Annotated in this window: 34 protein-coding genes and 6 pseudogenes; 12 read left to right on the plus strand and 28 right to left on the minus strand. The window is 39.8% G+C overall.

Going from position 1 to position 41567, the window contains the following annotated elements:
- A partial coding sequence (locus FTU62_RS11260; protein WP_180102694.1) for an IS5 family transposase occupies positions 1-535 on the plus strand: 535 nt, incomplete at its 5' end.
- A gap of 67 nt (positions 536-602) precedes the next feature.
- Here the strand turns inward: FTU62_RS11260 and FTU62_RS11265 are convergent.
- From FTU62_RS11265 to FTU62_RS11285, 5 genes are all read right to left on the minus strand, one after another.
- Positions 603-1106, minus strand: coding sequence for a tetratricopeptide repeat protein (locus FTU62_RS11265; RefSeq protein ID WP_180102695.1), 504 nt, complete (start codon positions 1104-1106; stop codon positions 603-605).
- 686 nt (positions 1107-1792) lie between these two features.
- The gene (locus FTU62_RS11270) at positions 1793-2383 is read right to left on the minus strand and encodes a tetratricopeptide repeat protein (protein ID WP_257223184.1); all 591 of its coding nucleotides are present in this window, start codon (positions 2381-2383) and stop codon (positions 1793-1795) included.
- A 115-nt stretch (positions 2384-2498) separates the two neighbouring features.
- Entirely contained in the window at positions 2499-3377 is an 879-nt protein-coding gene (locus FTU62_RS11275; RefSeq protein ID WP_163146125.1) for a tetratricopeptide repeat protein, read from the minus strand.
- Between the two features lie 120 nt (positions 3378-3497).
- Complete coding sequence (locus tag FTU62_RS11280) at positions 3498-3887, minus strand: hypothetical protein (RefSeq protein ID WP_180102696.1); 390 nt, start codon at positions 3885-3887, stop codon at positions 3498-3500.
- Positions 3859-5033 (minus strand): IS3 family transposase gene (locus FTU62_RS11285; RefSeq protein WP_180102697.1). Its coding sequence is split into 2 segments (ribosomal slippage): positions 3859-4799 and positions 4799-5033, totalling 1176 coding nucleotides; the frame shifts between segments, so codons are not numbered across the junction. The genes FTU62_RS11280 and FTU62_RS11285 overlap by 29 nt, the downstream gene beginning before the upstream one ends.
- 69 nt (positions 5034-5102) lie before the next feature.
- Between FTU62_RS11285 and FTU62_RS11290 the strand changes: the two are divergent.
- Positions 5103-5351, plus strand: a pseudogene (locus FTU62_RS11290) (integrase core domain-containing protein); the annotation flags it as partial.
- Positions 5352-5389: 38 nt separating this feature from the next.
- Here FTU62_RS11290 and FTU62_RS11295 read toward each other — a convergent pair.
- Positions 5390-5718 (minus strand): annotated as a pseudogene (locus FTU62_RS11295) (transposase); the annotation flags it as partial.
- 138 nt (positions 5719-5856) lie between these two features.
- Here FTU62_RS11295 and FTU62_RS11300 point away from each other — a divergent pair.
- Positions 5857-6828: an IS481 family transposase gene (locus FTU62_RS11300; RefSeq protein ID WP_127799757.1), complete on the plus strand. Its 972-nt coding sequence runs from the start codon at positions 5857-5859 to the stop codon at positions 6826-6828.
- Between the two features lie 15 nt (positions 6829-6843).
- On the opposite strand, the gene FTU62_RS11305 is transcribed toward FTU62_RS11300, so the two are convergent.
- The 4 genes and pseudogenes from FTU62_RS11305 to FTU62_RS11320 all read right to left on the minus strand — a co-directional run.
- The gene (locus tag FTU62_RS11305; protein WP_180102698.1) at positions 6844-7290 is read right to left on the minus strand and encodes a hypothetical protein; all 447 of its coding nucleotides are present in this window, start codon (positions 7288-7290) and stop codon (positions 6844-6846) included.
- Between the two features lie 20 nt (positions 7291-7310).
- Positions 7311-12128 carry an RHS repeat-associated core domain-containing protein gene (locus tag FTU62_RS11310; RefSeq protein ID WP_180102699.1) on the minus strand — a complete coding sequence of 1606 codons (4818 nt, stop codon included), beginning with the start codon at positions 12126-12128 and terminating at the stop codon, positions 7311-7313.
- 64 nt (positions 12129-12192) lie between these two features.
- A complete protein-coding gene (locus FTU62_RS11315; protein ID WP_180102700.1) occupies positions 12193-15609 on the minus strand; it encodes a type VI secretion system Vgr family protein in 3417 nt (1138 codons plus the stop codon).
- Between the two features lie 385 nt (positions 15610-15994).
- Positions 15995-16265, minus strand: a pseudogene (locus FTU62_RS11320) (transposase); the annotation flags it as partial.
- Between the two features lie 505 nt (positions 16266-16770).
- Here FTU62_RS11320 and FTU62_RS11330 point away from each other — a divergent pair.
- Both FTU62_RS11330 and FTU62_RS11335 read left to right on the plus strand, forming a co-directional pair.
- Complete coding sequence (locus FTU62_RS11330) at positions 16771-18075, plus strand: type II toxin-antitoxin system HipA family toxin (protein ID WP_180102701.1); 1305 nt, start codon at positions 16771-16773, stop codon at positions 18073-18075.
- Positions 18068-18346, plus strand: a complete 279-nt coding sequence (locus tag FTU62_RS11335) for a helix-turn-helix domain-containing protein (RefSeq protein WP_004871362.1) — start codon at positions 18068-18070, stop codon at positions 18344-18346. Before FTU62_RS11330 ends, FTU62_RS11335 begins: the two co-directional genes overlap by 8 nt.
- 15 nt (positions 18347-18361) lie before the next feature.
- Here FTU62_RS11335 and FTU62_RS11340 read toward each other — a convergent pair whose 3' ends face one another.
- The 4 genes and pseudogenes from FTU62_RS11340 to FTU62_RS17555 form a co-directional block, all read right to left on the minus strand.
- Positions 18362-19573 carry an integrase arm-type DNA-binding domain-containing protein gene (locus FTU62_RS11340; RefSeq protein WP_180102702.1) on the minus strand — a complete coding sequence of 404 codons (1212 nt, stop codon included), beginning with the start codon at positions 19571-19573 and terminating at the stop codon, positions 18362-18364.
- 352 nt (positions 19574-19925) lie between these two features.
- A pseudogene (locus tag FTU62_RS11345) lies at positions 19926-20045 on the minus strand (IS3 family transposase); the annotation flags it as partial.
- A 175-nt stretch (positions 20046-20220) separates the two neighbouring features.
- Complete coding sequence (locus tag FTU62_RS11350; RefSeq protein WP_111885220.1) at positions 20221-20535, minus strand: DNA-binding transcriptional regulator; 315 nt, start codon at positions 20533-20535, stop codon at positions 20221-20223.
- Positions 20516-20826: pseudogene (locus FTU62_RS17555) on the minus strand (transcriptional regulator). The gene FTU62_RS11350 and the pseudogene FTU62_RS17555 overlap by 20 nt, the downstream one beginning before the upstream one ends.
- A gap of 263 nt (positions 20827-21089) precedes the next feature.
- On the opposite strand from FTU62_RS17555, the gene ribA reads away from it, so the two are divergent.
- Positions 21090-21692 carry a GTP cyclohydrolase II gene (gene ribA, locus FTU62_RS11355; RefSeq protein WP_180102703.1) on the plus strand — a complete coding sequence of 201 codons (603 nt, stop codon included), beginning with the start codon at positions 21090-21092 and terminating at the stop codon, positions 21690-21692.
- Between the two features lie 125 nt (positions 21693-21817).
- Here ribA and trpA read toward each other — a convergent pair whose 3' ends face one another.
- Positions 21818-22606 carry a tryptophan synthase subunit alpha gene (gene trpA / locus FTU62_RS11360; RefSeq protein WP_180102704.1) on the minus strand — a complete coding sequence of 263 codons (789 nt, stop codon included), beginning with the start codon at positions 22604-22606 and terminating at the stop codon, positions 21818-21820.
- On the minus strand, positions 22603-23814 hold the full coding sequence (gene trpB, locus FTU62_RS11365) for a tryptophan synthase subunit beta (RefSeq protein ID WP_180102705.1): 1212 nt from the start codon (positions 23812-23814) through the stop codon (positions 22603-22605). The genes trpA and trpB overlap by 4 nt, the downstream gene beginning before the upstream one ends.
- 102 nt (positions 23815-23916) lie before the next feature.
- Between trpB and FTU62_RS11370 the strand changes: the two genes are divergently transcribed.
- The 4 genes from FTU62_RS11370 to FTU62_RS11385 all read left to right on the plus strand — a co-directional run bounded on the left by FTU62_RS11370 (position 23917) and on the right by FTU62_RS11385 (position 26669).
- Positions 23917-24798 (plus strand): LysR family transcriptional regulator, encoded by an 882-nt coding sequence (locus FTU62_RS11370; protein WP_004976964.1) that lies wholly within the window; start codon positions 23917-23919, stop codon positions 24796-24798.
- Between the two features lie 118 nt (positions 24799-24916).
- The gene (locus FTU62_RS11375) at positions 24917-25489 is read left to right on the plus strand and encodes a nuclear transport factor 2 family protein (protein WP_026438210.1); all 573 of its coding nucleotides are present in this window, start codon (positions 24917-24919) and stop codon (positions 25487-25489) included.
- The gene (locus FTU62_RS11380) at positions 25465-25965 is read left to right on the plus strand and encodes a chalcone isomerase family protein (RefSeq protein WP_180102706.1); all 501 of its coding nucleotides are present in this window, start codon (positions 25465-25467) and stop codon (positions 25963-25965) included. Before FTU62_RS11375 ends, FTU62_RS11380 begins: the two co-directional genes overlap by 25 nt.
- 11 nt (positions 25966-25976) lie before the next feature.
- Positions 25977-26669, plus strand: coding sequence for a response regulator transcription factor (locus FTU62_RS11385; protein ID WP_078194299.1), 693 nt, complete (start codon positions 25977-25979; stop codon positions 26667-26669).
- Here the strand turns inward: FTU62_RS11385 and FTU62_RS11390 are convergent.
- The 9 genes and pseudogenes from FTU62_RS11390 to nudC all read right to left on the minus strand — a co-directional run bounded on the left by FTU62_RS11390 (position 26666) and on the right by nudC (position 35723).
- The gene (locus FTU62_RS11390; RefSeq protein ID WP_078194346.1) at positions 26666-27988 is read right to left on the minus strand and encodes a HAMP domain-containing sensor histidine kinase; all 1323 of its coding nucleotides are present in this window, start codon (positions 27986-27988) and stop codon (positions 26666-26668) included. The two genes, FTU62_RS11385 and FTU62_RS11390, sit on opposite strands and share 4 nt — an antisense overlap.
- Positions 27989-28027: 39 nt before the next feature.
- Entirely contained in the window at positions 28028-29077 is a 1050-nt protein-coding gene (locus FTU62_RS11395) for a cyclopropane-fatty-acyl-phospholipid synthase family protein (protein WP_180102707.1), read from the minus strand.
- 8 nt (positions 29078-29085) lie between these two features.
- Positions 29086-29865, minus strand: a complete 780-nt coding sequence (locus tag FTU62_RS11400) for a DUF1295 domain-containing protein (RefSeq protein WP_180102708.1) — start codon at positions 29863-29865, stop codon at positions 29086-29088.
- A gap of 25 nt (positions 29866-29890) precedes the next feature.
- A complete protein-coding gene (locus tag FTU62_RS11405) occupies positions 29891-31087 on the minus strand; it encodes a cyclopropane-fatty-acyl-phospholipid synthase family protein (RefSeq protein WP_180102709.1) in 1197 nt (398 codons plus the stop codon).
- Positions 31084-31878 (minus strand): DUF1365 domain-containing protein, encoded by a 795-nt coding sequence (locus tag FTU62_RS11410; protein WP_180024909.1) that lies wholly within the window; start codon positions 31876-31878, stop codon positions 31084-31086. The genes FTU62_RS11405 and FTU62_RS11410 overlap by 4 nt, the downstream gene beginning before the upstream one ends.
- Positions 31879-31887: 9 nt before the next feature.
- Positions 31888-33171, minus strand: coding sequence for an NAD(P)/FAD-dependent oxidoreductase (locus tag FTU62_RS11415; RefSeq protein WP_180102710.1), 1284 nt, complete (start codon positions 33169-33171; stop codon positions 31888-31890).
- The gene (locus FTU62_RS11420) at positions 33168-34154 is read right to left on the minus strand and encodes an acyl-CoA desaturase (protein WP_180102711.1); all 987 of its coding nucleotides are present in this window, start codon (positions 34152-34154) and stop codon (positions 33168-33170) included. The genes FTU62_RS11415 and FTU62_RS11420 overlap by 4 nt, the downstream gene beginning before the upstream one ends.
- 131 nt (positions 34155-34285) lie before the next feature.
- Complete coding sequence (locus FTU62_RS11425) at positions 34286-34834, minus strand: lipocalin family protein (RefSeq protein ID WP_180102712.1); 549 nt, start codon at positions 34832-34834, stop codon at positions 34286-34288.
- A 120-nt stretch (positions 34835-34954) separates the two neighbouring features.
- Positions 34955-35723: pseudogene (gene nudC / locus FTU62_RS11430) on the minus strand (NAD(+) diphosphatase).
- 389 nt (positions 35724-36112) lie between these two features.
- Here nudC and FTU62_RS11435 point away from each other — a divergent pair.
- Together FTU62_RS11435 and FTU62_RS11440 are read left to right on the plus strand one after the other, a co-directional pair.
- Entirely contained in the window at positions 36113-37636 is a 1524-nt protein-coding gene (locus FTU62_RS11435; RefSeq protein WP_180102713.1) for a cryptochrome/photolyase family protein, read from the plus strand.
- 3 nt (positions 37637-37639) lie between these two features.
- Positions 37640-37783 carry a DUF2256 domain-containing protein gene (locus FTU62_RS11440; protein WP_180102714.1) on the plus strand — a complete coding sequence of 48 codons (144 nt, stop codon included), beginning with the start codon at positions 37640-37642 and terminating at the stop codon, positions 37781-37783.
- A 5-nt stretch (positions 37784-37788) separates the two neighbouring features.
- On the opposite strand, the gene FTU62_RS11445 is transcribed toward FTU62_RS11440, so the two are convergent.
- The 3 genes from FTU62_RS11445 to FTU62_RS11455 all read right to left on the minus strand — a co-directional run.
- Positions 37789-38043, minus strand: coding sequence for a TIGR03643 family protein (locus FTU62_RS11445; protein ID WP_180102715.1), 255 nt, complete (start codon positions 38041-38043; stop codon positions 37789-37791).
- A gap of 839 nt (positions 38044-38882) precedes the next feature.
- The gene (locus tag FTU62_RS11450; RefSeq protein WP_257223187.1) at positions 38883-39758 is read right to left on the minus strand and encodes an OmpA family protein; all 876 of its coding nucleotides are present in this window, start codon (positions 39756-39758) and stop codon (positions 38883-38885) included.
- A 27-nt stretch (positions 39759-39785) separates the two neighbouring features.
- On the minus strand, positions 39786-41567 hold a 1782-nt coding region (locus FTU62_RS11455), incomplete at its 5' end, for a YadA-like family protein (protein ID WP_180102716.1).

The following is a 41567-nucleotide window of genomic DNA, read 5'->3' on the forward strand; positions in this document are numbered from 1 at the left end:
TGGACCTGAATATCGTCGCCAATGGCGTAAACTTCATATTGGTATAGATGATGAAACCCTTCAAATACGCGCCATTCAACTCACTACAAATAATGTGAGTGATTCACAAGTGCTTGGTGATTTACTCAATCAGATTCCACAAGATGAGCAGATTGACTCTGTTTATACCGATGGCGCTTATGACACCAAACAATGTCGTCAGGTCATTGCAGATCGGCAAGCGCATGCGGTGATTCCACCTAGAAAAAATGCGAAACCATGGAAAGATACAAAGATCAGCTCGCTAGCGCGAAATGAATTACTTCGTACTGTTAATCTTGCGAAGCAGTGCTTCTCAGGCAGGACATTATGGAAAAAATGGTCCGGCTATCATTGCCGAAGTTTGGTCGAAACTAAGATGCATTGCATCAAATTATTGGGCGATAAACTCAGTGCAAGAAAATTTGATAGCCAAGTCAATGAAATTCATGCACGTGTAGCAGTCCTCAACAGATTTACGGAATTAGGTCGACCACTTACCCAAGTTACGCCTTAAATTTGGCTCAATTAGGGGGGGCTTTGTATTTCAAATCTTTGTGCAACAAAGCCGTAAATAGACCAAACTACTTATCACTCTCCATAAGAAGTTTTATATCATCTGGTATTTCATTATTTTTTATTTTCTGTAAATAACTTTTAGCAATTTCTTCATTATTACTTGCAGCAAGTGTTAGCCACTTTTCTGCTTTTACCAAATCTTGAGTTACTCCATTAGTTCCAAAAAAATAGGCTGTACCTAAATTAAGTTGAGCAAGTGAAGACCCCTTAGATGCAGCTAACTCTGACCAATAAATAAATTTCTCTCCACTTTTTGGTACGCCCTCACCAAATGCATATAATCCAGCCAATTCATTTTGGGCAATTACATCCCCACTTTCAGCAGACGTTTCTAAAAGTTTTAAATAATTTTCCTTATCGCCAGCTTCAGAATATTTCTGTATTTTTTGATATGAATCTTGCTCCGTTGATGTAATCTTTTCTGAATCAGGAAGTGTATTCGTTGATGTACCATTACTACAACCACTTACCATCAATAGGCTGAAAAAGATAGAATAAGAATATTTCATTTACTAACTCCAAAAATTAAAAACTTGACGGAAACCATTGAGAACTCGGAGGTACATTTAAATACACAGGATTTTCTTCTTGATATCTTTTCCCCAGTTCTTGTAATCGCTTCATTTCAGTACATTTGCCACTTGAGTTGCATTAGGCATAACTAATGCAGCGGTCTTTTGCTTCATCCAATAATGTAGATGCGCCGACAGGGCTTGTATTAGTATAGACTACCCCCCCATCGAAAATGCTTATGGTGAGGCAGGTAAACTATAATTAGCTAATGCTGGTACTGCTACTCAGCATGCTGAGTTATATTTTCTTGCACACTGCTTTTTTGGTCATTATCACTACACCCAGTTAACCCCAATAAAATTGCTAGTAAAAGTATTTCTTTCATTTATTTCTCCTTATTTTCAGTTATTTTACTTTTTAATAAATGACTATAATTGGTAAGAAATAAAAAAACCTGCTAATACTTTTCTCTTTAGTTACAAAAACAAGAAAATAATTTTATTTAAAAAACCTATCAAACAGTATCTTTTCATATAACCCCGGAAAATAAAGCTTCATTATGATAAAAATGATTACATAATGAAGCCTTTCCATTTATTTTTATCTAAGAATATTTAAATTATTAATTGCGTTCAAATGTCCTTGCTTAGCTGCTTTTTCATACCAAAACTCAGCTTGCTTTTTATCTTTTTTTTACATACACGCCTTGCTCAAAGAAAACCCCTAAATTATATTGTGCTTCAGGATTACCTAGTTCAGCAGCTTTTCCAGAGAAACTAAATGCCTTTTCATAGTTTTCCTGATCCAAGTACATTTTTGATAACCCCTCATATGCCCGTGAAGGATTATCTTGGACTCCTAATAAATACCAACGCTCTGCTTTTTCAAAATCTGGCGATCGACCAAAATCTTTAACTCTATATAGTTCTGCCAAGTTCAATTTAGCATCTTTGTTACCATACCTATTTGCTTCTAAAAAACATTCTTCAGCCTTTTGAAAATCCTTATCTTTTCCTAACCCAGCAAAATAAATCATACCTAATGAATTTATAGCTTCATGGTTATTAGCTTTTGCAGCCTTTTCAAACCAATAGTAAGCTTTATCATAATTAGGTTTGATATTATCTAACCCATTTAGATAGACCCATCCCATTAGATTCTCTTTTTCATCTAAGGATAAATCTTTTAAATTAAGAATTTCACACTGCTTACTACTACTTCCTGCTAATTTACACTCTTCCTCGAGCGTAGGGAACTTGTCTTGTTTATTCAAATTTGTACAAGCAATTAAGCTACATATAACAATGCTTATAGCGGAAATAAACAGAACTTTATTTTTGAGAATTATTATGCTATCTCTTATAAATTACAGAAAATTATTTGAATACTTACTGTTTTATCTTTTCTTTAGCACTTGAGATGCCTTGCTCATATGCTTTATTAAAGTAAAATTGAGATAAACTTTCATTTAACTTATTATAATCTGGAGATGAATATATGACCCCTAAGTTATAAGATGCTTGTCCTTTACTCATTTTACTAGCTAATTCAAAATACTTAATAGCTCGATCCACATCTTTAGTGATACCATTACTATTTATCAAATTAATACCCAAATTTAAAGCAGCCTCAGCATTATTTAATGATGCAGATTTTTCCCAGTAATTATTACAAATTTTATAGTCTTGTTTAACAACCACACCTTCGCAATATATCAACCCTAACTCAAATAATGAAAGAGCATCATTTTTTTCGGCTGCACTTTTTAAATAATTTAACCCTTCTTCAATATTTCCTTCTTCAATATAAATAGAGCCTATAGAGCCCATTGCATCAACATCATTCAACTTAGCAGCTTTAAGATAATATTTTTTTGCATTTTCTATACTTTTTTGAACTCCAGTTCCAGTGTAGTACTTAAAACCAGTATTATACATAGCGGAGACATTTCCATTATCTGCCGATTTTTTTGTCCACTCAAATGATTTTTTAGTATCATAAGTTCCACTCAGCGCTTTAAAATAAATATCTGCCAATATTAGTTGAGCATCACTATTACCCTCTTTTGCCAAGTTTTCATAAATAGGTTCGAGTCTTTTATAATATTCTTTCTTTTCATCAGAGTTTGATGGTGCAGCTTCTGCTTGTGATCTTAACTGCTCAGCTTGTTCAAATGTCATATTTAAATCAGATGATGTATTTGAAGCATTACAAGCAGTAATACATATACTTACAGCTAGACTCACTAATAATTTCTTTTTCAGCATTTTGTACATAGCCTCTTAAAAACTCATTTTGTTAAAAATGTCATTAATGTTGACATTATTTGGCGGAATATGTGCATGAGAGCGAGGATCATACTCAGGAATGGTTTTGGGATCGATATATTATCGAGGCTTTTTAGGTACACTTTTTTCACATCTACCATTTCGACCATTACAAATGGGCCCACGTGGGTCATTTGTAAAACAAGCTTCAACCTTATAGCTAGATAAACTAGGTATAACATGTCCACTTGAAACTCCAGCACTAGCAGCGACTCCTCTATCATATGTCGATATTAAGCCATCACTAGATGCTTCACCTAAACCAGTTTTACCAAAACCTATACCTCTAAATAATACAACACTAGCACTTACATCTCCCCACCCACCATTCAATGCGTCTTTATAAACACCATCATATGGGTCATGAAAAGTTACTGATCTACTTCCTGCCGCTCCTAAAGTGCCCCCCCGCCCATTGATCCTAGACAGTATCGTGGATAACAAATCCATCTAAATTCTTAAAATATTTCTTCTCAAAGGCTTCAGGGCTTAACCAGCCGTTTGCAGTATGCCTTCTAACCCGATTGTAATAAATCTCAATATAGTCAAACAAGACAGCATTCGCTTCTTGTCGAGTGGCAAACACACTGCCATGGACCACATGACCTTTCAATGTATGAAAGAAGCTTTCGGTCACTGCATTATCCCAACAGTTTCCCCTGCGTGACATACTTTGAACGCAGTTATTCGTCAATAATAGCGCCCTAAAATCACGACTACAGTACTGTGAGCCTGAGAAGCACTGCTTCGCAAGTGAATGTACCATGACACCCATTGGATACCCCTGACGAGCCATTGCATAATGAAACGCATCACACACCAATTGACGATCTATTCGATGGCTGGTTTGCCAACCGACAATACGACGGCTGAATAGATCCAGCATCACACATAAATACAGCCAACCTTGCTTAGTACGGATATAGGTAATATCCGTTGTCCAGATCTTATTGGGTTCATTGACCGTAAATTGACGATCTAACAAGTTAGGCGCTGTAGGCAAACGATGGTTTGAATCAGTCATATGCTTGTATTTACGTGCAATCCTGCTACGTAAACCAAGCTTTTTAAGCATTCTTCCAACGGTTCGTTCGCTCATGCTGTAACCTAAATCATGCATGTCATGTACCAATGAAGGTGCACCCAATCGTGCATGATGCTGCCAATATGCGGCTTTTAAATCATTATATTTCTGCGCTGTATTAGCTTGGCGTTTTCGCCAGGCATAATAGCCTGAAGTGCTAACACCCAGGCATTTACAGGCAGAAGATACAGTGACTTCATTCACTTCCAGATCTTGAATTACCGTGTACTTTTCTTGGCATGATCTGTCAGAAAGTACACATGCGCTTTTTTTAAGATGTCATTGGCTTCCCTGAGCTGTTTGACTTCTTTCTCTAATTCTAGGATCCGCTGTTGTTCTGGTGAAAGCTGACGTTTGCTTGAACCTGCCGGATTGGTTTCACGAATCCGTTTATCTAATGTTGAATAACCCACACCTAATTTCTGGGAGATTGCAGCTACTGACTCGTGTGAGTTTGAAAGTGCATAATCAATTGCTTGCTGTTTAAATTCAGGACTAAAACGTTTGGCCATTTCTTGTATCTCCAAAGTTAACGTTACGTTATCTTTAGAGGGAAGTACTGTCCATTATTTTGGCTAGGATCAGTCGGTACGACCAGTGATTCATACGATAACGCTTTGGCTGAAACAGTGAATGGGTTATACAAAACAGAGGTGATTGAATATTTAAAAGCAGACTGGCAAGGTTTAGCGGATGTACAACTTGCGACATTAAATTGGGTAGATTGGTTCAACAAAAAGCGTGTACACAGCGCATTGGGTTATGTATCGCCTTTTAAGTTTGAAGCAATGTACTATGATAAGATTAACCCGTTAGGTCACGTGGCCTAACTTAAATAAAAATGTCTCCGACAAACCCGGTACGGTTCAATATCGCTATCCCTTTGTCTTCTGCGTAGTGTCGAATAATCTGGCGCTATCCAATCTAAACCACACAGTTTAATGATACTTTGAACAAAGCCAGTAACCACCCGTAAAGAAAGGCAAAATAGAGATTTGATTATCAAACAGCATGGAACCGCCGTATCAGAATAAATTTGATGTCGTCCATGCTTGCCTTGTGGTTGAGCATACCATTGAGTTTATAGGATTAAACTAAATTGAAATGCTGCCTCTGTTAATTAAACTTGCACAGTATACTACTCATATATGAGGACCAATTGGTTGTACGATAAATTTTGGGTATAGATTTCTTCATTCGGAAATTCTATTGCTGAAGAAGCCTTTAAGAACAGCTTTGTGCAACACCCCCCTAAATTAAAAAATAATTATATAAGATACAAACTATTAGTTATTTGTGTGATTCATAGACATCATTTCAATATAATTGGTGTCTATGAACAGAGAAATTCAACAAAGACTCGTATGGGTTAAATTATTTGAAGAGACCAATGATGCTGGCCTAGTCTGTCGGAGATGTGGCATTTCTAGACCAACATTACGCAAGTGGTGGAAACGATATTCTGAGCAAGGTATTGATGGATTAAATAGTCAGAGTAAACGCCCATTAAAATCTCCAAATACTAAAATCAATGCTGAGCTAGAAGCCTTAATATTGGAAATGCGCTCGGCTAGAAATCTGGGTGCTCGACGTTTGCAAACAGAATTGATGAGGCTGCACGGAGTCTCGTTGTCCTTAGCGACTATCCATAAAGTACTATCCACCCATCAAGTCAAACCGATTAAAAAATTCCGTCGTAAAGTAGATTTCATTCGTTATGAACGCCCATTACCAGGCGATAGGATTCAAATGGATACTTGTAAATTGGGTCCTGGGCTATATCAGTACACATCTATCGATGACTGCACACGATATCGCGTTTTAAGGATATATAAACGCCGAACAGCAGCGAATACGCTCGACTTTTTAGACTGCGTAATTGAAGAAATGCCTTTTCCCATACAGCGAATACAGACCGATCGAGGGCGGGAATTTTTTGCTGAAAAAGTACAGAAAAAATTGATGCAGCATGGAATCAAATTTAGGCCAAATAAACCAGGTTCACCTCATTTGAATGGCAAGGTAGAGCGCTCTCAAAAGACTGATAAATCTGAGTTCTACGCTACTGTCGATATTAATTCTGAAGATATTCAAGACAAGCTAGCCGAATGGCAGCATTACTATAACTGGATGAGACCACATTCAGCTTTGAAAGGTAAAACACCGATGGAAAGGTACTTTGAATTATGTGAAGAAACCCCTTTCTCTGATGAGGTCCAGAAGCAATACAACCCATCCAATGAACGGATTCAACATGCCAATTACAAGATGGATTTAGAGATCGCTAAATTGAAACGATCTCTATGAATCACACAAGTTATTTTATAACTTACAATCTTGTGCTATTCCAGTACCATAGTAAAAACCAATATTCCATTGTTTATCACCTCTAATAACTACAGTATTATCATTATTAAATTCTTCACTTCCATTTCGAGGTCTAGCTATCGTCAACGACTTTTCATTATCTCTAGTGCAGTAAATATCCTTCCCATTAACTTCATGAATAAATTTCCAATCATTTTCTATTAGTTTCTTTTTTATACCGGAATAATCTGTTTCACTAAAATTTTTCTCAGCAATATAAAAGATTGATGTTGTAGAGTATGCCGCAACTACATCTCCATCATGAGTTAGTTTATATTCAGAAAAAATTCTATTTTTCATATCCAAGATATAACTTAGTTTTATGCTTTTTTTTACAGAATCATTTACATCTGTGTTTGAACAACCAACCATAAAAATAAAAAACAGTACGAATAATCTCATTAATTTTATCCTTAATTAATTCACCAAGATAGATTACCCATCTTACTTAATTCATGGTTTATATTATAATGAACTGGGCCATTATAACCCTCAGGTAATGTAACTTCACGAGTAGGTACTTTAAATAGATAATCTTTAACATTCCCAGCAGGTTGTAGCCCACCTGCAGATATATCAAGGCCACCACCTATTGTTCCTCCAACTCCTACGGCTGTATACTGTTCTTTAGCTAACCGTGGGCCTTTTTCCGTCATATCTAACTGTATCGGTTTATCGACACCAAATGCTATTATTCCTAAATTTGCATTTGCCGTAACACTCATACCTTTCATTAATTCATCCGTTGCCCTCCCTCTTACCGTATTTTTAGGTAACTTTTGTATTGTATAGAAGATACATGACACACCACCACCAAATTTCATTTTAGGATTTGCACTTGTCATTTCTTTTGTGATATCCCTAATATATCCAAGACCGGCTCCACCACCTCGATACAGATTTCCATTGTGTAAGTTAACAGCCAATGTACCTGATGCACCTAAAGCTCCTCCTGAACAAACTAGGTAATCTGGATTTGGAAAGTTGCATTCAACGTATTTACACCTAGTTTTAGTTGGAGCTTTTGCAGCCCATGGTGCTAAACCTAATACATCAACCACTTGATTTGGATTATTTACATATTTATATTCATTAATATCTCCAATTAATCCAATTGGATCCTTACTTATATAACGTGCACTAAACGGCTCATAATATCTGTAACGGTTATAGTGTAATCCTGTTTCTTCATCATAATATTGTCCTTGGAAGCGGATATGACTATGCTCCAAAGGATTATCTGGATGTTGTACTTTAATTTCTTGCGTTTTGCCCCAAGTATTTAAAGCGATTTCCCAAACACATTCTCCATGCTCATTACTTAATGTCTGTGGAGTACCAACTTGGTCACAGTGGTAAAAAGTTATGCGTTCGAGTTCGGTTCTGTTTTTACGTGAATCTGTGCGCCAAACAGGGTCTTGTTGAATTGAATAGGGTTCGGTCCTGAACCGTTCATAATTTGGTGTATCGATCAGTTTGATAAATCCAGAATAGCCTGCTTGTAGCAAAGGTACAAAGCTATTCGGCTCATAAACGTAATGTTTAGTATAACTGTTTTGGGTATCTTGATCTTGTCGTGATTCCCAAACCATTAAGTCACCATCCCAACCAAACAAGGTGAAGCTATTGTTAGTTTTATTAGCCTTATATAAACGTCGTCCAAATACATCATAGCCATACTCAGTAATGTGACCGTTGTAATTACTTTGAACCAAGCGATTAAGATTATCCCATTGAAGTTTCAGCTGTTCTCCCACCTGTTGAGTTTCAACTACATTTCCTTGAACATCATATTTGTATTGCTTACCTTGATAGCTTTTCACAAGATTATTTTTAACTTCCGCACTTTGCGTTGCAATCGGATCAATTAAATTTCCTGCAGGATCAAAACTAAAGTTTTCCGTATATTGTTGGCTTTGACTTCTGATTAAACGACCAATGGCATCGTATTGGTAATTCAATTGTCCTAGACGACTGTCTTGCACTTGGGTTAGTAGATAATTTTTGTCGTAGTAATAATGACGCTGTACTTGATGCATCAATCTATCTACTGTTTCTTGTTCGGGCTGAATGTTTTGTGCAATGAGTAAGTCCACTTCATTGTATTGATTTTTTTGAATCAAACCATTAGCAAAGTAACGTTCGATTTCACGGTGCAAGTCATCGCGTTTAAAGCCGACCATATCTTGCTTATTTAATGCAACACCGTAAACATGACCAGAGCCATAAGTTAAGTATGATACTTCTTGCCCATCTGGACGAATGGTTTTTATCAGATTTCCCAATTCATCATACTCATAACGTAGTACTGCAGTCATTGGGGTGAGATTAGGTAATTTATAGTGTTGATGTTCTCTCTTAACTCTTCCTAAACGATCATAAACGTAATCAATTTTACTATGTTCATTTTCTACACTCAAATAATTGTAGAGTAAATTGTATTCAAAATGCTCATATGCTTTTTTATTTGTAACTTTATTTACAAAATCTTTAGAAGATATTTTACCTTCATTATTATAATTAATATTTACCAAAATATCTTTTAAATCCATAGAGGATATAAAACCTCTATCGTTATAAATATATTTTTTCTCAAAACCATCAAAACTTTTTTCTACTGATAATCTATTATATAGATCATATTCAAAATTATAACTCTCTCCTTTTTGATTAACTATTCTTTTTATATTACCAATCTTATCCCAATAATAAGATACATAACTTTTATTTGTATCGGTACGTTTTTGCAATAAACCAATGGCATTGTATTGATAAGTAGTGACTTTCCCTGCTGTATCAATATGTTTCAGTAAACGCCCTTCCTGATCATGTTCAAAGTGTTCTTCCTGATCGTCAGGATAAATAATCGTTTTGATTTGACCTTTATCAATCCCCTGAGTGCTGTATAGATACTGTACCCCATGCTGATCAGCACTAATTTGTTGTTTTAAGATTCCTTCTTGATCATATTTCCAAGCACTTTCCTTACCTGAACAGTCAGTATACGCAATTATTTTCCCAAGGTTATTGTATTGAATTTTTTTACTACCGCCTTTGGCATCGATCAATTCAATCAATTGCCCTTCAGCATCGTATTTATATTCTGTTATTTGGCCAAGTGGATTAATTTCTTTTGCCATTAATCCATCAGTATTGTATTCACGCCTCCAAATATTACCTTCTGGATCTTTTATTTCAGTTAAATTTCCCATTTCATCATAAGCAAATTTAATCACTCCACCATTTGGTTGAATAAACTTTATTAAATCATTTTTATCATTATAAACTTTTTCAGACTCAATCCCAAAATAATCTATTTGCCTAGTAATTTTTTTATTTTTATCACGCGAATACCATTTCTCTCGACCATCAGCTAAACGGATACGATAAGTAAAACCATCTAAGTCAAAATAGTAGTACGTTGGTACATTATAAGCATCATAAACTGCTACTTGACGTAAACGTGGATGCCATTTCAGTGTGGTTTTAAAGCTACCATCATCTGCCCACTCTTCAACGGCTTTAGCTATTGGCAAAGTTGAATCATAACGGATATTTTGTCCACGTCCTGTACGGTCTGTATAACGAGTGAGTTGATGATGTGTATTATATTGGTATTGACGAACGTGACCATTTTCATCAATCGCTTCTACCAAATTACCTTGTTGATCATATTTGTATCGTGCTAAAGGTGTTGCTAAATCATCGACAAAAATAGCAACAATCCTGCCTTGATCATTATAAGCAAATTTTAACGTGTTATAAGCTTTTTTTGATTTAAATTTAACTGAAGTTAATAAAGCCTTTTTATTAATTAAATAATAATCAGCTTCAAACGAATCACCTGTCCTTACATTTACTCTTGAAACTAAATTAAAAACCCGCCCATTATCAAAACTTATAAAATCAAAAACTTGTGACGTACCAAAATTCATCCTAATTGTATTTTCATTTAATGGTGTTAATATTATTCCTTCAAATGGAACTTCAAGTGTTTCTTTAGGGTAATCTTTAAATAAATTAATAACCCTACCATCCTCAATATAATAATACCCTTCATCTTTTCTAATTATCATATTAGAAAATGGTATCATCCAACGTGCTCCAATATTACTCCCATCTAAATCACTCATTTGTGAGTTATATAAACGACTAAAAACTAATCCCACTTTAGGTAAAGTAAAATCGCTATGACTGATACGCTCTGCGCCAATAGCGTAACTTATACTATTGCTCGTCGCTACTTCCTGATCATTACAAATTGGGATAGCTAATGCATCCGCTTGTAAGCTGACAAACTCTAAAGTATCTCCTGTTGTATGCTGCTCATGCTCGCCAGTTTGATTAATCGGCACACTGGCATTGGCTTTGTTACCTTGAGTTTTAATGGCTTTTAAGGTTTCTTGAATTAGCCATGCCAAACTGTATTTTAGACCTGCGTTAGCTTGACGTTGAATTTCATTTGGAAATGAACTCAATGCCTGAGTTGCTTGAGTTTGTAGCAGCGTGCCTGTTTGTTCTTTCCTTATTTTAGGTAGCATATTGGCAAGTGCGCTGGTTTTACTTAAATCAATCAGCGGTTTTGCCCAATTGCTAAATTGTTCTGCCGGATCTCGTTTTTCAGCACTTGCACCAAAGCTAATAGTCGGTGAAACCAGCCCCGACTGAATAGGTGCTGCAAAAGTGTTTAATATTGATGTTCCTAAATTTGTCGCACCTGAAAGCAGGCTAGGTAGTTTGGCCTGTGTTTCAGTCAGAAACTTTTCTAAATCTCCTGCCATTTGTGCATTTAAATGCAAAGACATGCGACGGATATCAGCTTCTTTGATCTTACCATTTTGCGGATATAAGCATTCAGCCATGAGTCCCAATAAAGGACGTAAAGCCATACGTACATGAGCTTCAGCTTTAGGTTCTAAATACAAACCTATCAGGTTCATACTCAGCACTGCTATTTTTTGTACAGCGGCATCCCCTTGTTCTTGCTCGGTGGCAAATAATAACAAGTCTAAAACTGCCCCAGATAATGCAAAGATATTCGCTACAGTCGGAACATTTGCATTAGCTTTTAGCTGCTCAAGGCTGGTATTTCCACACGCTTTTAAATAATCCTGAATTTGATGTGCTATAAACTTATGATCTTCAGTATGCGTCACACTCTCTAAATTGAAAATTGCCAATTCTACGGCTGGCTTATTTATTGTCTGTTGTTCTTTTTGAACATTTTGATCAGTTGTCATGTAAAAACCTATTACTCAAATTCTAAATATTTAAAACTGTGTTTGGCGCTAGCTTTAGCAAACGCTAACCATTGTTCTTTTTCGGTCGTGTAGTTTCGCTATAAGTGAGATAAGGGCTTGAATATTGCTTCCTATCTACCCAATCATCGTCACTGGCAAGGACAGGTATCACTGGTGCATGTGTAACTTCTGCTACTTTTATTTCAGTAACTTTAGGCACTGCCACGGGTGCAGCTGCTACATTCATGGGAGCAACCGCGCCTTCTCGAATCGTTTCTGTGTAGGTCAATGCACGTGTAGAATAAGAAATTTTACGACCCACAATATCCTTATCAATAGTTGCTTGAGAGTTCTGAACTGCGGCAGCAGTTGACCCAGAAACGATGCCGTTACTCATTCCACTTCCACCTAATACGCTGGATAAGCCTTGTGCACCCTGACCCAAACTTGCCATTTGTGAAGCAGAAAGTCCCAAGTTGAGTTTCGATGAAATTGCAGATAGTGCGGAATTGGTGACTTGGTCTTTAAATTGATTTAATGCCTGTCCACCTAGATCTTTTAATGCATTTTTTCCGATATTTTTTAAAGAATCGGCATTTAAATTAAAGAGATTATCTTTTAACTGTGATGTTAAATTTTGCCCCAACGAACCCAATGTATTTTGTAAAAAGTCCGAAGCGCCTGGTACCACTTTTTCCGCCCAATCATAGTTGCGATTAAAGTGACTAGACTGATCCCACGCACTGCGTGGATCTTTGTCAAACTCAACTTTAGCCGGTCCTGGTGCGATACCCGTTACTTGAGCAAAGCCATTGCCGTCTAATTTTCCTGTAACTTGCTTGCCCAAAGCATCAATCACTTTAAATCCAGTTCCGCTAAAGAAATCTTGACCACCATAGCTCTTAAGCAGTTCTAAGGCCCCTTTCATCGGATTAGAAGCAGGAAGTTGTGCAGACTTACTAGCACTCGATGCTGGTTTAAATAGATGCTGCCCTGCATTTACTTCAAATTTACCGCCGGTCTTAGCAAAAATTCCCGAGCCATTTAAAGTAATTTGGGAAGTAGCTCCTGTGATCACAATCTCTTTCGGACTGCTAATCTCTATTTTGTCTTCAGTAGAAGAAATCGTAATTCCTTTTTTTGCCAAAATATCCAAAGCATCAGACTGTGCCTGAATTTCGACTTTACTTTGCGCTGCTATTGCTTTAATACCACCTTGAGCTGCAAATAAGCTAACCTTACCTAAAGCTTGTCCCACAATATTTTTTTGCGTACTCAGGTTAATGCTATCACCGGCAATTTGGTTGATCATGCCTGTTGCAGATAAATGAATATCCTCTGGTGTACTCAGTGCAATACCATCCACTGAGTTAAGTAAAAGAATGGCTTTTTTAAATTTAGCGATATCTTTTTCTATTTCACTGGCAAAAGCTTTTAGCTGTTCAACAGATTCAATTTCATCTGTTTTTTGTTGCTTTGCAATATCACTTAAAGACTTACTATTACTATGACTCGTCTCCAGCTGTTTTCTTGCAATCTCTGCATCTAAATGTTCACCATTGGCCTTTTCCTGTTTATAAGTCGACACCAATAAACCTTGTCCAGCTCGTACTGCCCCCCATTGATCTGTCCGCAGCTCAAAACCTTCACCCCGATCTTCACTTTCTGCTTTATCTTTTGGATGACTGAGCTTACCGAGGTTCAGTTGGCTCGCACCATGACTACTTTGCAGCTGGGTACTAATTTGCCCCGTGGTGTCATCAAAGCGTAATTGGCCAAAACCCTCTCCCGCCACTTCTTTGGAACGAATTCCCGCGAGTTTTTTGGTATCAGGTAATTGTCCTTTATTGTCAAATTTAGTAGGACTACGCTGCGCTTCGTGAATACGCCCCACGACAAAAGGTCGGTCAATGTTGCCATCAAAGAAATCAACGACGACTATTTCACCAATTCGAGGTAAGAAGCGTGCGCCATAACCTTCGCCGGCCCAAGGCGTCAGTACATCAACCCAAGCCGAGTCTGTGTCATTATTATTCGCACCTGCACCACCATCATGACCATGATCATCGGAACGGGTAAATAGGAAACGGACTTTTATCCTTCCCCATTCATCAACATGGATTTCTTCACCTGCAGGACCCACAACTTTAGCACGCTGTGGATGTGTTACTGGTCGATGTGTAAGTGGATTAAATTCAGGGACGGTCGTAATATTTCGACGTTGCAAAGTCAAGGTATTGGCTTGGCGTTCATCCGCATCGCTTTGTTTGACTTGCCACTGACTTTGATGGATTAACTGTGTAACTTGATCGGATAAATCTTTGGGTAAATTATTTTGGTTATAAAAAGACTTAGATAAAATCAAAAATTCTTGATCGGCACCACGATGCTGGTCAATCTCTGGATGCTCATCCAATTTGAACCAATAACCAACTTGTGTATCACGCACGGTACTTTTAGCAATAAATTGTTTGGCTTGAGCCGCATAATAATCACTAAAATTTTGATTGAGACGTTCAACTTGAGCACTATTAGAAGCTGTTGCAGCATCTTCACCATTCAGATCTTGCATCCATGCAGGGCTCACATGCCATGCCTGCTCTAAGCTTAAGCTCGCATTATCTTGATTTTGACTATGTAGGTGCTTGCTTTGTACTGCACCACCACCCTCGTCCTGTTCAAGCACATCCGCTTGCCACCGCTGCACATGTACCGACGTCGGTTGCAGACTGCGCTGACCGATAAAACTGGTCATACTGTCATTTTTTTCAGTCGCACTACTGCGATGAAAACGGATATTACGTCGCTCCAAAGCTTGATATTGACTATTATCATCAATCAAACGTAGCTTTTGAGCTGCTATGGGTGTCGCAGACGATGTTACAAAAGATTGAGCTTCATCAACCAACCAATGAATGCCTTCACTGCGTAATAAGCGGGTAATAAAATCATAGTCGGTTTCATTACTTTGCATCATGAATGGTCGAACGTCATACTCTTTTTTTAAGCCACTTAAGTCCAAACTTAAGCTCGCTGCAAAAAGTGGGCTCTTTTTTTGCCATTCTTTAAAAATAATCTCGACCACATCTTTGACCGATTTATTCATAAACACACGGCTATTACGACGCTTATACCACAATGCCGTTGCATCTTCTAAGGTCAACTTATATAGCGTTAATGCACCATCACTTTGGCCTTGAAATGCTTCAGTAATGATCCCGGTAATACGAAAAAGTTGCCCCGCATCGGTCACCTGATCAATCGCGACTTGCGTGCCAATAAATTGTTTGAGTTCTAAGGTGGCAGAAGTTGAGAGACAGATGAGCTGAACATTCAAACCTTCACTTAAGGCATGTTCCCCATCAATACGTTGCAAGAATACTTGTTCATTCAGCGTGGTATTGGAAAATTGAATATGCAAGGCACGTTTTTGTGGACTAATGCCCAATTTCTCAAGTGCAGAATAAATATTGTTCAGCATGTTTATTATCAAAAATCGATTTTTATAAAATACGGCGGTATTTAATCAAGAAAACTCATATATTCCAAGGCTTCGGCGCCTGACTTTGTTTGGCTTTATGTAAGCGAAAAGTCCCTTATTGATGAAAAAAGAGACGCATCCACCTCGATACGTCTCTTTCGTTTAATTCAACTCAACTCAAACCCAATACTATTAAGTTACATTTAAAAAAGCGTGAATATTTTCCAATTGCGCTAACGCCTCAAGATGTCCTTGTAAAGCCGCTTTTTGCAAATGTTGTTCTGCAATTTTAAGATCGCTCTCTACCCCGATGCCATGAATATATAGATAAGCCAACTTTCCAAAATATGTTAAAAGGCTAAGTGGATTTCATCGAACTCAGGTTTCTACAAAGTGTAGTGTAATCTGGTGCTGTCCAATCTAGACCGCATAGTTTAATCAGGCTTTGAACAGAGCCAGTGACCATGCGTAAAGACAGACGAAATAGGAATTTAATCATTAAGCAGCATTGGATTGCTGCATCAGAATAGGTTTGATTTCACCCGTGTTTATCAATGGACGGAGCAACCATTGGGTCGCTGAATCAAACCAAATTGATATATTTCCTCGATTGATCAAGGCTTTATTGTAGGTGGACAATTGGTTGTACGATAGATTTTTGGTGTGAGCTTATGAGTATTATATTACTGAATAAGCCCTTAGAGGTAGGTTTGTGCAACAAAGTCCAATTAGATTAAGTTAGGTTTAATAAGTTTAATATATTTCTTTAAATGCTATGTCCAGTGCGTCATCAACAGATTTATCTTGTTGTACAACAATTTGTCTAACTTTTCTTAGCTTCAGTCAGATATAAGACACGCCCATCTTCCTGCATGACACGGGTGTGTTCTAAATAATACAGAATTGCTCTTTTTGAATGTAGAATCGCTTTTAGATCAGATGGATTAAGTTATTCCATTTATTTTCTCCTTTTGAATATTTAATCAAAAAAATTGCATAAAGAAGTTAGTAATTTAGCAATACGACAAGTTATGACGTTTAAAATGATTACTTATAGTGCAAATTAAATGATTCTAAATCAGAGTAGGAAATTTAATATATATCTACTATAATAAATAAATATAGCCAAAATAGAAACTAATATTTTATTTTAATACATATATGAATCAATATTGCACACTTCAAATTTTTCAAAATAACGAATGGCAAGATTGCGCTATCGTTGAATTAATTGCTAATCAAGAGCAAGGCTGGAGAGCATCTACACGAACGTCATACTTATTTGAATATGCTATTGAACATATGGATTTAAGGGATGGTCATGCTCTATCATTCCAATTTCCAGTCAATGTACAAAACAACTTAGAAAACCAATGGCCAGCATTTCTCATGGACTTGCTACCTCAAGGTTATGGGCGAAAGGAGCTTTTAAATCAGCTGGTTTTTTCAATTAATGCAGAAGAACAAGCTGATTGGCCCCTACTGAAATCTGGGGCAGGTAATCCTATTGGTAATCTACGAATTAAAGAAGCTTATGACTGGCTTCAAGATCATTTTCCGACAGTGAAACCTCGTGGATTTAGCCTAAGCGAAATAATTGAAAGGAAAGAAGATTTCATTGAGTCACTTGCATCATATGGCTTATTTGTTGCTGGTTCTTCAGGTGTTCAAGGTGAATGGCCTAAACTATTACTAACACAAGGATATGATGGTCTGTTTTATTTAGATCACAGTCTTCCAGATGAACTAGCAGCAAAGCATTGGCTAGTTAAATTTAGTCGTGGAAATGATCAAAAACTGGAAAAAATACTGTTACATGAAGCAATTTACATGAAAATAGCTCGGTATTTAGGTCTAAGAGTGTTCAAGGACTTGGAACTTCACCAGAGAACGCTATTTATTCCACGTTTTGATCGCCAAATTATCAATGGTAAAGTCGAAAGAGTTGCACAAGAAAGCCTAGCCTCTTTAAGTGGTAAAGCTGGCTTCGGCGTTAAAATGACACATAATCAAATCTGTACATTGATCATGGAATGTTGCTCATCACCAAAAGCTGAAATTTTTGAATATTTGAAACGAGATATTACTAATGTTGCATTAGGAAATAAAGATAATCATACCCGTAATACCGCAATTCAACGTTTAAATGACGGTACAATTCAATTAACACCCCTCTTCGATTTTGCACCAATGTGGCTTCATCCTGACGGAATTGCACGTACTACACGTTGGGAAAAAGATGACCATGGAGGAATGCCTATATGGGGATCTGTCATAACGCAAATAGAAGAATGTACAGGAATAGATTCAACTGAAATTAAACATACAATAATTCAACAATTGCCACTGTATGAAAATTTGCTCGATGAAATGAAAAAAATAAATATAGATGATGAGATTCTACAAAATAGTCATCATCGTATATTGAATATATGCCAACAGATTCAGGAGCTTTCTAATGGATAAACGTTATAAGCCTATGACGGCAATCGAGCAAATGAATAAACGCTTACAAGTCTTAGAAAATATAAATAACAATCCTGAGTGGCAAATTTACCAGATTGCATCATACATTAGAAAAGAACTACATTTAACATTAAATGAAATGAGTAAAATTACTAAAATTGCACCACAGACTTTACAGAAAATGGAGCAACCTGATAGTAATCCAACATTAGATTCTATAAATAAGTTGTTAAATGCATTTGGTTTAAAATTTATTATTAAATCAAAATAGTTTAATTTAAATTACCTATAAACTAGATTTTGATTTATTTTCTAAATAGTCACCCCACCACTGCATCATATCAGCTCTTTGTTGAATATAATCTGCATGGTTATAACTAGCACGTGTTTTATTCTTATCTACATGTGAAAGCTGAGCCTCAATCCAACTATCTTGAAATAAGCCAGAATCATTTAAAATAGTACTGAATGTTGATCTTAAACCGTGTGAGGATAGCTCATTTTTTTTGTATCCCATCTTACGAATGGCTGAATTTATTGTGTTAAAATGCAATGGCTTATCTTTAATTTTTGGGCTGGCAAAAACATAACGATCGCCTTGTGACCACTCTAGTGCAGATCTAACAATGCTCACCGCTTGCGATGATAACGGGACTAAAAAATCTGGAATATCATAACCTGCTATCACTTTTCGACGATATTGCTTGATATGTAAAGCAGGTATTTTCCAAAGATTGTTATCAAAATCAAAATGATGAGGTTCTGCAGACAATAACTCTGCCCCCCTGACTCCAGTATATAATTTAAATAGGATTGCTTTTTTTATAATCGGATCTGTATTTAGTTGAGTTATTCTAAGAATAAAATTAGAAATTTCTTCATCTTTTAAATAGGGATAATTTTTCTTTAATTTCCCTTTCAATAATATTTTATTGAGACCATAAGCTTGATTATAATCACAGTATCCCATTGCAACTGCAAAATCATAGATTTGATTTAAATAGCTATACGCTTTTTTTACAGGTTCCTTAACTCCCCTATTTTCAATCTGCTTAATTACCTTAACTAAATCAGTTCTTTTAATTTTACTAAAATCTATATCACCAATAACGGGATAAATGTCATTTATTAAACATGCATTCGCCAATTGGATTACACCACCACGTGGTTGATCTTTAAATGAATTATTTGTTTTAAACTCTAACCATTCTTCACAAACAACTTTAAAAGTTTGAATTTTCTCCTGAACTAAATTTTGTGTAGAAAATTTAGTTGCCTTATAGGAGTCTCTGGCCACTCTAGCCTCTTTGAGATTCATCTCAGGATATGTACCTAGAGTGACTCGTGGTCTTTTACCCGTTTCTGCAACTGAATATCGATAACTCCAAGACTTTTTTCCATTAGGATCGACTTTTAAGCTTAAACCATCATCATCAGCTAAAAAGTAAATTTTTTCTTTTGGATATGACTTTCGTACTTGTGTTTCCGTAAGACTCATAAATTTTTATAAACCAGCATAATGATCCACATTATCTTAATTATATCAAAAATAAGCATTATTATGTGATGCGTATATTACGCATCACATAATAATTTATATATATGTTTTTTATAGATATTATTCTAAGTTTATAAGTTGAAGTAACCAAAAAAGTAACCACTGTTAAAATCTGTATTAAGCAACAAAAATCAGTGATAGTTAAACACTATTCTGCAATGGGTTTGTTTTACAGACTTAGTAACCGAACCTTAATTATTTGAGGTAATATTTCGGTTCTGTCGCATTAAGTCGATCTTCAGCTACTATTGAATTTTGTAGGAGCTGAATATGTCACTAATCCAAGCTGATCCTAGACAGTATCGTGGACAACAAATCCCTCTAAATTCTTGAAATATTTCTGTTCAAAGGCTTCTGGGCTTAACCAGCCGTTTGCAGAATGTCTTCTGCTTCGATTGTAATAAATCTCAATAGTGCATAATCAATCGCTTGCTGTTTAAATTCAGGACTTGTGCAGCATTGCTGCGCAAGATAGTCATTTCTTGGATCTCCAAAGTTAACGTTACGTTATCTTTAGAGGGAAGTACTGTCCATAATTTTTGGCTAGAATCAATAGGCCAATAGCCCTCAATCAAGAGCTATATAAATCAAGCCAGGCTTTCTTTTACAAATTGTGGATCAACAATAAATAATCGAATAAGCGATGTTGCTGCTCCTGAAGGTCTTCTAGTACCTTGTTCCCAAGATTCGAGTGTACGTCTCGAAACACCCAGAAGTTTGGCAAATTGCTCTTGTGTCAGTTGAGCCTTTCTACGAGCTAATGCTACATCGGTCTCAGTAATTACAGTTCTTTTAGCTGCATTATTAGCAAACATATCATCAATACCTTGCAAGATTTCAGCTTCAATATCTCTGGTTGCTTCAAAAGCTTCGAGTTCTTTTTCAGTCATTAAACGAGTCATTTAATTTCTCCACCAATGCTTGAAGAGTTTTTTTACTAAGCTGTACAGTTTGCTTTTTACTGTACAGGGTTACCAAATCTCTCCATTTGTTAAACGATTAAAGTAGATGACTCTGACACCACTACTTTTACCTCTCCCACCGCTCGTCCAACTAATTTTACGAATGCCACCTGAATTAGGCTCTACATCTCCTGCTTCAGGATTTAATGCCAAGAATGTTTTGAATTCTTCCTGAGCCCAATAAACAAGACAGTATTTAGTAAATAATGGGGTTTCACATATTGTATACATTACTTGTATTTATACTACTTTGTAGTAATTTATTCTATACGACTATGTAGTATTTTTAAGTATTAATTTTGAGTTTTTTGTTTTTAGTTCTTACATAATTCCAAAGCTAAAATTAGATGTAACTTATTGCTTTTTTATTGAAATTTACTTCAGACACTAAAAAATCTTGTGTTTTCACATAAATTTCACTATCTGAGAACTATTTTAGGTGGAAAGTAATAGTTGAAAGTTTCTAAATTCTTAAAATACAGGGGTATAATTAAATGGCTATAGAATTTGTTTCCAAATCAAAGTTACCTACTGCATTTGGCGATTTTGAAATTATAGCATTTCAAGACCAAAGTACTGATGAAGAACATATTGCTCTTGCCAAAGGCATGGGTACTATTTCTAATCAACCTGTACTCGTTAGAATTCATTCAGAGTGCTTAACAGGTGACGCTTTTGGATCACTCAAATGTGATTGCGGCCCCCAATTACATTCAACCATGAAAATGATTAATGATGCAGGACAAGGTGTGATCTTATACTTGCGCCAAGAAGGTCGCGGCATAGGACTAACCAATAAAATTCGAGCTTACGCCCTTCAAGACCAAGGACATGATACTCTTGACGCCAATTTATTATTAAATTTACCAGCAGATGCTCGTAAATATGATATGTGTACCATTATGCTAGATTATTTAAAAATAAAGAATGTAAAACTCATTACAAATAATCCCCTTAAAATTAAATCTTTAACTGATTTAGGAATTAATGTTGTTGAACGTATTCCTTTAAAAGTTGGTTTAAATATCTTTAACAAAGCTTATGTAGAAACAAAGCAAAAACGCATGTCACATCTATATGATAATAGTGATTTTTAAAAAGCTATCACTTATAGAAAAAAATCCACGTATAAAGTTCCATCTCCCTTTCGGGAGAAGGCCAAGATAAAATATTGTTTTATGTTCAATTATGGTTTTAAAGAAGATTTATGAAAGCTGCCTGACTATTCTTTATTTTGTCTCATTATCTGTGCAAAAACCGTCACTTTTTCTAAAGTAGCATTCATTCCCTTATTAAAAAAAGTATCGACAAGCGCTGAGCCAATGATAATAAGATCTACTTTATTGGCTAGTGCTTTAACATGGCTTTCATTTTTGATCCCAAAGCCAATTGCAACTGGAATATTAAAAATTGGCTTAATTTCAGTTATCTTTTTCTCAAGATTAGATAGATTGAAGTCTCCTCCTGTTAAGCCATTTTCTGCAACATGATATAAAAAACCTGTCGCGCGCGCTGAAATTTGCTCTAACCTTTCAACTGGGGTCGTCGGCGCGGTCATTGCAATTAAATGCATATTTTTTTCATTTAATTGCACCTCAAATTTTTCTCGATATCCATATGGAGCATCTAAAATCAATATTCCATCTATAAGATTTTCTGTTTCAGCGATAAGTGTCTCAAAACCATATTGTATAATCGGATTTAAATAAGTCATGAAAATTATTGGTGTCTGGTCATCATGCAGCCTGATTACTTTTACCAACTCAATGGTCTGTTTTACCGTTTGACCTGCATCTAAAGCCCGAAGATGCGCTGCCTGAATGATCTCTCCATCTGCCACTGGATCAGAAAATGGAATACCCACTTCAATAATGTCAGCCCCTGCTTGACCCAATTGGCTTAACAGACGACAACTTTCTGTAAAATTAGGATCTCCAGCAGTAAAATAACAGACCAGACCGCTTCGATTTTCCAGTTTCAATTGCTCTAATTTTTGATCTAGACGGTTCATGCTGTAGCTCCTGCAAGATATTTTTTGACCGTGTTTAAGTCTTTGTCTCCTCTGCCACTTAAATTGACAATAATGATCTGTTCTGGCTGCATTTCTTGAGCAAGTTGAATCGCATATGCAATCGCATGAGAACTCTCAAGAGCAGGAATAATACCCTCCTGTTGACTTAAAAGCTGAAAGGCATTTACCGCTTCTTGATCGGTGATCGCCGTATATGTAACACGTCTTGTTTCAAACAGAAGACCATGCTCAGGACCAACACCAGGATAATCTAAGCCAGCTGATATAGAGTGCCCCTCTAAAATCTGCCCATCTGAATCTTGTAATAAATAAGTTAAATTGCCATGCAGCACACCGACTTGACCCTTGCAAATAGAGGCGGCATGTTCACCGCTATTTGTTCCTTTTCCACCCGCTTCAACGCCAAACATTTTGACATTCAGGTCTTCTAGAAAAGGATGCATCAACCCTAATGCATTTGATCCTCCACCAACACAAGCAACTAGAGCATCAGGCAGTTTATTTTCTTTCAGGAGTATTTGGTTTCTGGCTTCTAAACCAATAATTTTCTGAAATTCTCTGACCATGGTGGGATATGGATGAGGGCCTGCACCCGTACCCAATAGGTAATAGGTTGTATCCACATGACGAATCCAGTCACGTAATGCTTCATTCATGGCATCTTTTAAAGTCCCACGCCCTTTTTGAACACTTCTGACTTCAGCACCGAGTAATTTCATACGTTCAACATTCATTTGTTGCCGCTGAATATCTGTTTCTCCCATAAAAATGGTACATTTCATCTTAAACAGCGCGCAAACCGTTGCTGTTGCAACACCATGTTGCCCAGCACCCGTTTCTGCAATGATTCTGGTTTTGCCCATAAATTTGGCTAATAAGATTTGCCCTACACAATTATTGATCTTATGCGCACCCGTATGGTTCAAATCTTCTCGCTTGAAATATATTCGAGCGCCGCCTGCATAAGCTGTTAGGTTTTTTGCATAAAAAAGAGGACTAGGACGACCAACAAATTCCGTTAAAATCTGATGATATTCAGCCCAAAATTCAGGTTTGTGCCGAACAGTATTAAAGGCTTGTTCTAATTCTTGAAGTGCTGGCATTAAGCTCTCTGGCATGTAACATCCGCCAAATTGACCAAAAAATCCCAAGTCATCAGGACCATTACCTGTATAAGGGGTTGTCATCTCATATCTCTTTTACTATCAAAACTTGTTTGATCTTAAAATATTTTCATTTTTATGATAATTGATATATTTTGAGCTTATGGTGTTAGAGAATTTTACAACATGAAACGCAGAACATTACCTCCCCTTAATGCTTTAAAAGCATTCGAGGCTGTCGCTAGAAATAAAAGTTTCAGTTTAGCTGCGGAAGAATTGTGTGTAACCCATAGTGCGATTAGCCATCAAATAAAGCAGTTAGAAGAATGGTTGGATAAAAAATTGTTTATTCGACATTCCTCGACCATCTCTCTGACGGCGGATGCCGAAGAATTATCGCTAGTTTGTACGCAGCTTTTTAATCGTTTAGAACAATGCGTCTTTGAGTTAACAAATAAAACTTCAGAAGTAGAAGTTGTAATAGGCGCTTCTCATAGTTTTATGGCAAATTGGCTGATTCCTCGATTAGAAAAGCTCGAAGTCATTTATCCCAATATCCATATCAAATTAATGACATGTAATGACTTAAAATTGTTAGAAAAAGAGAAAGTTGACATATTTATCAATAGCGTCAGTGAGCATCATCTACTTCCCAACTTTTTGAATAAATATCTGTTATTTCCCGATAACATGGGTCCTATTTGTAATCGTGAAATAAATCTTCTTCATTCCGTAAATGATCTTTTAAACTATCCATTACTTCATACCCACTCAAATAAAAGTGCATGGCATACATGGTTTGATCAGTTTCAAATAAGCTTTTCCCCAAAATCCAATGACCGTTATTTTGATAGTCTGAATTTAATGATAGAAGCTGCAGTGTCTGGGTTAGGAATTGCCATAGCACCTCAAATTCTAGTAGAAAAAGAAATGTTAAATGGAAAGATCATTGCCCCTTTTGGTTTTATCTATTGTGACTATAATTTTTATGCAATGGTCAGAAAAAATAACGAAAATCGTGATGTTATGAATATCATTGATTGGTTAATGGCCGAAGAAAAAAGTTAAACATTTAATCTTTGATTTGAAAAATTCTATTCAATTGCTCATCTATAACGTCTATTTCACATTCTGTTCACGCTGTGCTGCCTAAGGTATAAAGATACACTTCATACGGACACTGATGATGAGACTTGTAAAAACACTTATTGCTACAGCCTTATCCTTGCCGCTTCTGTTGTTAGCCGGATGTAAAAGTATTCCCAGTTATTCAGCCGATTATGCCCAATCCAGAAACGGTATTCAGGGGATAGCGCTGGATCAGGCTAAAGCTCAGGATATCGGCCTCCGCTTTACCTCAGCCTTTAATACCTTGGGCACACCGGAATTTGTGGAAAGAGCCGGATCGCTGTATGCTGACCAGCTGTTTATTAACGATACCTTATCGCAATTTTCATCCCGTCAAAATCTGCTGGAGCACTTTCAAGGCATGAACAAACGGGTCAGCAAGGTCAGCGTCAAGCTGTTAAACGCTTCTTATCATCAGGACTCTGCCTATGTGCACTGGCATATGGCCTATGATTTTAAAATGTTCGGCACGACCCGCAGTATGGACTCTTACGGTATCAGTGAAATCAAGATCAACGAAAACAACAAGATTATTTTCCAGCAGGATTTCTGGGACCCTGCGAACGGCCTGTACCGTTCCCTGCCTTATGTTGGAGGGGTCTACTCATGGCTACTGCCTTTCAAAAAATAGCGATCAGCACGACGTTAGTGATGGGATGTAGCTTCAGTCCATGGGCACAGGCACAAAGCCTGAATCAATGCGGCAATGGTCCGCTGATGGTGGGTCAAAAACAGGTCGGTATGGCCAGTTATTTTGCCCAAAACTGTAGCCAATCCTGGGAAAAACAAAATATACAGATGGACTTTTCCTATACCCAAAATATTCCGGAATGGGCATTTAAGCATGCGGCCACACATTTACTGAAACGTAATGTTAAAGACGCAAAAATACATGCTCTATTCAACCCAATCACCGATTTGTATCGTCCGGTCAGATCAGGCGACCTATACCGTTTAAAATACAACCATGCTACACAGACCCTGAGCTTATCCTTGAACCAGCAAGGTTTAGGGCAGCTTAAACATCCTCTGGCACAACAATATTTTAATATATGGCTGGGTCCCCAGCCATTTAGTGCTAAATTAAAACAGCAATTATTAAATTAGTATCTGCCGCTATGTCGAAACATTTTATCCTGATGGTTGAAGACCATTATGAACTGGCCTCTACCCTATGCGAGTTTCTGGAAGAACATGGCTTTGTGGTCGATCATGCCCGCAATCTGAGTGCTGCTAGACAATTACTGAAACAGCAACGCTACCATATCTTGCTACTAGACATTAATTTGCCTGATGGTTCTGGTTATGAATTGTGCGAGTGGTTACGCAATGAAGAGGGGTTGGACTTACCTGTCTTGATGCTTACCGCTCGGGATACCTTGGATGATAAACTCAAAGGCTTCAATTCCGGCACGGATGATTATCTGGTCAAGCCCTTTGACTTTAACGAGCTGGTGGTTCGGGTCAAGGCCCTGATCAAACGCTCCCTGGGTGAAGTATCCAACAGTCGTCTGCAAATTCATGACCTAATTTTGGACCCCGCAACACAGCAGCTAACTCGAGCTGGCCAGAACATTGAATTGCCTCCAATTCAGTTTAAACTTTTGAAGCTACTGATGCGTCACTCTCCTAAAGTACTGACCAAACAGGAAATTATGATGGAGCTTTGGGGTGACGAAGAGCCAGAAAGTGATGCTCTGCGCAGTCATATCTATAATTTACGCAAAATGGTCGATAAACCCTTTGAACAAAAGCTGATTCACACCATATCTGGGATTGGTTTAAAGATTGCTTTCGAAGATGAAGCCTAATTTAGGTACACAACGACAATCAGTCCAGTGGTCATTGCCAGGTCAACATTCTGATGGGTGACAATATAATATTGCCTGTCAAACAGCTCCACACGCCAACCTAGCTGTTTGCATAGCTTTTGCACCAATTGCAATCCAATGCCATGCCCTTTGATTTCCAGTTGTAGCTGCTGGCCAGACAGTTCCTGAACCTTAGAATTGTTAGGTAAAGGCATGCCGACCCCATTGTCAGCAATCAGCACTTTATTTTTTTCCAGAATCACATCAATTTCTGTGCCCTGTGAATAGTTCAGTGCATTGCGCAGAATATTACCAAACACCATTTTGGTCATGGATGGATAAAGTTTACGCGGCTGTTCATCGAGGTCTTTTTGCAGGTCAATCTGCATGCCTTTGTTATGACTGACACTCTCTAGATCCTGCACCAGATTGTCCAGACATTCTGAAAGCATGGTCGGTTCAGCAGTTAAAGTATTGGTGGTATTGCGGGCAATAGCCAGCAAGGTATCGACCAGCAGCTGCATGTCTTCAATGGTGTTATGCAGGCGGGTAAAGGACTTGTTGTCGCCATAGCGTGCCTGACACAGCTGCACATTGCCTTTTAAAATGGTCAGTGGCGTGCGGAGCTCATGGCTGACATCTCCGGTAAATTCACGCTCACGCTGAATAAATTCGCTTAATACCTGATGATATTTTTCCAGCGCCTGCTTGAGGTATTCAGCTTCCAGATTGGAGTCGGTGCGGATGTCCTGAAAAGGCGAAGCCTGATTTTTCTGATGTTCCCAGTCAATATGCTCCAGCGCATTAGCAAGACGGGTAATCGGGGAAAAATAACGTCGGGCCCGACGGTTCCACCACCACAATACGCTATACAGTACGAACAGGCTGACCATCAGCGGTGCCAGACCAAACAGCCAGACCAGCTTGTTGACGTTGCTTTCGCCAAACACCAGCAGCACATGCTGTCCGTCTTTTTCACCATACACGGTCATGCGCTCCTTGCCATCGACAAAATGCCGGTTCACCCCTTGCTCAAGCTGCATGTGGCGAAATTGGACTGGCGGCACATCGCTCCAGCGGTAACCATACAGGTTTTTGGTGTCGGGCAGTTCAGCAGCCGGATTACGTTCCAGCCGCTGCCAGTAGTGTGACATTTCCTGTTCTAGCGCAGTTCTGAGCAGGGAGCCCTTGATTACCCAAGCACTACAGCCAATCCCGATCACCACAGACAGGGCAATGAATCCGATTTGCAGCCAGTAATAACGGTTAAACACCTCACCCAGAGGATGATCGTGTTTGTCCCTGAACAGCTTTAACATTGGTGCATTCCCCGCTGGCCCATCCGATTCGCCATTCAATTATACGATTTTCTTTTTAAACAGAAAGTGACCGATCACCCACTCGCGTCCATGCTCATAACCGAACAGCTCGGCACAGGCCATAAAGAAAATCCGCCAGCGTTGCCACCAGATGACTGCATCTGCACCATAGGTCTGTTCAAACAGGGGCTGCAGCTCGACCTGTTTCCGGTCCATGTTCTCCAGCCAGGCATTTGCGGTGCGTTCATACTGCGTGCCGGCCCATTGCCAGTGCTGCTCTAATTGCAAATGCTGCTGGAAATGCAGAAAGGTCGAAGCTGCCGGCATCAGTCCGCCACTAAAGAAATATCTCGACATCCAGTCGAATTCATTTTTCACTTCAAACGGATAATGCAGGAAACGGTGACAGAAAATATGGCACCAGAGCAGACCATCCGCTTTCAGCCAGCTGCTGATATTTTCAAACAGTTTCTGGTAATTACGTACGTGTTCAAACATTTCCACCGAAACCACGCGGTCAAAGGACGCGGGTTCCAGTTGCAGCACATTGACGTCGCAGGTGATCACCGTCAGGTTCTGCAGTTTTTTCAGACGCGCCTGTTCCTGAATATACTGGCGCTGGGTCGAGGAATTCGACACCACCGTGATACGGGCCTTGGGATAATGCTCGGCCATATACAGACTCAAAGATCCCCAGCCACAGCCAATTTCCAGAATATCCTGTCCATCTTTTAACTGTGCACGCTGGCAATAGCTGGCCAGTGCCGCTTCTTCCGCCTGATCCAGCGTGGTATGAGTATGTTCAAACAGGCTGGCACTGTATTTCAGACGCTTGCCCAGTACTGCCTGGAAAAATTCGGTGGGCAGTTCATAGTGCTGTTCATTGGCCTTGTCGGTCTCGATGGCAATCTCGCTGTTTTTCAGCATATGCAGCACATCCATATAGCGCCGGGCTGCCAGTGCCGGGTCAAAGCGTCCTTCCTGTGCCAGACGTTTTTTGCTTAGGCTGCGAATGCCGGCGCGAATGACCGAATCGGGCAGCTTGCCGCTTTCGACCAGTTTTAAAGATTGTTGAATCATAAAGTCCATGTATTTACCTACTGTTTGGGTGGCCACGGAATAAACATTGAAGTTCGTCGTTGATAGTCTTTATAGTTGTCGCCGCGATGTGCCAGCGCCTGTTGTTCACTAAAGGGAATCCCGGTGATGTAGTACAGAAACAGCCACATCAGCATTGGATAAATCCATAATTCATAGCATCCTGCTGCCAGACCGAGCACTGGATAAGCAAACCAATGCAGCCATTCAAAAAAATAATTCGGATGGCGCGAATATTTCCACAAACCCTGATCCATGGTTTTACCTTGATTCTGTGGATCTAGCTTAAAACAGTAAAGTTGCTGATCGGCAGTGCTTTCGCCTATCAAAGCGGATAGCATGATCATGCCCGCCACAATCACAGTGACCAAAGTCCAGTCATTCCATTGCTCGGTCGAGATACTTAACAGCTTCAGCATTGGGTAAGAAAACAGTAGAGCCAATCCTGCCTGAAATATAAAAAACACCAGAAAACCAAAATGCTGATACTCCCCCATCGCTCGGCGCATGTTGGCATAACGCGTGTCTTCTTGGGTTTCACTGGCATAGCGCCGTAACAGATGCCAAGTCAGCCGTGAAAACCAGATCCCACTCGCCAGTCCCAGAAATAAGCGAACCAACATCGGTGCGCTGTCAATCGCCCAAGCGGCAATAATCACATTGAGGGCAATACTGAAACTCCAAGCGACATCGACCAGCCCTGCTCTACGGTTATAGGTCACCAACACCCAGCTACAGAGCATGATAAAGACATTCAGCATCAGTAAGTTCAGCAGCATTTCGGCCCTCCTGCTTTATCTTGGCTTAGTAGGCACTGGCTTCGAACAGCAGATGTACATCACTGATCACGCCTTCGCGGAAGCCACCTTCGCAATAACACAGATAAAAATCCCACATGCGGATAAAACGCTCATCAAAGCCAAGCTCAAGTACCTGATCATGCTGCTGCAAGAAACGCTGACGCCAACACTTCAGGGTTTGTGCATAGCTTTGACCAATATCTTCCAGATGTTTGAGACGAAGTTTTTGCTCAGAAGCGGTCTGGGTCATGACACTGATACAGGGAATAAAACTGCCTGGGAAAATATAGCGCTTGATATAGTCCACGGTATTCAGGGCTTTGGCATAGCGTGCATCTTCAATGGTGATGGCCTGAATCAGGGCCAGACCATTCGGTTTCAGCAGCTCACGGCATTTCTGGAAATAGGTGGATAAATACTGCTCACCTACGGCTTCGATCATTTCAATCGACACCAGCTTGTCGTATTTGCCTTCCAGTAAACGGTAATCTTTCAGCTGCACAGTCACGCGATGTGACAGTCCGGCTGCAGCGACCCGAGCCACGGCTTCATCATACTGTGCTCTGGAAATGGTGATGGTGGTGACTTTGCAGCCATACTGCTGCGCGGCATAAATGGCAAAACCGCCCCAGCCGCTGCCAATTTCGACCAAATGATCCATCGGTTTGAGTTGCAGTTTCTGGCAGATCAGCTCTTTTTTATAATCCGAAGCCTGTTCCAGGCTCATGCCCGGCTCTTTAAACACCGCACTGGAATACATCATGCTGTAATCCAGGAACAGCTTGAAAAAGTCATTACTCAGGTCATAATGCTCGGCAATATTTTTGCGGCTGCCATCAATCGAATTCTTGCGCGATTTATACCAGACCTTTAACAGTAACTGGCTGGCTTTGGCCACTGCATTCTGATTCATCAGATCCAGCACATCGCGGTTACGTGCCAAAATGCGGATCACATCGACCAGATCTTCACTGCTCCAGTAGCCACGGATAAAACCTTCGGCAGCACCCAGTACACCATTACGGAACAGTAGATCCATCAGACGGACATCATGCACCTGTATCACCGCCTGTAAATCGCTATTTTCCCCGACAGCCCCGTTCCAGACACCTTTAAAAATCAGCTGACCATGGCGTAATTTCAGCAGGTGGCGCAGTACCACCGGCAGTGTGCTTTGCTCTCCCATGAATAGTGTTTTCATCGCAATGTGTTTCCTTTTTCTTTTTTAGGATGTCGGTAAAACGGAATTTTCTTTTTCCATAAACGAAAGGCGTGCAGATAAATTCCGCTGACCATCCTGAAGGGTTCAAGAACTTTCAGTACAGCATAGCGATGCTGCTGTGAAGGAACCGTGATGGCCTGCAAGGAAAATTTCAGGGTGGCATCGAATTGCAAGATTCCCTGCTCAAACAGCTGCATATGAATCACGTTCTGCCGATCCGAAAAGCTGAAGCGCCAGCGATAATCCAGCCCCATCGGCATGAACGGCGACACATGAAAGGCCTTTTTAAAGTCAAACTGGTGACTCTGGTACGGCGCATGTTCGTCTGCATTGTTCCGGCAGTCGTGAATGTAGACCTGTCGTTCATTCCACGGTGTGTTGGTGATTTCACTCAGCACAAAGAGCAACTGGTCGGTGGCACCAAAGACCAGATAAAACACTACGGAATTGAAACGGAAACCCAGTGTGCGCGGCAAGGCCAGCACCCGGATGGAAGCGGCATGCGGTAACAGATAGTTTTCCCGCTTGATTAGCAGGCGTGCAACTTTCTGCCGGATTGAACCACATTCCATGCTCAGAAAATCGCGCTCATCCAGGGTCAGAAAATTCCAGCGGCTGGAAGACCAGAGCCAGGATTTACCGGTAAAGGTCGCGAGCTGATCCGGATCAAACCATAGATAGGTTAGCTGGGTCTCAAAAGCATGGGCTTTGGGCAAATAACGTCGGTGCCGGATTTCGGCAGAGGCAATCGCCAGTGGATACATCTGCATCATGTGCTCCTAGGCGGCCTGTTCGGCCTGTTTCAATAGCTGATCGACTACCCATGATGCGCTACGCGCCCCATCCTCATGAAAGCCCCAGCCCCAGTAAGCACCACAGTATGAAGTGCGGTTCTGGCTATTGATCTCGGCCCAGCGTTGTTGGGCTTCAATTGCGGGGGCATCAAACACCGGATGACGGTAATGCCGTTCGACCCAGACCTTTTTCGGATCCAAGGCAAAGTTAGGATTCAGGGTGGCAAAGACCTGAGTCTTGCATTGCAGGTTTTGCAACTGGTTCATCCAGTAACTGAAACCATAGTGCATACCGCTGTGCTGGAATGGCGTCTGTTCAGCTGCCTGACTCGGGGTGACATGCACATGCCAGCTGGCCCATTGACGACGGGATTTGGGCATGATGCGGGTATCAGAATGCACCACCATACGGTTAGCCTGATAGCGGAACTTGCCCAGCACGTCCAGCTCCTGCGCTGTCGGATCTTTAAGTAGTTTCAGGCTGTCGTCAGCATGACTGGCAAAGATTACCCAGTCAAAACGCTCACTGCCCTGTGCTGTTTCAACCAGTACACCATTGGAACTACGGGATACATGAAGCACACCCGTTTTGCGGAAGATAATATTCGTCTGGGACTGAATCGCACGAACGTAGCGAGCCGATCCACCCTTGACCGTGAGCCATAACGGCCGGTCTTTCAGTTGCAACATGCGATGGTGCTGGAAAAAGCTCACCACAAATTTATAGGGAATCTGTCCGGCCTGTTCCACCGGACAGGACCACAGCGCTCCACACATCGGATAGAGATGTTCCTGACGGAAGGCATCGCTATAACCATGTTGATTTAAATACTCATCAATACTGAGCTGTGCATCGACCTGTTCCACATCCAGATCTTTATTGGCCGCATAGAAACGGAACAAATCCGACAACATCGCGCGAAAATCTGCATTAAAAAAGTTTTGAGGTCGGAACAATAACGAGAATTTTTTTGAAGGATTGTACTGTAAGCCACTGACCTGATTATTCACCGAAAAGCTCATGTCACTGCTTTGCGATTGAATCCCAAGTTCTTTTAGCATCGAGCAGAACAGCGGATAGTTATGCTCATTAAAGACAATAAAGCCACTGTCCACCGCAACCTGTTCACCATCGATATTCAGCTGATGGGTATCGGTATGACCACCAAAGTAGTTATTCTTTTCAAAGACTATGACTTCATGCGCTTTGCTGAGTTTCCAGGCAGCGTACAGACCGGAAATACCTGAACCAATAATTGCAATTTTCATGGTGATTCCTTTGAATGAATAGTCGGAGTGCCGGTCTTGGCAGCTTTTTTCTGTTTTCGAGCCCGGGCAATTTTACTGACATCATAGACACGTGCGGGAATGGGCTTGAGTCCCCAGACCAGCCCGAACAAAGACATGAGTTTCAGCAGGTAATAGGTCACATCAATCTGCCACCAGTAAAAACCCTGCCGTGTACTGCCGGCATAATAATGGTGATTGTTGTGCCAGCCTTCGCCCAAGGTAATGATGGACAGAAATAAGTTGTTGCGGCTGTGATCTTCAGTGTCAAAATCCCGGCTGCCATAATGATGCGCCAATGAGTTAATACACAAAGTGGCATGGAGCAGCAACACAGTGGAGACCACAAACCCCCAGACCAGCAATTGCAGGCCGGAGGTACCGAGTTGCGGCCAGGTCATAGCCAACCACTCCCCTAGCGCATAAATACCGCCCGCGGTCAGCAGCACCACAATTAAACTGAAACGGTCCAGCCAGATCAGTTCCGGATATTTCAGCCAATCTCTAATGACTTCTTTACGCGTGGCAAAGTTATATTCGTTTAAAAACCAGCCAACGTGGCTGTACCAAAAACCATGTGTTGAGGAGTGTGGATCTTGTAGTGTATCGGTATAGCGGTGGTGATAACGGTGATGGGCCGCCCACCATAGCGGACCACGCTGTGCACTCATAGTTCCAATTAACACAAACAGGAATTGCACCGGACGCGAAGTCTGAAAAGTTTTATGTGACAGATAGCGATGAAAAAAGGCCGTAATGGAAAACATACGGATTAGGTAGAATGCGAGCATGAAACCCAGTGCAAACCACGATACCTCCACCCAGAATACTGCCAGACAGGCCAGATGCAGTAGAATAAAGGGTAAAATTCTGAACCACTGAATTTTACTATTTTCAGCAGTCAGGGTTTTGGGCGCTGTGGGTGTAGACCAGCTGTCTATCCATCGAATTAGACTTTTCAACATGGACTCATCCTAATTTTAAGCGACTGTCTTTATTCTGTTTGATGAGTGTAATCAGCCAGATATGAATTTTATGTGAAGTGAAAAAAAGCCGAACTGTAAGAGTCTAGGCAGTTCGGCCAAAGGGTAGCAGATTAATGCGGTAATTTGATTAACTTTGTGATGTCGTAACCATAGTGTTTCGCAGTCTCCAGATACGACTGGTAGGTGGCTTCATCCAGTTGCGGTTCACGTGACAAAATCCACAGGTATTTACTGCTTGGTCCACCTACTAGCGCCACTTTATATTCCGGGTCAACTCTTAACACCCAATAATGACCTTTGGTAAAAGGCATCCAGCGCAAACCTTGCGGCAAAAAGCTGACCTTGAGTTTGCTGTTCTCTTCATTTTGTGGATAGGCAATACCTTCGGAGCTGATCATCTCTCCACTGGCAATACGGCAGCTATTTAATACCCCCATAGTCTGGTTAGCATTGACGCTATATTGTGCAGTGATATTGGATACACACTTACGCTGAAAATACATCGGTAGATGCGCAATTTCATACCACTTGCCCGCATACCGTTGGATATCTACCTGATCGACTGCCTGAGGTGGAACCGTTTCAGCTTGCGTAGTAAAGCTTAAGCTGATTATCGCCAGCGTTGTCGCTGCCAAAACAGACTTGAATAGCATCTTCATTTTTTAGCCTTGTTTGATTTTAGGCTTAAGATAACTCAACAGCATGTGAACAAAGCGTGAAGACGAAATGATGTGATTCAGGAGGCGTGCTGCTAAAAAAGTCCTAGACTGGTTTCCGGGTTAAAGCCATTCTTTGCTGTCATCTGCCACAGGGGTACCATGCATCACATGCTGAATCATGGCATAGGCAATACTGCCCTTGAACGGAATTTCGGGTAACTGATCAAATTTGAAAAACTGCGCATCGCTCAGTTCATTTTACTGAATTTGAATGTCCCCTGTATGATATTCTGCCTTGAAGGCCATCATCAGATTGCTGGGAAACGGCCACGGCTGGCTGGCTAGATATTGAATATTTTTGATTTGTAGCCCCACTTCTTCCATCGTCTCACGGCGTACCGCCTCCTCCAGGGTTTCGCCCACTTCGACAAATCCGGCAATCAGGCTGTACATCTGGGTTTTGTTGCGGGCATTTTTTGCCAACAGAATTTCATCTGTACCCCGAGTAATGATGGTAATCACACAAGGATTTACCCGCGGATACTGGTTATAGCCACAGGATGGACAGAGCATGGCATAATGGCTGGCGTGCTGCTGGGTGGCGTGAGCGCACTTACTGCAAAAGCGGTGATTACGGCGCCATTCTAGCAACTGTACCGCACGGCTGGCCTGTTCAAACTGCGGTCTGCTCCAGACTTGCACCAGTTGCCGGATCGGAACCAATTGATAACCTTTAGGCACTGGTTCGTCTTCTTTAAGATCACGTGCAATGATCTTGCCATTTTCCGAGAGGTCTAGATCATGCTGCAATCTTGCTACCTGTGGCAACTGAAAATGCTCATCCACTAGTAATTGTTGCTGTCTAAAAATATATGCATTTTGAATGCATGCTCATGACATCCACTGATTAAAAAAAATCCCATACATAGGAGTGTATGGGACAAAACTAAGGAAGCTTACATGGAGTAACTTCTAAGCAGATACTAGGTGCAAGCTGCCTGAATTACAACCATAATAATTTGTATCTTTTTGATTAAAATCACATAATTTTCACACCACCTATGCATTAAGGAATGATGTAATGTGAATTTCATCAATGGGCTGTAGCATTACAGAGATGGACAGTCTTTTATTGCAGCAATCATGATTCCTGTGCAATGCCAGCTGATCATCTGGTCGAGTTGAATTGATTCAACATGCGCGTTGATCTTTATTTTCACAAAAAATTGAACTGTTCGGCTTTACACTGCGCTCTCTTTCACTGGTTCTGAGATAGGTATGCGTTTCGGTTTAATTCTAGGTGACCAGCTTCATCATCAGCTTGCTACGCTCAAAGCGCTGGACCGTACCCAGGATGTGATCCTGATGGCCGAAGTGGTTGAGGAAGCCACGTATGTCGCGCATCATCCGCAGAAAATTGCCCTGATTTTTAGCGCCATGCGTCATTTTGCCAAAGAGCTCAAGGCCGAGGGCTGGCGTGTACGTTATCATGCTTTTCAGTCCGGCAGTCCGATTCGCAGCCTGCTGGATTTTGTGCAGGGACAGCAACAGCTGTTCCCTGTCACAGAACTAGTCATGACCCAATGCGGAGAATACCGCTTGCAGCAGCAGATTGAACAGCACTGGAGCCAGCAGCTGCAACTGTCGGTACAGTGCCTGAATGATGAGCGTTTTTTCTGCAATCCGGAGCAGTTCCGGTACTGGGCCAGCCGTTACCAGACGCTGCGCATGGAATATTTTTATCGGGAAATGCGCAAGCAGACCGGCTACTTGATGCAGGGACAGCAGCCGCTTGGACAACAGTGGAACTATGACAGTGCCAATCGCAAGGCCTGGTCAGGCAGTCCGCCATTGCCTCCAGCACTTCATTTTGAACGGGATCAGATTGATCTGGATGTACTGGAACTGGTTGAACGCGAGTTTTCCCATCACTCTGGCAGTCTTGCCGATTTTCACTGGGCCACCACGCGCAGCAATGCCCTGCTTGCATTGGAGCATTTCATTGCCCACAGTTTGCCGCATTTTGGCGAGTATCAGGATGCCATGGTTCAGGGTGTAGATATGGTGTTTCACAGCCTTCTCTCGCCTTATCTGAACTGCGGCTTGCTGCTGCCAAGAGAAGTCTGTGATGCGGCAGAAGCGGCCTACTGTGCCGGTCATGCACCACTGAATGCGGTGGAGGGTTTTATCAGGCAGATCCTTGGCTGGCGCGAATATGTGCGTGGAATTTACTGGCTGTACATGCCGGAGTATGCCGGCCGCAATGCGCTGCAGTACTCAACACCGTTGCCACAATTTTACTGGACTGGCCACACCCAGATGAACTGTATGGCTGAGTGTTTCCGTAATACCTTTCAGCATGCCTATGCACATCATATTCAGCGTTTGATGGTGACTGGCAATTTTGCCTTATTAACTGGTTTACACCCTCAGCAGATCAGCGAGTGGTATCTGGCAGTCTATGCCGACGCCTATGAATGGGTAGAACTACCGAACACACTGGGCATGGTAATGCATGCCGATGGCGGCTTGATGGCCAGCAAACCCTATGCGGCTTCGGGCAATTACATACATAAGATGTCGGATTACTGCAAACACTGTAGCTACAATGTCAAAACCCGTACCGAGCCAGACAGCTGTCCGTTCAACAGCCTGTACTGGTATTTCATGATCCGGCATGAAGCGATATTCCGTACCCATCCACGTATGGGCATGATCTATCGGCAGCTGGACAAACTGAAAGATCGGCAGCAGATCATCAGCCATGCCCAGCAGCTTCTTAGCCGGATCAATGAGTTATAAACGATGAAAAAACAGCATCTCCCTGAAAAAATATGTATTCACTGCTTGCGCCCTTTTACTTGGCGCAAAAAATGGCACCGTTGCTGGGAGAAAGTACGATACTGTTCTGAACGATGTAAACGTGTGTCCAGACGTTTATCAAAATAAAACACTTAGAAACGCCTGTATTGGCGTGAACAATAGGCACGTATCACATCAGGTGAACGCAGCTGCAGATGTTTGGTTTTTCGGCCAGTCACGCGTGCACGCCACATTTTAAAGCTACTGTGTTTCAAATTTTGCCGCATCAAGCGAATCACCGCCGCTTCATTTAAACCATACTCACATAAAATAGCTTCAAAAGGAGTTCGATCTTCCCAAGCCATTTCTATAATTCTGGATAAGTCCTCTTCAGAAAATTGATTCATACCATTCTCGTTTTTAATCATCACGAAGCGTGAATAAGCTTTATCGACTTTAATCTGACTAAAAGAATAACAATACAATCATGAATTTTTTGTGATTTTTCTGTAGTTTAGGGACTCAGCACGAATAAAAGGGCTAGTTAAACTAGCCCTGTTAAGTCTTAGTTACCTCTATAAGTCGAATATCCATAAGGACTTAAAAGGGCTTTGTATTTCAAATCTTTGTGCAACAAAGCCGTTTTACCTTCCAAACTTTTGTCCAACTAAGCTATTTATAAAAATAAAAAAAGTCCAAGATAAAAAATCACATCTTGGACCAAGGAGTATTCATAATACTATTATCAACAATTCATATGTAATAATTTTTCAAGCCACTTTAAAGTAGGATATTTATCTTTTCACATTTTTTTAATTCAACTAAAATTTCATCATTAATAAAAATATTCTTTTCAGAAAATTTATTTTTATTAACTTCAGGAAAATAGTAATCATTTATAAAATAGGTCTGCTAGGTACCTATTGATTCATATTTAAATATAATCTTTTTGATTAAAAGCAATTCTATTGCATTAACAATCTTAGACTCAGATATTTTCAACTCAAATTCAATTCCCTTTAACGACATTTTTATACTTCTCTTATGCTGATTAGCCATAAGTACAAGCAATAAAAAAACACTCAGAAGAGTAATGGAATCTTTCATAGTAAGATCACAGTAATTTAATTGAAATTTACAATCCTTAAAAATTAAACAATTTAATTTAGAGAATTTTGAAATTTTGTTTTTCATACAGCTACATCTAGGATCAAGCACTAAATATGCTTGACCCTAATTAAATGGATTATTTTTTAATACCAGTAATTTCTACAGTCACTCGTCTATCTGGTTGTAAACACGAATGTAATTCATCCTTTGCTTTAACTGAAAAACATCCATCAGTTAATGGTGAATTTTCGCCCATACTTGAATAACTAATAATTTGGTTAGGTATCCCATGCTTGCTTAGATATTCCCGAACAGTATTTGCGCGAGCTAAACCAAGCTGCGCGTTGTAAGATTCACTTCCTAATCTATCCGTATGACCAACAAGATGAATTTTACTAACACTTGAATAAACAGTATTGATTTTTGAAGCCAAACTATTTAGCTCAATGCGTCCTTTTGGTAATAAATCTTTTTGTGTTGAACCATCAAATTTAAATAATGCATCTGCACTTAAATTTAAAATTTCAGTTTTTGGCTCTTGAATTTGCTGAATAATTGTATTTGTATTCGATGGATACATAAAATTATTACAATCTTCGCCTTTCCAAGATAAACGTTCCGCTAAATAATCTTTATCAAAATCAATTCTTAGCTGACAACGCTTATAATTTTGTGTATTAGGAATTCTAATATCTAAAACATAATTCCATTTTTTAACAAAAAATACACTTTCATTAAATTGAGGATTTCCTAATAAGTGGCGAAATTGATCTTTTGTTAAACCAATGTCTAAACGACTTACATCATCATATTCATAACGTTTAACTTGTTCTAAATAACTTTCCTTTATTTCAGGAAAATCAACTTCATCAGAAACTTCAATTTGTTCGATTGCTTTCCCTTGACTAGCAAAAAAAACTAAAGAACTTAAAAATAAATACTTAAATGACAATTTCATAATAACAATCTCTATATATTTGTGATCATAAGTTGCAGAGAATATGCCCTGCATATCCTCTGCTTTTTGATAGACATTTAATTAGTCAATCACACCACTAATACCAATACGGAAGCTTGGATCGCCTTGAGAGGCTGCAGCTATACCACTTGTTAATGACCATCGACCATTGTCAGCAGTTTTTCGTAGTGTCACACCAACTGCATTTTCACCGCCATGATGTGCAGCAGCTGCTGCGTATGTCCATTTACCAGCAACGTATGGAGCTGTTTCTAAAGACATTGCTGCAGCAATACCAGCCATCGCACGTTTTTCCACATCATCAATACGTTTATTAGTTGTATAGAATGATTGTTGTAATTGATCACCTAAGTTCGTAATCTTCTGATCCAATTGATTATCTCTTTGATCTAACGCATCAAGAGCATCACCAACATTGTGCTGAGTCCCACCCCCAACGTTATAAGTAGGACCGGTATTGGTTTCATAATTTGCTCCACCACCTAAATAGTTATAGATATTGGTATTACTTGCATGTAATTGGGAACCATTAATAGCATCTTGAGATGTTGAAGTAATTGCTCCATCCGCCACATTAGTGACTTTATTACCACCTGCATTAATGCCAGCTTGGTCAATTACTACATTACCAACTGCAACTTTATCTGCAGCAACTGTACCCGAAGTAACCGAATCAAAAGTTACATCCTTCTTAGTTGAAACTTCATAGTTAGTACTACCATCTTTATTTGGAGTAGCTTTAACTGTAATGTTTTCACCTTCAGTCACAGTAGATTTAGCTGCTGCAGCGGCTTGAGCTGCATTTTGTGCAACTTGTTTTAACTGATCTTCTGTCGCAGCTTGGCCTGAAGTAATATTGTCTGGATTCCATGTTGTATTGGTTAAACCATTTACGGTACCAGCATCACCATTTACAGTAACTTGACCTGCCGTGATGGTTCCTGTTGATCCATCAATTTTTACATCACCAACTTCAATCGTTCCTGCGTTACCATCAATAGATACAGCGTTATTACCTGAACCCACTTTAATTTGATCGCTCAAACCAACTGTAATGTCATTACCATTGTTGCTAACAGTCACACCACTAGCAGAATCACCTTTAATATTAACGGTATCCCCTGGTTTCACAGTACTTGCTGCTGATGTACCTGAATCTGTAGCAACTATCCAACCTTGATTAGCATTTGCTGCTTGATCATTAATATACTTAATTGCATCATCAATATTTGATTGACCAGTTCCACCAATGTTAGTCCAGTTGATTTGGTTATTAACATATGTCGCATTACCACCAAACAAGTTCGTGATATTGTCACCCAAGGCATAAAGCTGACTGCCATTCACAGCATCTGTGGAATCTTCCGCAATTTCACCATCGGCAACCTCAGTAACTTTTTTACCGCCTGCATTAATACCATCTTTAGTAATGCTCGGACCGCCAGCAATCTCTAGGCCATTAGTTGTAATTGATGTATCACCTACAGTAACTTTAGTGAAATCAACTTCATCTTCTGTTGCAACCGTATAGATCTTTTGACCATCAGCACCAATCACTGAGCTAACAGAAATATTTTTGCCTTCAGTTACCTCTGTTTTTGCTGAAGCTGTTTTACCGTCAACGTAGGTCTTATTGGTAATGTGATCGCCGTTAGTGATCGGACCGGTATATGTCGCACCGCCGTTATTCACTGTGAAGCTATCACCCAACTTAGTTTCACCAGTGGCATACAGGTTAGTCGTATTCACTTGATTGAAAGTAACATCCTGAGCAGTCGATACCTTGATCGCACCTGTACCATCATCTTCAAGTACGATGTTGTCGCCCGTCACAAAGTTAAC

This window comes from Acinetobacter sp. YH12126, assembly GCF_013418745.1.
In the GTDB taxonomy this organism is placed as follows: domain Bacteria; phylum Pseudomonadota; class Gammaproteobacteria; order Pseudomonadales; family Moraxellaceae; genus Acinetobacter; species Acinetobacter amyesii.

Excerpts from the sequence above, each read along its gene's own strand:
- FTU62_RS11265 (WP_180102695.1), bottom strand. The coding sequence starts at position 1,106 with ATGAAATATTCTTATTCTATCTTTTTCAGCCTATTGATGGTAAGTGGT.
- FTU62_RS11275 (WP_163146125.1), bottom strand. The coding sequence starts at position 3,377 with ATGCTGAAAAAGAAATTATTAGTGAGTCTAGCTGTAAGTATATGTATT.
- FTU62_RS11280 (WP_180102696.1), bottom strand. The coding sequence starts at position 3,887 with ATGGATTTGTTATCCACGATACTGTCTAGGATCAATGGGCGGGGGGGC.
- FTU62_RS11300 (WP_127799757.1), top strand. The coding sequence starts at position 5,857 with ATGAACAGAGAAATTCAACAAAGACTCGTATGGGTTAAATTATTTGAA.
- FTU62_RS11305 (WP_180102698.1), bottom strand. The coding sequence starts at position 7,290 with ATGAGATTATTCGTACTGTTTTTTATTTTTATGGTTGGTTGTTCAAAC.
- FTU62_RS11310 (WP_180102699.1), bottom strand. The coding sequence starts at position 12,128 with ATGACAACTGATCAAAATGTTCAAAAAGAACAACAGACAATAAATAAG.
- FTU62_RS11315 (WP_180102700.1), bottom strand. The coding sequence starts at position 15,609 with ATGCTGAACAATATTTATTCTGCACTTGAGAAATTGGGCATTAGTCCA.
- FTU62_RS11330 (WP_180102701.1), top strand. The coding sequence starts at position 16,771 with ATGAATCAATATTGCACACTTCAAATTTTTCAAAATAACGAATGGCAA.
- FTU62_RS11335 (WP_004871362.1), top strand. The coding sequence starts at position 18,068 with ATGGATAAACGTTATAAGCCTATGACGGCAATCGAGCAAATGAATAAA.
- FTU62_RS11340 (WP_180102702.1), bottom strand. The coding sequence starts at position 19,573 with ATGAGTCTTACGGAAACACAAGTACGAAAGTCATATCCAAAAGAAAAA.
- FTU62_RS11350 (WP_111885220.1), bottom strand. The coding sequence starts at position 20,535 with ATGACTCGTTTAATGACTGAAAAAGAACTCGAAGCTTTTGAAGCAACC.
- ribA (WP_180102703.1), top strand. The coding sequence starts at position 21,090 with ATGGCTATAGAATTTGTTTCCAAATCAAAGTTACCTACTGCATTTGGC.
- trpA (WP_180102704.1), bottom strand. The coding sequence starts at position 22,606 with ATGAACCGTCTAGATCAAAAATTAGAGCAATTGAAACTGGAAAATCGA.
- trpB (WP_180102705.1), bottom strand. The coding sequence starts at position 23,814 with ATGACAACCCCTTATACAGGTAATGGTCCTGATGACTTGGGATTTTTT.
- FTU62_RS11370 (WP_004976964.1), top strand. The coding sequence starts at position 23,917 with ATGAAACGCAGAACATTACCTCCCCTTAATGCTTTAAAAGCATTCGAG.
- FTU62_RS11375 (WP_026438210.1), top strand. The coding sequence starts at position 24,917 with ATGAGACTTGTAAAAACACTTATTGCTACAGCCTTATCCTTGCCGCTT.
- FTU62_RS11380 (WP_180102706.1), top strand. The coding sequence starts at position 25,465 with ATGGCTACTGCCTTTCAAAAAATAGCGATCAGCACGACGTTAGTGATG.
- FTU62_RS11385 (WP_078194299.1), top strand. The coding sequence starts at position 25,977 with ATGTCGAAACATTTTATCCTGATGGTTGAAGACCATTATGAACTGGCC.
- FTU62_RS11390 (WP_078194346.1), bottom strand. The coding sequence starts at position 27,988 with ATGTTAAAGCTGTTCAGGGACAAACACGATCATCCTCTGGGTGAGGTG.
- FTU62_RS11395 (WP_180102707.1), bottom strand. The coding sequence starts at position 29,077 with ATGGACTTTATGATTCAACAATCTTTAAAACTGGTCGAAAGCGGCAAG.
- FTU62_RS11400 (WP_180102708.1), bottom strand. The coding sequence starts at position 29,865 with ATGCTGCTGAACTTACTGATGCTGAATGTCTTTATCATGCTCTGTAGC.
- FTU62_RS11405 (WP_180102709.1), bottom strand. The coding sequence starts at position 31,087 with ATGAAAACACTATTCATGGGAGAGCAAAGCACACTGCCGGTGGTACTG.
- FTU62_RS11410 (WP_180024909.1), bottom strand. The coding sequence starts at position 31,878 with ATGCAGATGTATCCACTGGCGATTGCCTCTGCCGAAATCCGGCACCGA.
- FTU62_RS11415 (WP_180102710.1), bottom strand. The coding sequence starts at position 33,171 with ATGAAAATTGCAATTATTGGTTCAGGTATTTCCGGTCTGTACGCTGCC.
- FTU62_RS11420 (WP_180102711.1), bottom strand. The coding sequence starts at position 34,154 with ATGTTGAAAAGTCTAATTCGATGGATAGACAGCTGGTCTACACCCACA.
- FTU62_RS11425 (WP_180102712.1), bottom strand. The coding sequence starts at position 34,834 with ATGAAGATGCTATTCAAGTCTGTTTTGGCAGCGACAACGCTGGCGATA.
- FTU62_RS11435 (WP_180102713.1), top strand. The coding sequence starts at position 36,113 with ATGCGTTTCGGTTTAATTCTAGGTGACCAGCTTCATCATCAGCTTGCT.
- FTU62_RS11440 (WP_180102714.1), top strand. The coding sequence starts at position 37,640 with ATGAAAAAACAGCATCTCCCTGAAAAAATATGTATTCACTGCTTGCGC.
- FTU62_RS11445 (WP_180102715.1), bottom strand. The coding sequence starts at position 38,043 with ATGAATCAATTTTCTGAAGAGGACTTATCCAGAATTATAGAAATGGCT.
- FTU62_RS11450 (WP_257223187.1), bottom strand. The coding sequence starts at position 39,758 with ATGCAGGGCATATTCTCTGCAACTTATGATCACAAATATATAGAGATT.